Source organism: Streptomyces sp. NPDC093510 (assembly GCF_040683555.1).
Taxonomy (GTDB): domain Bacteria; phylum Actinomycetota; class Actinomycetes; order Streptomycetales; family Streptomycetaceae; genus Streptomyces.
In genome coordinates, this window is sequence record NZ_JBFBEE010000018.1 from 115344 (window position 1) to 173014 (window position 57671).

At 69.9% G+C, this 57671-nt stretch carries 50 protein-coding genes (2 of these 50 cut by a window edge); 19 read left to right on the top strand and 31 right to left on the bottom strand.

Translation table 11 applies throughout. From position 1 onward, the window contains the following. Positions 1–79 precede the first annotated feature (79 nt). Complete coding sequence (locus tag AB0N81_RS27775; protein WP_365362918.1) at positions 80–1639, top strand: MFS transporter; 1560 nt, start codon at positions 80–82, stop codon at positions 1637–1639. Between the two features lie 375 nt (positions 1640–2014). Here AB0N81_RS27775 and AB0N81_RS27780 read toward each other — a convergent pair whose 3' ends face one another. The 3 genes from AB0N81_RS27780 to AB0N81_RS27790 are packed head-to-tail and all read right to left on the bottom strand — an operon-like array spanning position 2015 to position 5240. Beyond that, positions 2015–2923 carry an ADP-ribosylglycohydrolase family protein gene (locus AB0N81_RS27780; RefSeq protein ID WP_365362920.1) on the bottom strand — a complete coding sequence of 303 codons (909 nt, stop codon included), beginning with the start codon at positions 2921–2923 and terminating at the stop codon, positions 2015–2017. A gap of 12 nt (positions 2924–2935) precedes the next feature. Beyond that, the gene (locus AB0N81_RS27785) at positions 2936–3595 is read right to left on the bottom strand and encodes a histidine phosphatase family protein (RefSeq protein WP_365362922.1); all 660 of its coding nucleotides are present in this window, start codon (positions 3593–3595) and stop codon (positions 2936–2938) included. Between the two features lie 34 nt (positions 3596–3629). Beyond that, positions 3630–5240 (bottom strand): ABC-F family ATP-binding cassette domain-containing protein, encoded by a 1611-nt coding sequence (locus tag AB0N81_RS27790; protein ID WP_365362924.1) that lies wholly within the window; start codon positions 5238–5240, stop codon positions 3630–3632. A gap of 137 nt (positions 5241–5377) precedes the next feature. Here AB0N81_RS27790 and AB0N81_RS27795 point away from each other — a divergent pair, with 137 nt between their 5' ends. Beyond that, positions 5378–6079 carry a TetR/AcrR family transcriptional regulator C-terminal ligand-binding domain-containing protein gene (locus AB0N81_RS27795; RefSeq protein WP_365362926.1) on the top strand — a complete coding sequence of 234 codons (702 nt, stop codon included), beginning with the start codon at positions 5378–5380 and terminating at the stop codon, positions 6077–6079. A 31-nt stretch (positions 6080–6110) separates the two neighbouring features. Here the strand turns inward: AB0N81_RS27795 and AB0N81_RS27800 are convergent, their stop codons facing one another. Both AB0N81_RS27800 and AB0N81_RS27805 read right to left on the bottom strand, forming a co-directional pair. Continuing rightward, a complete protein-coding gene (locus AB0N81_RS27800; protein WP_365362928.1) occupies positions 6111–6716 on the bottom strand; it encodes a YdbC family protein in 606 nt (201 codons plus the stop codon). A gap of 33 nt (positions 6717–6749) precedes the next feature. Next, entirely contained in the window at positions 6750–7571 is an 822-nt protein-coding gene (locus AB0N81_RS27805; RefSeq protein ID WP_365362930.1) for an arylamine N-acetyltransferase, read from the bottom strand. 117 nt (positions 7572–7688) lie between these two features. Between AB0N81_RS27805 and AB0N81_RS27810 the strand changes: the two genes are divergently transcribed. Next, the gene (locus tag AB0N81_RS27810) at positions 7689–8270 is read left to right on the top strand and encodes a TerD family protein (RefSeq protein ID WP_365363039.1); all 582 of its coding nucleotides are present in this window, start codon (positions 7689–7691) and stop codon (positions 8268–8270) included. A 158-nt stretch (positions 8271–8428) separates the two neighbouring features. On the opposite strand, the gene AB0N81_RS27815 is transcribed toward AB0N81_RS27810, so the two are convergent. Both AB0N81_RS27815 and nrdR read right to left on the bottom strand, forming a co-directional pair. Then, entirely contained in the window at positions 8429–11323 is a 2895-nt protein-coding gene (locus AB0N81_RS27815) for a vitamin B12-dependent ribonucleotide reductase (RefSeq protein ID WP_365362932.1), read from the bottom strand. Between the two features lie 137 nt (positions 11324–11460). Further along, positions 11461–12006 (bottom strand): transcriptional regulator NrdR, encoded by a 546-nt coding sequence (gene nrdR, locus AB0N81_RS27820; protein WP_365362934.1) that lies wholly within the window; start codon positions 12004–12006, stop codon positions 11461–11463. A 496-nt stretch (positions 12007–12502) separates the two neighbouring features. Here nrdR and lexA point away from each other — a divergent pair, with 496 nt between their 5' ends. Next, positions 12503–13288 carry a transcriptional repressor LexA gene (lexA, locus tag AB0N81_RS27825; RefSeq protein ID WP_030778599.1) on the top strand — a complete coding sequence of 262 codons (786 nt, stop codon included), beginning with the start codon at positions 12503–12505 and terminating at the stop codon, positions 13286–13288. A gap of 80 nt (positions 13289–13368) precedes the next feature. On the opposite strand, the gene AB0N81_RS27830 is transcribed toward lexA, so the two are convergent. The 5 genes from AB0N81_RS27830 to AB0N81_RS27850 all read right to left on the bottom strand — a co-directional run bounded on the left by AB0N81_RS27830 (position 13369) and on the right by AB0N81_RS27850 (position 21847). Beyond that, the gene (locus tag AB0N81_RS27830) at positions 13369–15339 is read right to left on the bottom strand and encodes an ATP-dependent DNA helicase (RefSeq protein ID WP_365362936.1); all 1971 of its coding nucleotides are present in this window, start codon (positions 15337–15339) and stop codon (positions 13369–13371) included. Between the two features lie 40 nt (positions 15340–15379). Next, on the bottom strand, positions 15380–17263 hold the full coding sequence (locus AB0N81_RS27835; protein ID WP_365363041.1) for an IucA/IucC family siderophore biosynthesis protein: 1884 nt from the start codon (positions 17261–17263) through the stop codon (positions 15380–15382). Positions 17264–17349: 86 nt separating this feature from the next. Continuing rightward, on the bottom strand, positions 17350–18084 hold the full coding sequence (locus tag AB0N81_RS27840; RefSeq protein ID WP_365362938.1) for a GNAT family N-acetyltransferase: 735 nt from the start codon (positions 18082–18084) through the stop codon (positions 17350–17352). Positions 18085–18120: 36 nt separating this feature from the next. After that, positions 18121–20025 (bottom strand): IucA/IucC family protein, encoded by a 1905-nt coding sequence (locus AB0N81_RS27845; protein ID WP_365363043.1) that lies wholly within the window; start codon positions 20023–20025, stop codon positions 18121–18123. Positions 20026–20251: 226 nt separating this feature from the next. Continuing rightward, entirely contained in the window at positions 20252–21847 is a 1596-nt protein-coding gene (locus AB0N81_RS27850; protein WP_365363045.1) for a diaminobutyrate--2-oxoglutarate transaminase family protein, read from the bottom strand. Positions 21848–22406: 559 nt separating this feature from the next. Between AB0N81_RS27850 and AB0N81_RS27855 the strand changes: the two genes are divergently transcribed. Continuing rightward, positions 22407–23636: a hypothetical protein gene (locus AB0N81_RS27855; protein ID WP_365362940.1), complete on the top strand. Its 1230-nt coding sequence runs from the start codon at positions 22407–22409 to the stop codon at positions 23634–23636. Between the two features lie 164 nt (positions 23637–23800). Then, entirely contained in the window at positions 23801–25012 is a 1212-nt protein-coding gene (locus tag AB0N81_RS27860) for a hypothetical protein (protein WP_365362942.1), read from the top strand. A 90-nt stretch (positions 25013–25102) separates the two neighbouring features. Here the strand turns inward: AB0N81_RS27860 and hflX are convergent, their stop codons facing one another. The 6 genes from hflX to miaA all read right to left on the bottom strand — a co-directional run bounded on the left by hflX (position 25103) and on the right by miaA (position 33142). Further along, positions 25103–26593, bottom strand: coding sequence for a GTPase HflX (gene hflX, locus AB0N81_RS27865; RefSeq protein ID WP_365362944.1), 1491 nt, complete (start codon positions 26591–26593; stop codon positions 25103–25105). A 196-nt stretch (positions 26594–26789) separates the two neighbouring features. Beyond that, the gene (locus tag AB0N81_RS27870; protein ID WP_365362946.1) at positions 26790–28274 is read right to left on the bottom strand and encodes a M1 family metallopeptidase; all 1485 of its coding nucleotides are present in this window, start codon (positions 28272–28274) and stop codon (positions 26790–26792) included. Between the two features lie 125 nt (positions 28275–28399). Beyond that, a complete protein-coding gene (locus AB0N81_RS27875) occupies positions 28400–30538 on the bottom strand; it encodes an HD domain-containing protein (RefSeq protein WP_365362948.1) in 2139 nt (712 codons plus the stop codon). A gap of 142 nt (positions 30539–30680) precedes the next feature. Next, on the bottom strand, positions 30681–31559 hold the full coding sequence (gene dapF, locus AB0N81_RS27880) for a diaminopimelate epimerase (protein WP_365362950.1): 879 nt from the start codon (positions 31557–31559) through the stop codon (positions 30681–30683). 75 nt (positions 31560–31634) lie between these two features. Then, positions 31635–32096, bottom strand: a complete 462-nt coding sequence (locus AB0N81_RS27885) for a hypothetical protein (protein ID WP_365363047.1) — start codon at positions 32094–32096, stop codon at positions 31635–31637. Positions 32097–32203: 107 nt separating this feature from the next. Continuing rightward, positions 32204–33142, bottom strand: a complete 939-nt coding sequence (gene miaA, locus AB0N81_RS27890; RefSeq protein ID WP_365362952.1) for a tRNA (adenosine(37)-N6)-dimethylallyltransferase MiaA — start codon at positions 33140–33142, stop codon at positions 32204–32206. A gap of 182 nt (positions 33143–33324) precedes the next feature. Here miaA and AB0N81_RS27895 point away from each other — a divergent pair, with 182 nt between their 5' ends. Both AB0N81_RS27895 and AB0N81_RS27900 read left to right on the top strand, forming a co-directional pair. Beyond that, positions 33325–33624 carry a hypothetical protein gene (locus AB0N81_RS27895; protein ID WP_365362954.1) on the top strand — a complete coding sequence of 100 codons (300 nt, stop codon included), beginning with the start codon at positions 33325–33327 and terminating at the stop codon, positions 33622–33624. Between the two features lie 25 nt (positions 33625–33649). After that, entirely contained in the window at positions 33650–33916 is a 267-nt protein-coding gene (locus tag AB0N81_RS27900; protein ID WP_365362956.1) for an antitoxin, read from the top strand. 127 nt (positions 33917–34043) lie between these two features. On the opposite strand, the gene AB0N81_RS27905 is transcribed toward AB0N81_RS27900, so the two are convergent. Continuing rightward, positions 34044–34769 carry a class III extradiol dioxygenase subunit B-like domain-containing protein gene (locus AB0N81_RS27905; protein WP_365362958.1) on the bottom strand — a complete coding sequence of 242 codons (726 nt, stop codon included), beginning with the start codon at positions 34767–34769 and terminating at the stop codon, positions 34044–34046. 98 nt (positions 34770–34867) lie between these two features. Then, positions 34868–36358, bottom strand: coding sequence for a tRNA (N6-isopentenyl adenosine(37)-C2)-methylthiotransferase MiaB (gene miaB / locus AB0N81_RS27910; protein ID WP_365362960.1), 1491 nt, complete (start codon positions 36356–36358; stop codon positions 34868–34870). A 138-nt stretch (positions 36359–36496) separates the two neighbouring features. On the opposite strand from miaB, the gene AB0N81_RS27915 reads away from it, so the two are divergent. Further along, positions 36497–37492, top strand: a complete 996-nt coding sequence (locus tag AB0N81_RS27915) for a TAXI family TRAP transporter solute-binding subunit (protein WP_365362962.1) — start codon at positions 36497–36499, stop codon at positions 37490–37492. Between the two features lie 15 nt (positions 37493–37507). On the opposite strand, the gene AB0N81_RS27920 is transcribed toward AB0N81_RS27915, so the two are convergent. Further along, on the bottom strand, positions 37508–38923 hold the full coding sequence (locus AB0N81_RS27920) for a HAMP domain-containing sensor histidine kinase (RefSeq protein ID WP_365362964.1): 1416 nt from the start codon (positions 38921–38923) through the stop codon (positions 37508–37510). Positions 38924–38939: 16 nt separating this feature from the next. Then, complete coding sequence (locus AB0N81_RS27925) at positions 38940–39629, bottom strand: response regulator transcription factor (protein WP_365362966.1); 690 nt, start codon at positions 39627–39629, stop codon at positions 38940–38942. A 286-nt stretch (positions 39630–39915) separates the two neighbouring features. On the opposite strand from AB0N81_RS27925, the gene AB0N81_RS27930 reads away from it, so the two are divergent. From AB0N81_RS27930 to AB0N81_RS27965, 8 genes are all read left to right on the top strand, one after another. Beyond that, on the top strand, positions 39916–40695 hold the full coding sequence (locus AB0N81_RS27930) for an amino acid ABC transporter ATP-binding protein (protein WP_365362968.1): 780 nt from the start codon (positions 39916–39918) through the stop codon (positions 40693–40695). Positions 40696–40741: 46 nt separating this feature from the next. Then, positions 40742–41662, top strand: a complete 921-nt coding sequence (locus AB0N81_RS27935; protein WP_365362970.1) for a glutamate ABC transporter substrate-binding protein — start codon at positions 40742–40744, stop codon at positions 41660–41662. 123 nt (positions 41663–41785) lie between these two features. Beyond that, positions 41786–42433: an amino acid ABC transporter permease gene (locus AB0N81_RS27940; RefSeq protein ID WP_365362972.1), complete on the top strand. Its 648-nt coding sequence runs from the start codon at positions 41786–41788 to the stop codon at positions 42431–42433. Beyond that, positions 42430–43440, top strand: a complete 1011-nt coding sequence (locus tag AB0N81_RS27945) for an amino acid ABC transporter permease (protein ID WP_365362974.1) — start codon at positions 42430–42432, stop codon at positions 43438–43440. The genes AB0N81_RS27940 and AB0N81_RS27945 overlap by 4 nt, the downstream gene beginning before the upstream one ends. Positions 43441–43856: 416 nt before the next feature. Then, positions 43857–45542, top strand: coding sequence for an FAD-dependent monooxygenase (locus AB0N81_RS27950; protein WP_365362976.1), 1686 nt, complete (start codon positions 43857–43859; stop codon positions 45540–45542). A gap of 12 nt (positions 45543–45554) precedes the next feature. After that, on the top strand, positions 45555–45740 hold the full coding sequence (locus AB0N81_RS27955) for a putative leader peptide (protein ID WP_365362978.1): 186 nt from the start codon (positions 45555–45557) through the stop codon (positions 45738–45740). Positions 45741–45821: 81 nt separating this feature from the next. Beyond that, positions 45822–46379, top strand: coding sequence for a cysteine dioxygenase (locus tag AB0N81_RS27960; RefSeq protein WP_365362980.1), 558 nt, complete (start codon positions 45822–45824; stop codon positions 46377–46379). Beyond that, complete coding sequence (locus AB0N81_RS27965; RefSeq protein WP_365362982.1) at positions 46376–46792, top strand: rhodanese-like domain-containing protein; 417 nt, start codon at positions 46376–46378, stop codon at positions 46790–46792. Before AB0N81_RS27960 ends, AB0N81_RS27965 begins: the two co-directional genes overlap by 4 nt. 92 nt (positions 46793–46884) lie before the next feature. Here the strand turns inward: AB0N81_RS27965 and AB0N81_RS27970 are convergent, their stop codons facing one another. The 6 genes from AB0N81_RS27970 to AB0N81_RS27995 form a co-directional block, all read right to left on the bottom strand. After that, a complete protein-coding gene (locus tag AB0N81_RS27970; RefSeq protein WP_365362984.1) occupies positions 46885–49431 on the bottom strand; it encodes an FtsX-like permease family protein in 2547 nt (848 codons plus the stop codon). Continuing rightward, positions 49428–50144, bottom strand: a complete 717-nt coding sequence (locus AB0N81_RS27975; protein ID WP_365362986.1) for a helix-turn-helix domain-containing protein — start codon at positions 50142–50144, stop codon at positions 49428–49430. The genes AB0N81_RS27970 and AB0N81_RS27975 overlap by 4 nt, the downstream gene beginning before the upstream one ends. Positions 50145–50286: 142 nt before the next feature. Beyond that, on the bottom strand, positions 50287–51018 hold the full coding sequence (recX, locus tag AB0N81_RS27980) for a recombination regulator RecX (protein ID WP_365362988.1): 732 nt from the start codon (positions 51016–51018) through the stop codon (positions 50287–50289). A gap of 3 nt (positions 51019–51021) precedes the next feature. Beyond that, positions 51022–52146: a recombinase RecA gene (gene recA / locus AB0N81_RS27985; protein WP_365362990.1), complete on the bottom strand. Its 1125-nt coding sequence runs from the start codon at positions 52144–52146 to the stop codon at positions 51022–51024. Positions 52147–52424: 278 nt separating this feature from the next. Next, positions 52425–53702 (bottom strand): AI-2E family transporter, encoded by a 1278-nt coding sequence (locus AB0N81_RS27990; RefSeq protein ID WP_365362992.1) that lies wholly within the window; start codon positions 53700–53702, stop codon positions 52425–52427. Positions 53703–53867: 165 nt separating this feature from the next. Next, complete coding sequence (locus tag AB0N81_RS27995) at positions 53868–54062, bottom strand: DUF3046 domain-containing protein (protein ID WP_365362994.1); 195 nt, start codon at positions 54060–54062, stop codon at positions 53868–53870. Between the two features lie 79 nt (positions 54063–54141). Between AB0N81_RS27995 and AB0N81_RS28000 the strand changes: the two genes are divergently transcribed. After that, positions 54142–55125, top strand: a complete 984-nt coding sequence (locus AB0N81_RS28000) for a hypothetical protein (RefSeq protein ID WP_365362996.1) — start codon at positions 54142–54144, stop codon at positions 55123–55125. A 206-nt stretch (positions 55126–55331) separates the two neighbouring features. Beyond that, complete coding sequence (locus AB0N81_RS28005; RefSeq protein WP_365362998.1) at positions 55332–56642, top strand: MFS transporter; 1311 nt, start codon at positions 55332–55334, stop codon at positions 56640–56642. A 9-nt stretch (positions 56643–56651) separates the two neighbouring features. Here AB0N81_RS28005 and AB0N81_RS28010 read toward each other — a convergent pair whose 3' ends face one another. Next, on the bottom strand, positions 56652–56960 hold the full coding sequence (locus AB0N81_RS28010; protein WP_365363000.1) for an AzlD domain-containing protein: 309 nt from the start codon (positions 56958–56960) through the stop codon (positions 56652–56654). Then, positions 56957–57671, bottom strand: the 3' portion of a protein-coding gene (locus AB0N81_RS28015; protein ID WP_365363002.1) for an AzlC family ABC transporter permease. 26 nt of this gene lie beyond the right edge of the window; only the last 715 of its 741 coding nucleotides appear in the window; its start codon lies beyond the right edge, outside the window; it ends in the stop codon at positions 56957–56959. The genes AB0N81_RS28010 and AB0N81_RS28015 overlap by 4 nt, the downstream gene beginning before the upstream one ends. Further along, positions 57667–57671 carry the end of an AraC family ligand binding domain-containing protein gene (locus AB0N81_RS28020; protein ID WP_365363004.1) on the bottom strand. It continues 1090 nt past the right edge of the window, so 5 of the gene's 1095 nt are visible here — the last part of the coding sequence; its start codon lies beyond the right edge, outside the window; the stop codon is at positions 57667–57669. Before AB0N81_RS28020 ends, AB0N81_RS28015 begins: the two co-directional genes overlap by 31 nt.

The window sequence follows — 57671 nt, forward strand, 5'->3', positions numbered from 1 at the left end:
TTGCGTTCACTCTCATGGAGTAACTACCGTCGCCCTAAACAGTGAACGCTCCCGTTCACTATGGAACTTGTGGGGGATCATGACGACCACCTCTCAGCTGACGAAGGATCAAAAACCGGGGGCCGCACGCCGAGAGGGACACCCCGGCATGGCTCTCACCGTCATCGCGGCCTGCCAACTCATGGTGGTCCTGGACGCGACGATTGTGAACATCGCGCTCCCCCACATCCAGGGAGCTCTCAACTTCTCGACGACCGACCTCACTTGGGTCGTCAGCGCGTACACCCTCACCTTCGGCGGGCTGCTGCTCCTCGGCGGCCGCGCGGGCGACATCCTTGGACGCCGTCGCGTCTTCATGGCCGGCATCCTCCTGTTCACCGCGGCCTCGCTCCTCGGCGGATTCGCCCAGGAACCATGGCAGTTGCTGGCCGCGCGCGCACTCCAGGGCGTAGGTGGCGCCATCGCGTCGCCCACCTCTCTGGCCCTCATCACGACGACCTTCCCCGAAGGGCCCGAACGGAACCGCGCCTTCGGCGTCTTCGCCGCGGTCTCCGCAGGTGGCGGCGCCATCGGCCTCCTCGCGGGCGGCATGCTCACCGAGTGGCTCGACTGGCGCTGGGTCCTGTTCGTGAACGTACCCATCGGCGTCCTGATCGCCGTCCTCACGCCGCTCTACATCAATGAGTCCGAGCGCCACCCCGGCCGCTTCGACATCGCGGGCGCCGCGACCTCGACGCTCGGCATGGCCTCCTTGGTCTACGGGTTCATCCGCGCCTCCGAGGAAGGCTGGCGCGACAGCCTCACCGTGGGCTCGTTCGCCGCCGCGGTGGTCCTGCTGCTCGCCTTCGTGTTCGTCGAGAGGCGCGCGAAGGAACCGATCACACCCCTGCGGATGTTCGCCGACCGCAACCGCTCGGGCACGTACGTGATCATGCTCAGCCTCGCCGCCGCGATGTTCGGCATGTTCTTCTTCATCGTCCTCTTCGTGCAGAACATCCTGAACTACACGCCGATCGAAGCGGGCCTCGCCTTCCTGCCCGTCACGGTGGTCATCGCCCTCGGGGCGGGCCTGTCGCAGAAGTTCCTCCCCGTGCTCGGCCCCAAGCCGTTCATGGTGACCGGTTCGATCATCGTCGCCCTCGGGCTCGGCTGGCAGACCCTGATCGGCCCGGACAGTTCGTACGTCGGCGGAGTACTCGGTCCCATGCTGCTGTTCGGCTTCGGCATGGGCCTGAACTTCGTCACGCTGACGCTGACCGCCGTCTCCGGAGTGGCCCCTCACGAAGCGGGCGCGGCATCCGGACTGCTCAACGCCACCCAGCAGGTGGGCGGCTCGCTCGGCCTCTCCATCCTCACCACTGTCTTCGGCACGGCGAGCCGGGACGAGGCCAAGGACCAGATGGCGGACTTCATGGCTCACGCCACACCGGAACAGAAGGCCGAGTTCGCCAGGACCCACGAGCTCCCCGCGCCCTGGGGCCACGAAGTGCTGTCGCAGGGCATCTCGACCGCCTTCATACCGGCCGTCGCCATGGCCGTGCTCGCCCTGATCACCGCCGCGCTGGTGATCCGGGTACGCAAGAGCGACCTGGACGCCCTTGCCGGCACGGCGAGCGCCGCGGGCCCCGTGGCCGGCTGACGGGACGGGCCGCGGGCGCCGGGGCACGGCCGACGTGCCACCGGCGCCCGCCGCCCGTAGCACCACCGCACACCGATACGTATACGTCAACACCATCCGTACGAGGTGCACGCGCCGCCCCTGCCCCCTCTCCCGCCCCCACCCCAGGCAGCCGGGCACACCCGCCCTGCAACCACGACCTGCCCCACAGCATCCCGCGGCGCACGTATGGCGACGTACCGCGATCACGCGTCCCGCGTATACCGCGCGTACCGCTTCCCTCTCTCGTGGCTGGTGGCTGGTTGTCTCTCGTGGCTGGTGGCTGATAGCTGGTGCGCCGGACACCGGCCCCTCCCGGCCGGCACACACGCGCAGCCCCGGCCCTACGACTCCGGGTCAGGCCGCGTCGCCGGAAACCCAGCCGGGCAGCACCTCGGTGCGCTCCGACCACTCCTCGGGCGGCGCTCCACCCTCACCGCACCCGACCACGCCACCCACGATGGCGCAGGTCGTGTCCATGTCGCCGCCCACCTGCGCGGTGTCCCAGATGGCCCGCTCGTACGATCCGAGCCCACGAGCCGCCGCCCACAACGCGAACGGCACCGTGTCGTGCGCCGTCGTCCGTCGCCCACAGCCCAGCACCGCCGCGACCGTCCCGGCGTCGCCGTAGTCCAGCATGTCCCGCGCCCGGCGCAGCCCCGCGCCCACGGCACTGCGTGGCACCAGGTCGATGACCCCGTCGAGCAGCGCCTTCGGCGTCGGCAACCCCGCGGGGTCAGCTGTCAGCGCCGCGGCCGCGGCCACCGCCATCGACCCGACGACCGCCTCACGATGCTGATGCGTGGGGTACGCCGAAATCTCCGCCTGATGCGTCGCCTGCTCCGGGTCGTCGGCGTACCAGGCGCCGAGCGGAGCGATCCGCATGGCGGCGCCGTTCCCCCAGGACCCCTGGCCCTTGAAGAGCGCGGAGGCCAGCTCCCGCCAGTCCCCGCCTTCCCGCACCTGCCTCAGCAGCCGGTTCACGGCGGGTCCGTAGCCACGGTCGAAGTCATGGTGCTCGGCGAACGACTGGGCGAGTGCGTCCTGGTCGATCCGGCGGTGCTTGATGAGGACGGCCAGCACCGAGCAGGCCATCTCCGTGTCGTCGGTCCACTGCCACGGGGCGTCGGGCAACTGTCGGCGCTTGAGCAGTGGGTAATGCGCGGGCACGAAGAACTGTGAGCCCAGCGCGTCCCCCACCGCCAGTCCGCGCAGGCTGGCCAGGGCGCGCTCGAGGCGCTGGTCGGGAGAAGAGTCAGCGGTCATCGCCCTGCCACTCTATCCGGTGACGCCGTACGGCTCGGGTTCGCGCCAGCGTTCGAACGGTCGGTCCAGTGTGTATTTGCCGTCGTCTCCGAGCACCAGCACCCTCATCTCTCCGTTGCCCGGATTGGACAGCGACTCGAACTCCGCCACCGACCAGTGGAACCAGCGCATGCAGAACAGCCGCATGGTCAGTCCGTGCGTCACCAGCAGGACGTTCGGCGGGTGGTCCGGAGCCTCGAAGCTCCGGTAGAGGCTTTCCAGAAAAGCGCCCACCCTGTCGTAGACATCGGCCCCCGACTCTCCCTGTGCGAAGCGGTAGAAGAAGTGTCCGTACGCGTCGCGGTACGCCTTCTGCAGCCGCACGTCGTCGCGGTCCTGCCAGTTGCCCCAGTCCTGCTCCCGCAGCCTCGGCTCCTCCCGCACGCGCACCAGCTCGGGGTCCAGCCGGAACGCCTGCAAGGTCTCGTGGGTGCGGCGGTAGGGCGAGACGTACACGCTCACCCGCTCACGGCCGAGCAGTTCCCGCAGGTGTTTGCCCGTGTCCTCCGCTTGGGACCACCCCGCCTCGGTGAGTGCGAGAGCGTGATCGGGCTCGCGCTCGTACACGGTGTCGTCGGCGTTGCCTGCCGACTCGCCGTGCCGGACCAGGATGATGCGCCGCGGGCGTGCCATACGGAAACCCTAGATCGGGTCCTCGGCGGCCTGCTCAGTCGGGTAGCCGTCCGGCCTCCATCCGGCGTATTCGGCCCCTGAAGCGCCGGCGGAGCAATCGGTCGTGCGAGACGACGACCAGTGCTCCCGTCCACTGGTCGAGTGCCGCTTCCAATTCCTCGACCAGACCGAGGGCCAGGTGGTTGGCGGGCTCGTCGAGCAGCAGGAGGTCGGCGGGTCTGGCGAGCAACCGCGCCAGGGCCAGCCTCCGACGCTGCCCCGCGGACAGGGACCCCACGGGAACGTGCAGGTCACGGGGCCGGAACAGGCCGTACGAGAGGATCAGCTCCCTCTGCTCCTCCTCGGTCAGCCCCAGGCCCTTGCCGAACACTTCGAGGACGGGCTCGGCGGGGCGGCGCACCGGTATTTCCTGCGCGAGGTAGCCGATCCGGCCTCTGCGGTCGACAGTGCCTTCGTCGGGTTCGAGCACGCCCGCCATGGTGCGAAGCAGAGTGGACTTTCCCGCGCCGTTTCCTCCGTGGATCAGCAGTCGCTCGCCGGCCGAGACAGTCAGCGACTGCACGGCGAGCCGCTCGCCCACGCGCACATCCCGCAGGGTCACCAGGGCTCCTTCGGCCGCGCCCGCCACAGGGCGCGCCGTGAAGCTCAGCGGCTCGGGAGGCTTGGGCACAGGCTGCTCCCGCAGTCGACGGAGGCGCTCCTGGGCGTTCCGCACGCGTCCGGCGACCGATGCCTGGACCCGGCCTCCGGCCCGGTCGTACGCCATTTTGTTGTTGTCCTTCATGCCACGGCCACCGGCTACCGCGTGGGCGGTGGTCGCCATGAACTCCTGCAGTCGGCTCGTCTCCTCGCACCACTGCGCGTACTGCTGCTCCCAGCGCAGCCGGGCGGCCGCCCGTTCCGCCACGAGCCCCTGATACCCGCCGCCGTGCCGCACCACCGACCTTCGATCGGCGTCCACTTCAAGGATCGCGGTGGCCACTCGCTCCAGGAACGTGCGGTCGTGAGAGACCGCGACCACGGTTCCGCGATGCGCCGACAGGGCACTCTCCAGCCAGTCCAGGGCGTCTTCGTCGAGATGATTGGTCGGTTCGTCCAGGAGCATGACTTCGGGCGCTGCCGCGATGAGGCAGGCGAGGCCGAGCCGAGCCTGTTCACCGCCGGACAGACTGCCCAGAACTCTGTCCCGGCCGATGCGTCCGAGCCCCAGCCCGTGCATCGCCTTGTCCACGCGTACGTCCGCCTCATAACCGCCGCGCAGTTCGAAGGCCGTCAGCAGGTCGCCGTACTCACTCAGCCCCTTCTCCGTCGCTGACCCGAGCCCTGCTTCCAGGTCGCGCAACCGGGCCTCCATCGACCGCAGTTCGGCCAGTGCCGCGTCGATGGCGTCACCGACGCTACGGTCGGCCGGGAGCCGGGGAGTCTGCGCGAGAAGTCCGGCGCCTCGCTCGGCGACGGCCACGATCTCTCCGTCATCCGGCTGTTCGTCGCCGGACATCAGGTGCAGAAGAGTGGACTTTCCCGCGCCGTTCTCCCCCACGACCCCTATGCGCTCGCCCGGCCGGACCGCGAGCGACACCCCGTCGAAGAGCAGCCGATCTCCACGAGCCTTGGTCACGCCGTGCAGAGAAATCTGAGTAGGCAAGAGCACCCCCGGTTTCGCATCCCGCTCAAGCAAACGCAACGTCCGTCGCATTACGATGAGTGTGGCACACTGACCCACCTAACGCAACGCGAGTTGTGATTAGTTTTCGGGCGAGGCAACGCGGAAGGAACGAATCGATGGCGGACACCCCTGTCGTGGCTGGTCGGAGCGGTGACACACCCAGCGCCGCGCAGCGAGGACCGGCGCTGTCCGAGGAGGCAGAAACGGCGCCCGCGACGCCCGCTCCCGGCACCCGTCGCCCCGGCGGCCGCACCGCACGCACCCGCGCAGCCGTCCGGGACGCCGTACTGAGCGGTCTGGCAGACCATGGATACCCCGGCCTCACCGTGGAATACGTGGCCGACCACTCGGGGGTGCACAAGACCACGCTGTACCGGCGCTGGGGCGGCCTCGAAGGCATGGTCGCCGACGCCCTGGACCTGGCGGGCGAAGACGACTGGACTCCGCCGGACACCGGCAGCCTGGAAGGCGACCTGCGCGAGCTCGCCCGCGAGGTGGTCGGGTCCTTCTCCGACGAAGCGGCAGCCGCGGCGCCCACCGCCTTCGTCGCGGCGGCCTTCCAGTCGGCACGCGCCGCCGAGGCCCTGCACACCTTCTACGCCGAGCGGTTCGGCCGCTGCGAGGCGGTCGTCGCGCGCGCCGTGGCACGCGGCGACGCACCCCCGGACACCGATGCGGCAGCGCTCGTACGCGCCGTCTCCGCCCCGCTGCTGCTCCGCGTCTTCATCACGCGCGAGCCCATCGACACGGCACTGGCGGATCAGTCAGCGGCGGCAGCCGTCGCCGCCACCCGGGGGGGTGCGTTCGCCCGACGATGACCGCATCCGCGGCGGATGTGTCAGGGGCGGGTCACACCGTCCACGACGGTTCCAACTCCACGATGTCCCCTGCGAGCGCGGCGATATCGGCATCCGTCTGCGCCCGCAGAGAGAGACGCTCCACCCGCTCGGCGCGGTACTTGCCGTGCTCGGCCGCCGACAGCCACATGGAGAACACCAGGAACTCGTGCCCCGGTGCCTCACCGAAGAATCCGCGCACCATCCCCGGTGAGCCCGCCATCGCGGGGTTCCAGACCTTCTCCTGCATCAGCGCGAAATGATCCACCCTCGCTTCCCGGACCCGGCAGTGCGCGACGCGCAGCACGTCCACGTCCGTGAAGCGCGGCTCGAACCCGGTCTTCACGTCGAAGCGATAGTCGAAGATCTTGGCCTGGAGGTCCTTGTAGGTGCCCGACTGCGCAGCCGCGAGGCGATCGTGCGAGCGGGCCATGAACGAGTCGTAGAAGGCCCGGCTCTCCCAGAAGGCGAAGACGTGAGCCACACCCTGACGACCCCGGCTCCACCCCCCGCCCTGCCCCCGGAACCCCGGCTCGCCCCAAAGCCCCGCCCACTTTCGCTGCCCTCGTTCGAATCCCCGACGGTCCACCACGGTGCAGCGAATCCACTTGACCAGCACGGCGCCATCGTACGGCGCGGAGTGCGGCCCGGGTCACGCTCCGGCGTAGTGCACCCGGATCAGCTCGGCTGAATCATCAGCATCCAGTTCAATGCCGAACTCGCGATCGAGAACGTCCCTCAATTCGCCCACAGGGACGCTTCGTTCGTCCACCGAGCCGTCCGGGTGCACCACGGTCAGCTGGTCACCCACCAGCCTGCGCCGCACCTCTGGAGCCGCCCTCTGCACCACCGGGCGACGAATGAACGACGACTTGGGGTGAGTCGACGTGTAGTGGTTCATCACTACGTAGTCGACGGGAAGCCGCCGCTCCTGCGTGTACGCGTAGAGGTCGAACCAGCCACCGGAGCTCCACGTGCGCAGCACCAGGACGTCTTCGTCCTCCTGCCGGAGTCCGAAACGCCACTCTCCTTGCTGCGTTTCCACACCACCACGCAGAGGGATCGGTTCGAGGAGCCCGTCGGCGCCGAACCCGACGTCGCAGTGCCAGGCTTCGCCGTCCGCTTCCACCTTCAGGACCATGTGCGTCACCGCGCGCGTGGAGGACGCCCCGACCCTGACCCGGGCCGCGAGACCGGTGACATCGAAGCCGATGTGCTCCAGGGCGGCCGCGAAGAGAAGGTTCTGCTCATAGCAGTATCCGCCCCGCCTTTTGTGAAGCATCTTCTGCTGGAGTGCCGGCAGGTCCAGTGGTACCGGACGGCCCAGCATCATCTCGAGGTTCTCGAAGGGGATCGCCGCCACATGCTCCCTGTGGAGGAGACGCAGAGTGTCGAGATCCGGCTTCGCCCCGCCGGTGTGTCCGAGCCGCGCGAAGTAGGCCTCGATGTCGAGTTCTTCCCCGTTCCATGTCATGCCTCAATGATCTCCGGGGTGGCTCCGCACGCCAACCGGGCTCGCTTGCGCCCCCGTTGCACCCGCCTCTGACCAGCGGCGCTACGAGGTTGTCAGTCGTACGCCGTAGCGTGTGCGCTGGACACGCCTGGTGAATCCACAGCGGCCAGGTCACGAGGAGGGGGAAGTCCAGTGAGCAGCGTCAGCAAGGGAATCAAGAAGGTCGAAGTCGGACTCAAGTGGGACCCGAGCCCGGCAGGGACGCCGTCCAACGACCTCGACATAATCGCCGCGACGTACGCGGCGGACGCTCCGTACGGCACTCCTGTGTACCTCGTGCACTTCGACAGCCGCTCCCCCGACGGCACGATCACCCTGAACCGTGACAGCAGGACGGGCCAGGGTTTCGGTTTCGACGAGGTCATGACCTTGGAACTGGACCGGCTCGCCTCCACGTTCACCAGGGTCGTCGTGGGCGTGGCCATACAGCAGGAAGCGGGACAGAAGGTGTTCGGCGACATCACGAACACCGCGATCCGGATCCGCGAGGGCTACACGGACCTGGCACAGAGCGACCTGTCGAGCGTCGCCGGGTGCACGGCCGCGACCATCGCCGAGTTCACCCGGGACGACACCGGGGCGTGGTCCTTCCGCGAGGCCGTCCGAGGCTTCGACGTGGATCCGACGGTGTTCGCCTCGCTGATGGGCGCTGAGCACTGAGAGCCTGCGAGACCGAGAGCCGACGGGCACCGGGATCTTGAGGGCTCCCGCCTCCATGGAGCACGCCAAGGGCGGTGGTACCGAGTATTCGGTGCCACCGCCCTTGGCGGTCAGCTCAGCTCACTCCCGGAACAGGCCCGGGATCACTGCTGCTGGTGTCAGCTGCAACCGCTGGTCGAGCCGCAGCCCTCGCAGATGTAGCAGGAACCGGCGCGCTGCATCTTCGTACCGCAGGAGAAGCACAGCGGTGCGTCGGCCTGAATGCCCAGCTGCATCTCGACGAGCTCGGCGCTGGTGTGCGCCTGCTGCGGCGCGGCCTTGGCGCTCTCGGCCTCCGCCTTCGGCGTGGCGACAGCCTTCAGGGACTCGGTCTGCACCGGGGCGGACTGGGCCAGGCCCTCGACGTCCACCTCGTCCTCGGTCGGCTCGTACGACCCGGTCTCCAGGTGCCGCTGACGCTCCTCGGCGGAGTGGATGCCGAGCGCGGACCGCGTCTCGAAGGGCAGGAAGTCCAGCGCCAGGCGGCGGAAGATGTAGTCGACGATCGACTGCGCCATCCGCACGTCCGGGTCGTCCGTCATACCGGCCGGCTCGAAGCGCATGTTCGTGAACTTGGAAACGTACGTCTCCAGGGGCACGCCGTACTGCAGGCCGACCGAGACCGCGATGGAGAAGGCGTCCATCATGCCCGCGAGGGTCGAGCCCTGCTTGGACATCTTCAGGAAGACTTCGCCGAGACCGTCGTCCGGGTAGGAGTTGGCGGTCATGTAGCCCTCGGCGCCACCCACGGTGAAGGAAGTGGTGATGCCGGGACGGCCCTTCGGAAGACGCTTGCGGACCGGGCGGTACTCGACCACCTTCTCGACCGCGGCACGGATCGTGTCCTCGGCCTTCTCGGTGATCTCGGCCTTCTCCTCCTCCTTCTTCTTGGCGGAGAGCGGCTGACCGACCTTGCAGTTGTCGCGGTAGATGGCGAGCGCCTTGACGCCCAGCTTCCAGGCCTCGAAGTAGACCTCTTCGACGTCCTCGACGGTGGCGGTCTCCGGGAGGTTGACCGTCTTGGAGAGGGCGCCCGAGATCCACGGCTGGATCGCGGCCATCATGCGGACGTGGCCCATCGCGGAGATGGAGCGCTCGCCCATGGCGCAGTCGAAGACCTCGTAGTGCTCGGTCTTCAGACCCGGGGCGTCGATCACATTGCCGTTCTCGGCGATGTGGGCGACGATCGCCTCGATCTGCTCCTCCTGGTAGCCCAGGCGACGCAGGGCCTGCGGCACGGTGCCGTTGACGATCTGCATCGAGCCGCCGCCGACGAGCTTCTTGAACTTCACCAGGGCGAGGTCGGGCTCCAGGCCCGTGGTGTCGCAGGACATCGCGAGACCGATGGTGCCGGTCGGGGCGATGACGGACGCCTGCGAGTTACGGAAACCGTTCTTCTCGCCGAGGCGGATCACGTCCTGCCAGGCCTCCGTGGCCGCGGCCCAGATCGGCGCGTCCAGGTCGTCGATGCGGACGGCCGCGCCGTTGGCGTCGGCGTGCTGCTTCATGACGCGCTTGTGCGGCGTGGCGTTCTTGGCGTAGCCGTCGTAGGGGCCGACGACCGCGGCGAGCTCGGCGGAACGCTTGTACGAGGTACCCGTCATCAGCGAGGTGATCGCACCGGCGAGGGCGCGGCCGCCGTCGGAGTCGTACGCGTGACCGGTCGCCATCAGGAGGGCGCCGAGGTTGGCGTAGCCGATGCCGAGCTGGCGGAAGGCGCGGGTGTTCTCACCGATCTTCTGCGTCGGGAAGTCCGCGAAGCAGATGGAGATGTCCATCGCGGTGATGACCAGCTCGACGACCTTGGAGAAGCGCTCGGCGTCGAAGGACTGGTTGCCCTTGCCGTCGTCCTTCAGGAACTTCATGAGGTTCAGCGAGGCGAGGTTGCAGGACGTGTTGTCCAGGTGCATGTACTCGCTGCACGGGTTCGAGCCGTTGATACGGCCGGACTCCGGGCAGGTGTGCCAGGCGTTGATCGTGTCGTCGTACTGGATGCCCGGGTCGGCACAGGCCCAGGCGGCCTCGGCCATCTTGCGGAAGAGCGACTTGGCGTCGACCTCCTCGATGACCTCGCCCGTCATGCGGGACGTCAGACCGAACTTGCCGCCCTCCTCGACCGCCTTCATGAACGTGTCGTTCACACGGACCGAGTTGTTGGCGTTCTGGTACTGGACGGACGTGATGTCGTCGCCGCCCAGGTCCATGTCGAAGCCCGCGTCACGCAGGGCGCGGATCTTCTCCTCTTCCTTCACCTTGGTCTCGATGAAGCCCTCGATGTCGGGGTGGTCGACGTCGAGGATGACCATCTTGGCCGCGCGACGCGTGGCGCCACCGGACTTGATGGTTCCGGCGGAGGCGTCGGCACCGCGCATGAAGGAGACCGGGCCCGAGGCGTTGCCTCCGGAGGACAGCAGTTCCTTGGAGGAACGGATGCGGGAGAGGTTCAGGCCGGCACCGGAGCCGCCCTTGAAGATCATGCCCTCTTCCTTGTACCAGTCGAGAATCGACTCCATGGAGTCGTCGACGGCCAGGATGAAGCAGGCGGACACCTGCTGCGGCTGGGGCGTTCCTACGTTGAACCAGACCGGAGAATTGAAGCTGAAGATCTGGTGCAGGAGGGCGTACGCCAGCTCGTGCTCGAAGATCTCCGCGTCGGCGGGCGAGGCGAAGTAGCTGTAGTCCTCGCCGGCCTTGCGGTACGTCTTCACGATGCGGTCGATCAGCTGCTTGAGGCCGGTCTCGCGCTGCGGGGTACCGACGGCCCCGCGGAAGTACTTGCTGGTGACGATGTTGACCGCGTTCACCGACCAGAAGTCGGGGAACTCGACGCCACGCTGCTCGAAGTTGATCGAGCCGTCGCGCCAATTGGTCATGACGACGTCACGGCGCTCCCAGGCCACCTCGTCGTACGGATGCACGCCGGGCGTCGTGTGGATGCGCTCGATACGCAGACCCTTGGCCTTGGAACCCTTCGCGCGGGAACCTCGTGCCGGGCCGCTCGTCGTCTCGGTCATGCCGCCTCCCTGTATCAGGCTAAAACGCCCTGAAGTGCCACGTTCTTCCCGTGGCACGGATGTGTGTCTGATGTCGAGGGCATCGCAGAGGACGCCCTCAACAGGTCTGGTTCGCCGCCGGCCGGTCGGTCAGCCGGTCAGTCGGCGGCAGTGGCGGGCACCGGGACTTCGACAGTCCCTCCGGGCCCGCAGTCATTCACGACGCGCTCTCCGCCCGCGTCGCACGGCTCGGCTTCGAGCCGCTGTTCCCTCAGCTCCCCGATGGCCGCCTCGAAGTCCTCGAGTGAGTCGAAGGCCCTGTACACGGACGCGAAGCGCAGGTAGGCGACGAGGTCGAGCTCCTGCAACGGGCCGAGTATGGCAAGGCCCACGTCGTGAGTGGTCAGCTCGGCGCTGCCGGTGGCCCGCACCGCCTCTTCGACCCGCTGGCCGAGCAGGGCGAGGGCATCCTCGGTCACCGGCCGCCCCTGGCACGCCTTGCGGACGCCATTGATGACCTTCGTGCGACTGAAGGGCTCGGTCACGCCGCTGCGCTTGACCACCATCAGTGAGCACGTCTCCACGGTCGTGAAACGACGGGAGCAGTCGGGGCACTGACGGCGCCTGCGGATCGACGTGCCGTCGTCGGTTGTGCGGCTGTCGACTACGCGGCTGTCGGGGTGCCTGCAGAAGGGGCAGTGCATGGAACTCCCAACCCTCCTTCACGGCACGACTCATAAGCCTCAATGGGCCCTCGGGGCCCTCGAAGCAGCCCCAAGCATAGGCGATCCCAGGAGTCCCGAAAGACCATGGACCACAACTTCTGGGCTGCTGCCGCAATCCAACCACTAGATCTGGGGTTTGGCCGCTTTTTCGGCATCACGCGTGTCGTACCGCCACGGAAGGCGCCAACCGCACACGGCCGTCACTCGCGCCGCTCGGGACGGGGGGCCGGTGCCAGCTTGACGAGGTGCCGAGTGGCAGTATGGGTGCCCCGCCGAGGGGCTCTCGGCCCCGGCGGTGAAGCGTACCGTAATGAACCGAAATGCCGTTCGGCCCGAGCGTCAGCCATACACCCAAACACATGATCACGGCGGGTAATCAGCGTTTTTTCACTCGAACGTGTGTTTGGCGCAACCTTTCGAAAGCAACTACCGTTGGCTAGCTAGGGAGAGAACATCTCGAGAGGGGCCGACCGACGTGACCACCACCGCAGACAGCGCCACCATCACTGCCCAGGACCGCTCCCAGAGCCGACTCGAGCCGGTGCATGCCATGAATGACGCAGCCACGAACCAGGAGGGGCCCAAGCCCACTCGCTCCCTGCCGGGCCGACCTCCAGGCATCCGAGCCGACAGCTCGGGGCTTACCGACCGGCAACGCCGAGTGATCGAGGTCATCAGGGACTCCGTGCAGCGGCGCGGCTACCCACCGTCGATGCGGGAGATCGGGCAGGCTGTCGGCCTCTCCAGCACCTCCTCCGTCGCCCATCAGCTGATGGCTCTGGAGCGCAAGGGCTTCCTCCGCCGAGACCCGCACCGCCCTCGGGCGTACGAGGTGCGTGGCTCGGACCAACCGAGCAGCCAGCCCACCGACACCACCGGCAAGCCGGCGGCGTCGTACGTCCCGCTCGTCGGCCGTATCGCGGCCGGTGGGCCGATCCTCGCCGAGGAGTCGGTGGAGGACGTCTTCCCCCTCCCCCGGCAGCTCGTGGGGGACGGCGAGCTCTTCGTACTGAAGGTCGTCGGTGACTCGATGATCGAAGCCGCGATCTGTGACGGCGACTGGGTCACTGTGCGGCGTCAGCCCGTCGCGGAGAACGGCGACATCGTGGCCGCCATGCTCGACGGCGAAGCGACGGTCAAGCGCTTCAAGCGCGAGGACGGACACGTCTGGCTGCTGCCGCACAACTCCGCGTATCAGCCGATCCCCGGCGACGAGGCAACCATCCTCGGCAAGGTCGTGGCGGTGCTGCGGCGGGTGTGACATCCGCCCCTGACCGGGCCCCGGAACCAACTGCGCCGGTTCCGGGGCCCTGCTGTGTCCGGGATCGGATCGAGCCCGCCCTAAGCCTCGTCCGCCTTCGCTGCGGCGTCGATCGCCGCCAGAGAACGGCGTGCCTGGTTGCGGTCCGTCGTGTACCAGAAGTCGGGCAGCGAAGCCCGCAGGTAGCTGCCGTAGCGCGCGGTGGCCAAGCGGGGGTCCAGGACGGCGACCACTCCGCGGTCCCCGGACGCTCGTACGAGGCGCCCTGCACCCTGCGCCATCAGCAGAGCCGCATGCGTTGCCGCGACTGCCATGAAGCCGTTGCCACCGGCTTCGTCGACCGCCTTCTGGCGGGCGCTCATCAGCGGATCGTCGGGACGCGGGAAGGGGATCTTGTCCATGATCACCAGCTGGCAGCTGGGGCCTGGTACGTCGACGCCCTGCCAGAGCGACAGCGTCCCGAAGAGGCAGGTCTTCGCGTCCGCCGCGAAGCCCTTGATCAGCTCGCCCAGGGTCTCCTCGCCCTGCAGGAGGATCGGCATGTCCAGGCGTCCCCGCAGCTCCTCCGCCGCGCCCTGAGCGGCGCGCATGGAGGAGAACAGGCCCAGCGTGCGCCCGCCTGCCGCTTCGATCAGCTCGGCAAGCTCATCGAGCATGTCGCTCCGGGTGCCCTCGCGTCCCGGCCGGGCCAGATGCTTGGCGACGTACAGGATGCCCTGCTTGCCGTAGTCGAAGGGCGAGCCGACGTCGAGGCCCTTCCAGACGGGGGCGTCTTCGGATTCGGTGCCCTCCGGTGCCAGGCCGAGCGAGGCCCCCACACCGTTGAAATCACCGCCGAGTTTGAGCGTGGCGGAGGTGAGGACCACGGAGCGGTCGGCGAAGAGCTTCTCCCGGAGGAGTCCCGACACGGACATGGGGGCCACCCGCAGGGAGGCGCCGAAGCGTTCATGGCGCTCGTACCAGACGACGTCGTACTCGGAGCCGTTCGTGATGCGCTCCGCCACGTCGTGGATCGACTCCACGGAGGCCAGCGCCTGCTTACGGACCGCGTCCTCGTCCTGGACGGACTTGTCCCGGGTCGAGCCCAGCGCGGTGATGACCGTGCGGGCCGCGTCGCGCAAGGCCATCAGCGCATACCCGAGGTCCTCGGGGATCTCTTCCAGGCGACCTGGCAGAGCGAGCTCCATCAGCCGCTCGAAGCCTTCCGACGCGGTCTGGAGCTGGTCCGCCGCCTTTTCGTTGACGAGCTTCGCCGCGCGGCGCACGGCGCGGTTGACCTGCCCCGGGGTGAGCTCGCCCGTGGCCACGCCGGTGACGCGGGAGACCAGCTCATGGGCCTCGTCCACGATCAGCACCTCGTGCTGGGGCAGGACGGGTGCGCCCTCGATGGCGTCGATGGCGAGCAGCGCGTGGTTCGTGACGACGACGTCCGAGAGCTTGGCGCGCTCGCGGGCCGCCTCGGCGAAGCACTCCGCCCCATAGGCGCACTTCGAAGCCCCCAGGCACTCCCTGGAGGAGACGGAGACCTGGGACCACGCACGGTCGGACACCCCGGGGGTCAGATCGTCCCTGTCACCGGTCTCGGTCTCATCCGCCCAGTCCCGCATGCGCAGGAGATCCTGGCCCAGCTTGCTGGTGGGGGCGGCCGCCTCGAACTGATCGAAAAGGCCCTCCTCCTCGTCCTGTGGCACGCCTTCGTGGAGGCGGTGCAGACAGAGATAGTTCGAGCGCCCCTTGAGCATCGCGAACTGGGGGCGGCGGCGGAGCAGCGGGTGCAGCGCGTCCACCGTGCGCGGCAGATCCCGTTCCACGAGCTGACGCTGCAGGGCGAGGGTGGCCGTCGCGATCACCACACGCTCGCCGTGGGCCAGGGCCGGCACCAGGTAGCCGAGGGACTTGCCCGTGCCGGTACCGGCCTGGACCAGCAGGTGGGAGCCGTCGTCGATCGCCTCGGCGACGGTCTCGGCCATGGACACCTGGCCAGGGCGTTCCGTGCCGCCGACAGCGGTGACGGCGGCGTGCAGGAGCTCGGGGAGGGAGGGCTTCGTCATAGCGCGACCACCCTACGGTGCCCCACTGACAATCCGGCGATCAAGGCTGGTGGAGGGGGTTGGCGACGGTTCCGTGCACGGCGGCGTGCGGACGCTCGGAGCGGTCGCGGTAACCGTCGAGGTGCAGGCGGTTCCGGTTCAGGCAGAGCCGCTCGATACGGGGTGTGAGCAGGTCGAACATTTCGTACCTTTCCTTCAGCTCCGGAGCGCGCGCCTGATGCCGGAGGATCTCGGCACGTACGAAGGACCAGAAGTCGTCCTCCCGGATACCGAGTTGTTCCTCGCAGAGGGGCGCGAGATACCGGAAGACGCCTACGAAGAGACCCGAGTGGATGAACTGGGTCAGGAAGCTCGGGGGCTCGGTGAGGAGTACGTCCCGGACGTCGTCCGGCATCGAGTCCTGTTCGGGCAGCGGCACGGCACTCACGTTGACGTCGTCCACGAAGTCCTTCACCGCGAGCCGGACGGGCACGTCCTGGTCGTCGAAGACAACGATGGTGTTCTCCCCGTGAGGGGAGAACACCGTGCCGTAGCGGTACAGGAAGTGCAGCAGTGGAGGCAGCAGGGCGGCGAAGAGCCGCCGCAGCCACACCGCGGGGGCCAGCCCCGAACGTTCCACGAGCTCCGCGACGAACGCCCGGCCGTCGGGGTCGGTGTGGGTGAGTGAGGCAAGGGTGCGGGCGCGTTCGCCGGGTGCGAGGTACCGGTTGACCGGCTCGCGCCAGATGGCGCCGAGCAACTCTCTGTACTGGTACGGGACTTCGGGCAGCCCGTCGTACAGAGGGTGCTCGACGGCCACCGATGCCACTTCACCCAGAAGGATCACTCCGCATTCGTCGCGCAGGAAGGGATCCGCGTCACGCAATGCGTGCATCCATGCGGTGACCGCGGGTGCGGCGATCGTGCGCCCCGTCGGAAGGCCTCTCCATACGAGGGTGTTGAGCACCGACAGCGGAAGCTTCACGGTGTGCCGGTCGGGGCGGGAGGCGTTGAGGAACGTACGGATGGACTGCTGGGGAAGGCGCAGGTCGCCGTCGCTGCAGAGCGGAACGATGGCATTCGCAGCGACGGAGGGAGCGAACAGCGGCAGCACGACCTCGTCCCACTGCCAGGGGTGCACGGGCAGGTAGAGGTACTCCTGCGGATCGAGTCCGCGTGCGCCCAGTAAGTCGGCGAAGGTTTTCCGGGTGTCGGCGGAGAGTTCGTGGGCGTACAGGCGCTGTGCGCTGTCCAGCCCCGCGACCCCCCTGTACACCGCGAGGCCGGTGTGGACGGCGATCCATGGGAGTGTCGTGGAGCGGCGGGCTTCGGGCGCCCACCGGTCGGTGTCGCCCGCGGAGAAGCCGATGCGTCCCTTGTTGAGGACGAGCCAAGGGTGTCCCGTCTGGTGTCCTTCGAGTTCCGCGTAGCCGAGGTCGGCGAGTCGGGCGGCGTTGAGCGCCGTGTGGTCGAGCCGGGCGTCAGCGCTGAGGGTGACGGTGAGCTCGCGGATGAGGTGCCCGAGTGTGGCGCCGTCCAGGCCGAGGCTCCTGCGGGCCAGCACGAGGAACCGCAGAGGGTCGCTGAAAGCACGGGCCGGCCCGTCGCCCTCGGTGAGGGTCAGGCCGGCCGGGTCCACATACCAACTGCCGTACGAGCCGCGGCGTGCGCTGAAGGTGAGGCACGCGCCCTTCCGCACAGTCGACGCGCCGGCTCCGGTCCGCTCTTCCGCCTGCCTGTCTGCCACGCCCTGCTCTATCTCAGACGTGTCGGCCCCGTCCTGTTCGGCTGGTTCGAGGCGGAGCAGGTAGGTGCCCGGCTCCCCTTCATCGACCGGTACGGGCCGGATGATCTCCTCGTACGCGAACTCCCCGATCATCTTGGCCAGCAGACGACGGCCGGCCTCACGCCATCTGTCCGGGGTCAGCTCGGGCGGGTCGTACAGCTCGGTGGAGGGGCCGGGAATCGGGCTGGCGGACGGATTCGGCACGGGGACTCCTCAGTGAGGGAACCGGATCGGGTCGAGCATCGTTACTGAGAGTGATCGGGTCGGAGTACGTTGCGCAGGGCCCGGTCACGGACCACGAGGGCCGCGCGCTTGTCGGGCAGATCCACCTCGGCGAAATAGCGGAAGCCGGCGCTCAGGAATGCGGAGACGGAGGGGGTGTTGCGGAGGTCGGGTTCGGCTACGACACGCGCACAGGAGGGCCTGTGGTCGAGCACCAGGTCGGCGACGGTTCTCAGCAATGAAGTACCGAGGCCACGGCCACGGTTGGCGACGCTGCCGATGAGGAGGTGAATTCCTGTGTCATGCGGGCGCGATGGGTAGTGGCGGGCCAGGGGGTCGAGGTCGGCCCGGTAGATCTCCCAGTAGCTCATCGGCGTGCCTTCCAGCACGCCGAGGCAGGGGACGCTGCGGCCGTCTCCGTCGAGCTGGCGGCGCAGGTGGGCCGCCGTGACGTCTTCGGGACCTGCGAGTTCCCAGAAGGCGGCCACGGCGGGGTCGTTCATCCAGCGGCTGATCAGCGGGAGATCGCGTTCGAGGCGTACGGGCACGAGGTGGAAGACACCGGCGGCGGTGGTGGCAGGCCCCCATCCTCCGACGCCGTCCAGGAGATCGTCCTCCACCGCTGCGGCTCGCCTGTCACCTTCGGCCAGCAGCGCGACGAGCTCGTCGGGCAGGCGCAGATCGAGGGTGTCCGCGCAGTCGGCGCCGGCAGCGGCGGGTTCGGTCCCTGCATCGGTGCTCGCGTCGGGGGGAGGCACGTCGTCGCTCCTGTCAGCAGAGGGAGGGCATGTTCCTCAGGAATGGAGGGGGTTGGGAATGGTGACGTAGACGGACTGGGTGTCGACCGGGCCGACCAGCTCGTCGAGGCCGTGCAGCCGCGTCAGCAGGTTGGCCTTGCACCGCAGCACGGGTGAGTCGAGCAGGGTCGCGGGCAGCGAGGTGCGCAGCCTGTCGGGTCCCGACGCGACATCACCGAGGAAGCGGCGGAAGGCGGCGAGCAGCAGACGTTCGTCCGCGAGCCGTTCGGCACCGAGAGCCCCGATGAGGCCGAGGACGTTGTTGATGCCGAGGTAGTAGGCGAACCGCTCGTCCGTCACCTCGTCGGAGACGAAAGTGTCGCTGTCCTCACCGATGCCGGGAAGGCGTCGGTCGAGTTCGGCACGCCGGGACTCCCGGAAGTAATAGCCCTGATTGTCCCGGTAGCGGCCGCCCGCGGGCCAGCCGTCGGGATCGAGCATGAGGAGGGTGTTCTGCTGGTGCGCCTCCAGGGCGACTCCTGCCTCGCTGTCCAGCCACAGCACGGGGCGTACGACGGTTTCGAGATAGCGCAGGAACCACTCGGCGGCAACGGCGCCTCTGGGGCGGCCCGTTCGTCCGGCCAGCCGTGTGACGGTTTCGGCGAGCCGGGAACGCATCGCACAGCTGTCCTGTGAGGCCGGCAGTGTCGATGGCCTCGGCGAGACGAGTCCGGCGATGCAGGTGGCGTCGTCGCCGGGGCGGAAGGGGTTGTGCCGGACCATGACGTCGAGCCCGGGGACGGGTGCGCCGTCGGGGTCGGTGACGGCGAGCCATGCCGGGTCGCGCACCACGTCGAAGCCGGGGTGGACCGCCTGCCACTCTTCGCCGAGGCCGCTGCGCAACAGGCGGTGGACCTCTACGCCGCGGTGGAGTTCCTTGCGGAGGTTCTCGCGCCGGGAGTTGGTGATGCGCAGGCCGAGCGAGAGCTTCAGCATGGCGGCGGCGCCGGAGCGGTAGAGGGTGCGGACGGAGGAGGTGGGGTGCCAGGAGTCGCCATGAGGGCCGAGATCCTGGAGGAGTCCGGCGTCGAGAAGCTCTGCGGTCGCGGGCCGGTGCCGGAGCTCGCGGATCTGCCAGGGGTGCACGGGCAGGGCTGCGCGGCCGTCCGGGAGCGGAAGACCCGGGCCCGCGAGGCGGGCGGTGAGCTGGTCGGCGGGGACAGCGCGTCCGCGCTCGGTCCAGGCCGAGTCGGTCGCGAGTACGGAGCGGTCGACGGCCAGCCAGTGCAGCGCGAAGGAGCCGCGCAACTCCGGTGAGTACAGGCGGGATTCGGTGTCGGACAGGCCCTCGCGGCTCTTGGGGGTCGGATGCAGGGGGTGCCCGAGTAGCAGGGACTGTTCGGCGGCGAGGAAAAGGTCGGACTCGTCGTCGGGACTGTTGCGGCGGTCGGCGATGAACGTGGTCGTGCGCCGGACCGAGTCGGCGACCCGGCCCACCAGGTCGGCTCCGTCGCCCGGCCCGGCCGGTTCAGCTGCTCCGGCGGGGGCGCCCGAGGTGAACTCTCCGCCCTGCCCGCCTTGCCTGCCCTGCTCGCCCTGCCTGCCCTGCTCGCCCTGTCCGTCCGGTCCTCCCTGGGCGGTTCCTGTCGGCTCCGTGGCGCGGCGGGCCGTCTCGCGGCCGAGGAGGGCGGCGATGGTGACGGCGTCCACGGGCGGGGCGCCGGCTGGGCCGTCCGCCAGGTACGGGAGGCTGAAGCGGTGCCAGCCGGTGGCCGACCAGTAGTGCACGGGGACGAGCAAGGCCGTTCCGCTGGCCTCCAGGGGGATGCGCAGTACGCCTCGGTCCGGGGCGGGAATGTTGTTCTCCCTGACCCAGCAGCGCAGGAGGTTCTCGACGGCGGCCGCCTGTGCGGCGATATGCGGGTCGGGGTGCTCCAGCAGATCGGTGGACGTGCCGCACAGGTGCTCGGCCTCCTGGCCGCCACCCTTCTGCCGTGGGACCGTACCGGACTCCGCCACGGTGTGCGCTCCGCACGTGCCTGGGGCGTGGGGTTGGGGGCGGCCTTTGGATGCGGGGGTGGCGTTCAAGAGGGCTTCCTTGTGAGGTTGTTCGGGGCTCCGTGTGGCGACAGGTCCGGTGCGCGCCCGGCGGCTCGCGCCCGCCGGGAACGGCCCGGGTCCGTCTTGGCTATTCGTGGTGGGCACGCGCTGCGGTGGCGATCGCGTCGGCGAGACGGTCGAGAACCGCGACCGCCTGTTCGTCGGTGAGAGTGAGGGGAGGCAGGAGTCGTACGACACTGGAGTGGCGGCCGCCGAGTTCGACGATAAGCCCACGGCGGAGGCACTCGCGCTGTACGGCCGCGGCCAGTTCGGGAGCCGGCGGGCGAGGACGTGCGGTGGTGAAGAGGTCGTCCACGGGTGGGCTGTGCCGGTCGGTGGCCGTCGGGGTGGGCGCGGCCCCGGCTCGGGTGGTCGTCGGCGAAGTGTCGGAGTGCGCGCGCTGGTTGGAGGTGGTCGAGGACGGGACCGTCCCTGACCCTGGCCCCACCTGCGGCTCCTCCCCCGTGGCCGGGTCAGCCGTCTCCGGTACCGGTTCCCCGTGTGCTGCCGGCCTCGTGTTCGACCTCGGGCCCGGGGCCGAAGCGGGGTCCACCAGTTCCACGCCGATCATCAGTCCCCGGCCGCGTACCTCACCGACGCAGGGGTGGTCGGCGGCCAGGGTCCGCAGTTGGGCGAGCATGCGGGCGCCGAGGGTGGCGGCGCGTTCGGCGAGACCGTTCTCGCGGACGTACGCGAGGGTCGCCGCGCCTGCGGCCATGGCGAGCTGGTTGCCGCGGAAGGTGCCCGCGTGAGCGCCGGGCGGCCAGAGGTCGAGGTCGTCCCGGTAGACCACGACCGCCAGGGGGAGGCTGCCGCCGATGGCCTTGGAGAGCACCATCACGTCCGGGACGACGCCGCTGTGCTCGACGGCCCAGAAGGCTCCGGTGCGGCCGACGCCCGTCTGCACCTCGTCGGCGATGAGCGGGATACCGCGCGCGGCGGTGATCTCGCGCATTCGGCGAAGCCAGGCGTCGGGTGCCGGAAGGACCCCGCCCTCGCCCTGTACCGGTTCCAGGATCATGCCTGCGGGCGTCGTGACGCCCGACTTGGTGTCGTCGAGGAGGCTCTCGGTCCACCGGGCGGACAGTTCGGCGCCGCGCACGCCGCCGACGCCGAACGGGCAGCGGTAGTCCTGCGGATAGGGCAGGCGCGCGACCCGTACGCTCGATGCGCTGCCGGATGCTTCGAGCGCCCCGGCTGTCATCCCGTGGTAGGCGCCGGTGAACGCGAGGAGGTTGTCGCGGCCGGTGGCGGCGCGGACCAGTTTCAGCGCCGCCTCCACCGCGTCCGTCCCCGCCGGGCCGCAGAACTGGATCCGCGCGCGCTCCGCCAGGCCGCGCGGCAGCGTGTGGAAGAGCTCGGTGGTGAAGGCGTCCTTGACGGGCGTGGCCAGATCCAGGACATGCAGCGGCGCCCCGGAGTCGAGGACCTTCCTGATCGCTTCGAGCACCACGGGGTGGTTGTGGCCGAGCGCCAGGGTCCCGGCGCCCGAGAGGCAGTCGAGGTAACGCCGTCCGTCAGCGCCCTCGATCGTCAGGCCGCGGGCCCGGACAGGCACGATCGGCAGGGCTCGCGCATAGGTGCGTGCAGCCGATTCGCGCGCCGACTGGCGGCGCAGGATCCCCTCCTCGGCCGCGGAGTGCACGGAGAGATCCGCCGTGGTGTGCGCCGCCGGGTGAGTCACCGTCTGCGGCGCGCTGTGTGGCACCGACTGCGGTGTGGGCTGCTGGGGCGCTGGCTGCTGCGCGGTCTGCGCTGCGCTCGGCGTCACATGCTGCGTCACGGGCTGCGTTGCGGGCTGTGTCACAGGCTGCGTTACGGAATTCCCTGCGGACACTGCCGCGGGCGCCGGCTCGGTCACGGCCACGACTGTTGGTCCTCCCGCTGCGGACGAGCGCGTCCGTCCGACGCGGCTCGGGGGAGCTCATGTGGGCGTACGCGCGGGCGAGTTGGCAGGGGGATGAACGCAGGCCGCGGCTCCCCCGTACGTACCAACGACGAAAGCCTCGGGGGATCACGGGTAACGGGAAGATCCTTGCCGTGACGGAACCGTTGCCCTTCCGTCGGCCGTCCCCAACCGCACCGGCATAGTGTGGGGGCCGTTCATCAGCGACAGGTGCACCGCTCCCCCGAGCAAACCCGAGCAAATCCAGCGGAGGGGTGCCGCACCGGTGGCAACGGGTGCCCAACACCCGGATGTCCAGCACTTTGGAACAATTTCGAGGCCCAGGGGGATTCTCACGATGCGACCCATACGTCCGCTCTTCACCGTTCGCAACAGGAGGAGCGCGCGCACCAGAACCTCCCCCGTGGCAGCGGTGGCGCTCGGCGCGGCGCTCGTACTGACCGCCACGGCCTGCGGTCCCAGCGAGGACAACGCCGGCGGCGACTCGTCCTCGGCGCAGCCCGGCGACAGCAACGGCGACGACAAGATCCAGATCCCTGACGCCTGGAAGGACAAGCTCAAGGAAAAGGGGATCGATCTGGACGAATGGAAGAACGGCGCCTGGAAGAACTGGAACCAGGACGACTGGCTGCGCGAGGCGGGCGAGTTCGTCAATCCGATCATCGAGGACCTGTGGGACCCGGACCGGATGAGGGACGCCGACAAGAACCCCGACCGGGGCGTGGACGACAGCGACATCTCCGGTGACCAGGGCGTCACCGACCCGACCCCGAAGCCCGTGGAGGCGGCCGCCGTGAAGGCGCCGTACCACGACCAGGTCGCCGAGTCGGGCAAGCTCTTCTTCGACGGCCCCAAGGGTTCGATGGTCTGTTCCGCGACCGTCGTCAAGGACCCGGCCCACCCGGGCAAGTCCAACATGGTGTGGACGGCGGGCCACTGCGTGCACGCCGGCGCCAAGGGCGGTTGGTACCGCAACATGATCTTCGTCCCCTCGTACAACGACAGCGGGAAGTCGGCCGAGGAGCTGCAGAACGCCCCCAAGGAAGAGGTCGCTCCCTACGGTGTCTGGTGGGGTGACTGGGCGCAGACGTCCGACCAGTGGATCGAGCAGGGCGGCCCGACGGGCGGCAAGGGCGCGCCGTACGACTTCGCGGTCATTCACGTGAAGCCGGAGAAGGGCAGCGAGGGCAAGTCGCTCGAGGAGACGGTCGGTTCCGCGCTTCCGGTGGACTTCAACGCTCCGGCGGTGCCCCAGATCGACACCATGACGGCGACCGGATACCCGGCGGCGCCGCCGTTCGACGGCCAGAAGCTGTTCCAGTGCGCCGACAAGCCGGGGCGGCTGTCGCTGAGCAAGCCCGACCCGACGATGTACCGCGTCGGCTGCACCATGACCGGCGGCTCGTCCGGTGGCGGCTGGGTCGCGAAGGGTCAGGACGGCAAGCCGGCTCTGGTGTCGAACACCTCCATCGGCCCGGTGACGTCGGGCTGGCTGGCCGGTCCGCGCCTCGGCAAGGAGGCCAAGGGCATCTACAGCGCGGTCAGCAAGAAGTTCGCCGACCAGTAGGAATGCGGGCGGCGGGGCACCGGAAACCTTCACCACCCCGCCGCCGTTCGTACCCAACCTCACAGGCATAGTGGGGTGTTGTGTCACATCGGACTTCACGGAGCTCCGCGCCGACACATGACACGTTCATGGCAATTACACGTTCCATCGGGGGTACCAGCACCATGCGTTCCACTCGTGCGCCGTTCGCGCGCAGCCGCGGACGGCGGGTCGCGCTCGCCGCCACCGGGCTCGCGGCGACCTTGGCGCTCACCGCCACGGCCTGTGGCCCGAGCGACGACAAGGCGAGCGACAAGCCCGACACCAGTACGTCTCAGGGAGCCGACGGCTCCGACTCCGGTTCCGACACAGAGCTGCCCGACGGCCTCGCCGACAAGCTCAAGGACAACGGGATCGACCTGGACGACTGGAAGAACGGCGCCTGGAAGAACTGGGACAAGAGCGACTGGGTGCGCGAGGCCAGAGACTTCGCCAACCCGGTCATCGAAGGGCTCTGGAAGCCCGAGCGGATGCAGAAGGCCAAGGACCCGAACAAGACGATCGCCGCGAAGGACGCGACCGCCGACCAGGGCGCGACCGACCCCGAGCCGACCCCGGTCCAGGCCAAGCGCGAGAAGACGCCGTACCACGACAACGCGGCCCCGGTCGGGAAGATCTTCTTCGACTCCCCCAAGGGTTCGATGGTCTGCTCGGGCACGGTCGTGAAGGACCCGCGCAACCCCGGCAAGTCCAACCTCGTGTGGACCGCGGGCCACTGCGTGCACGCCGGTCAGAACGGCGGCTGGTACCGCAACATAGCCTTCGTTCCCTCCTACAACGACCTGGGCAAGCCCGAGGCCGCACTGCGCAACGCGGCCCCACAGGAGATCGCCCCCTACGGCCAGTACTGGGCCGACTGGGTCTCGACCTCCAACGAGTGGATCAACGGCGGCGGCCCGACGGGCGGCGCGGGTGCCACGTACGACTACGCCGTGATGCACGTGAAGCCGGAGCAGGGCGGCAAGTCCCTTGAGGAGACCGTCGGCAACGCGCTCGACGTCGACTTCTCGACCCCGGCCGCACAGAGCGTGAGCTCGATGGGCGCCTGGGGCTACCCCGCCGCCCCGCCGTACAACGGCCTGATCATGCACAAGTGCGTCGACAAGCCGGGCCGGCTCTCGCTGTCGCCGTCCCTGCCGACGATGTACCGCATCGGCTGCACCATGACCGGCGGTTCGTCCGGCGGCGGCTGGTTCCGGATGGTGGGCGACAAGACGAAGCTCGTGTCGAACACCTCGATCGGCCCGGCCGAGACCACCTGGCTGGCCGGCCCCCAGCTCGGCAGGGGCGCCGAGCAGGTTTACGACATGATGAGCAAGAAGTACGGCGCTCAGTAGCCGCACCGCACACCTGACATGGCGAAGGCCCGCCCCCTACAGAAGGGGGCGGGCCTTCGCCATGCGAACTACCTGGTGAGGCACTCGAACTCAGTGCGCCGCCAGCACATACGGAGCCAGCTCCGCGGCGAGCTCCTCGTGCACCTGGGCCTTGAGCAAGGTGCCCTCGCCGGTGTGCTCCTCGGAGAGCACCTCGCCCTCGGCGTGGGCGCGCGAGACGAGCTGACCGTGCGTGTACGGAACGAGAGCCTCGATGTCGACCTCGGGCCTCGGCAGCTCGCTGTCGATGAGCCCGAGCAGCTCGTCGATGCCGGCACCGGAGCGCGCGGAAACCGCGATCGCGTGCTTCTCGTTGCGCAGCAGGCGCTGGAGGACCAGCGGGTCCGCCGCGTCCGCCTTGTTGATCACCACGATCTCGGGCACGTCGGTGGCGCCCACATCGCGGATCACCTCGCGCACGGCGGCAAGCTGCTCCTCCGGCACCGGATGCGAACCGTCCACCACGTGCAGGATCAGGTCGGAGTCGCCGACCTCCTCCATCGTGGAGCGGAAGGCCTCCACGAGGTGGTGCGGCAGGTGCCGGACAAACCCGACGGTGTCCGCCAGGGTGTAGATCCGGCCGCTCGGCGTCTCGGCCCGGCGCACTGTGGGGTCGAGGGTGGCGAACAGCGCGTTCTCCACCAGGACGCCCGCGCCCGTGAGGCGGTTGAGCAGGGAGGACTTGCCCGCGTTCGTGTACCCGGCGATCGCGACCGACGGCACCTTGTTCCGCCGGCGCTCCTGCCGCTTGATGTCGCGGCCCGTCTTCATCTCCGCGATCTCCCGGCGCATCTTCGCCATCTTCTCGCGGATCCGTCGCCGGTCCGTCTCGATCTTGGTCTCACCGGGGCCACGGGTGGCCATGCCGCCACCGCCGCCGCCACCCATCTGACGGGAGAGCGACTGACCCCAGCCACGGAGCCTCGGCAGCATGTACTGCATCTGCGCGAGGGCGACCTGTGCCTTGCCCTCTCGGGACTTGGCGTGCTGGGCGAAGATGTCGAGGATCAGGGCGGTCCTGTCCACCACCTTGACCTTGACGACGTCTTCCAGGTGGATCAGCTGGCCGGGGCTCAGCTCACCGTCGCAGACGACGGTGTCGGCACCGGTCTCGAGCACGATGTCGCGCAGCTCCAGGGCCTTGCCGGAGCCGATGTACGTCGCCGGGTCGGGCTTGTCGCGGCGCTGGACGACACCGTCGAGCACGAGTGCGCCCGCGGTCTCGGCGAGCGCTGCCAGCTCGGCGAGGGAGTTCTCCGCATCCTGGACCGTTCCCGAAGTCCACACTCCGACGAGCACCACTCGCTCCAGGCGGAGCTGTCGGTACTCGACTTCGGTGACGTCCTCGAGCTCGGTGGAGAGGCCCGCGACGCGGCGCAGAGCCGCGCGCTCGGAGCGGTCGAGCTGCTCGCCGTCCCGCTCTCCGTCGATCTCGTGGCTCCAGGCGACGTCCTCTTCCATCAGGGCATCGGCCCGAAGACCTTCGGGGTAGTTCTGCGCGAAGCTCTGTGCGTCCTGGGAAGGGGAAGAAGAGGAGGTCATTTGGTCCTTACGTCGATTCGTCGATGGGAAAGCGCGACGGATGCGGGATCCGTCACAGTCGACAACGCCCGGGGTGGCCCGGAGATTCCCGGAACCGGCCGGTCGTGCCCTGAGATGTCCCCGAGGGGATGTCCCTGATGGACCGCGCCGTCGACCCGATGATGGTTGCACGGCACGGCCCGTCTCGTCATCTGGGTTATTTCCCGGAATTCCAGTCGGGATGCCCCGGCATCGGCGGCGTCTTCTCCCCGTACAGCCAGGCGTCGAAGAAGCCGCTCAGATCACGCCCGGCGACCAGGGACGCGAGCCGCACGAAATCGGCGGTCTCGGCGTTGCCGTCGCGGTGGGCGCGGACCCACTTCCGCTCCAGGCGTTCGAAGGCGTCGCGCCCGATCTCCTGGCGGAGGGCGTAGAGCACCAGGGCACTGCCGTCGTAGACGACGGGACGGAAGAGGCTGATCTTCTGTCCGGGCGCGGGCGCCTTCGGTTTGGCCGGGGGCCCGCCGGCCGCACGCCAGCGGTCCGAGTGGCTGTAGGCGGCCCGCATCCTGTCGACGAGGGGCCGGTCCGCCTTCTCCTCGGCGAAGAGGGCCTCGTACCAGGTGGCGTGGCCCTCGTTGAGCCAGAGGTCCGACCAGGACTTCGGGCTGACACTGTCGCCGAACCACTGGTGTGCGAGTTCGTGCACCATGATCGCGTCGACGTACCACTCCGGGTACTCGGGGCGGGTGAAGATCTCTCTCTCGAAGAGAGAGAGCGTCTGCGTCTCCAGTTCGAAGCCGGTCTTCGCCTCGGCGATCAGGATGCCGTAGACCTCGAAGGGGTAACGCCCGACCTTCTGCTCCATCCAGCCGATCTGGCCGGGTGTCTTCTTCAGCCAGCGCTCCAGGATCTCGCGGTCCTTGGTGGGCACCACATCGCGTACCGGAAGGCCGTGCGGTCCCTCCCGGCGCACCACGGTCGAGCGGCCGATCGACACCTGGGCCAGTTCGGTCGCCATGGGGTGGTGGGAGTGGTACGCCCAGGTGGTGGCGGCGCCGTGCCGGGTCGTGGCGACCGGGAGGCCGTTGGCGACGGCGGTGAGCCCCTTGGGCGCGGTGATCCGGAACGTGAACTCTGCCTTGTCCGCCGGGTGGTCGTTGCACGGGAAGACCCGGTGGGCGGCGTCGGCCTGATTGGCCATGGCGAGTCCGTCGCCGGTACGCAGCCAGCCGCCCTCGGTGCCCTTCGCGGGCATGGGGTCGCTGGTGTGCCGGACGGTGACCAGCATGCGTTCACCGGGCCCGACCGGCGCGGACGGTGTGACGACCAGGTCCTCGCCGCTGCTTTCGAAGCGTGCGCGCTCGCCGTTCACCTCGACAGAACGCACACTGCCGTGCGCGAAGTCGAGGTTCACGCGGTCCAGGTGCTGGGTCGTGCGAGCGTCGATCTTGGTGACGGCGTCCAGCGGCTTGCGGTTGTCACCGCGGTAGGTGAAGGCGATGTCGTACGACTGCACGTCGTACCCGGGGTTGCCCAGGTGCGGGAAGAGCCGGTCGCCGATGCCGAGCGGTGTGGCCGGTGACGGTGCGCCGGCCGCGAGGAGCGCTGTGGACGCGGCCGCCGCGATCAGGGCTGCGGCCGTGCGGTGGGTGCGGAGGGCCTTCGGCCGGGGGGCCGTGGTCCGAGGGGTGAGCAGCATGAACCACCGCTATCAGCGCGCGCGTTGTCAGCACGTGACGGCGCGCTCCGCGCCACTCGAACGAGTCGCCGTCGGGGGCCGGGCAACGCCCCTTGGGCCAACGCTTCCGTGCCGACGGCTCGCTCTCAGTGGGCGGCGGCTGCGGGGTGCTGGGCGCGGTTCACGTCGTACACCCCGGGGACCGCGCGCATCGCCCGCATCAGGCCCGGGAGGTGCGCGGCGTCGGGCAGTTGCAGCGTGTACGTATGGCGCACGCGCTGTTGGGTCGGTGGTTCCACGGTCGCCGAGATGATCGCCACTCCTTCGAGGGCGATCGCTTCGGTGAGGTCGGCGAGCAGATGCGCCCGGCCGAACGATTCGGCGATCAGGGTGACACGGCACTCGGCGGTGTCCCCCCAGTGCACGCCGACCTCCGCGCGCCCCACTTCCTTCATGCGCTCCCCTCCGGGGCAGCCGACCCGGTGGACGGTCACGACACCCCCGCGGACGGCGAAGGCGGTGATCTCATCGGGCGGCACCGGCGTGCAACAGCCGGCGAGGCGCACGCTCGCGCCCTCGCGGTCCACGACGGCGTTGGCGGCGGCCGGCCGCGACGCTTCGGAGGTGTCCGGCTTGGGCATGGGGGCCGGGACCTGCTGGGGCGGCCGCTGCACGGACGGTGTCGGCGCGGGCGTCGGGTGAGTGGTGAGCCAGCGCCGGATGGCGATCCGCGCGGCGGGCGTACGCGCGTGGTCCAGCCACTCGCGTGAGGGTCCGGAGGTGAGGTCCTGGCCCATGAGGAGCTGGACCGTGTCGCCGTCCCTCAGGACCGTGCTGAGCGTCGCCAGGCGGCCGTTCACGCGCGCGCCGATGCAGGCGTGCGCGTCCTCGCCGTACTGGGCGTACGCGGCGTCCACGCAGCTGGCGCCCGCGGGCAGGCCGAGCGTGCCGCCGTCGGGCCGGAAGACGGCGATCTCGCGGTCCTGGGCGAGGTCCTCCCGAAGCGTCGACCAGAACGTGTCGGGGTCGGGGGCGGCCTGCTGCCAGTCGAGGAGCCGGGAGAGCCAGCCGGGCCGGGTGGGGTCCACGCGCTCGTCGTCGGCACCTTCGGACGGCTCCTCCGAAGGAGGAGCGTAGGGATTGCGCAGGGCGACGACACCGGCTTCGGCGACCTGGTGCATCTGATGCGTACGGATGAGGACTTCGGCGACCTCGCCGTCGGAGCGGGTCACGGCCGTGTGCAGCGATTGGTAGAGGTTGAACTTCGGTACGGCGATGAAGTCCTTGAACTCGGACACGACCGGCGTGAAGCAGGTGTGCAGCTCCCCGAGGACTCCGTAGCAGTCGGCGTCCTCGTTCACGAGGACGAGGAGGCGGCCGAAGTCGGAGGCACGCAGATCGCCGCGTTTGCGGTGCACTCGGTGAACGGACACGGAGTGACGAGGCCGGATGAGCACTTCGGCCGTGATGCCCGCGTCGCGCAGTACACCGCGCACCTCGCCCGCGATGTCCCCGAGGGGGTCGTCCGCACTCTCTTCGTTGGCGGCGATCATGGCCTTGACCTGGGCGCACTCCTCCGGGTGGAGGATCGCGAAGACGAGGTCCTCCAGCTCGGTCTTGAGCGCCTGCACACCGAGACGCTCGGCGAGCGGGATGAGTACGTCCCGGGTGACCTTGGCGATGCGGGCCTGTTTCTCGGGGCGCATGACACCCAGGGTGCGCATGTTGTGCAGCCGGTCGGCGAGCTTGATCGACATCACGCGTACGTCGTTGCCGGTGGCGACGAGCATCTTGCGGAACGTCTCGGGCTCCGCCGCCGCTCCGTAGTCGACCTTCTCCAGCTTCGTGACGCCGTCCACGAGATAGCAGACGTCTTCGCCGAACTCCTCCCGCACCTGGTCGAGCGTCACGTCCGTGTCCTCGACGGTGTCGTGGAGCAGGGAGGCGGTCAAGGTCGTGATCTCCGCGCCGAGTTGGGCGAGGATGAGGGTCACCGCGAGCGGGTGCGTGATGTACGGCTCGCCGCTCTTGCGCGTCTGGCCGCGGTGCGAGGACTCGGCGAGGACGTACGCACGGCGCAGGGGCTCCAGGTCCGCGTCCGGATAGTGGCTCCTGTGAGCCTCCGCCACATGGCCGATCGCGTCGGGCAGGCGGTCCCTGGTGCCGGAGCCGAGCAGGGCGGCGCGACCGAGCCTGCGCAGGTCGAGACGGGCGCGGCCGCGCCTGCGCTGGGCCCCGGACGTCACGGGGCCGGGCGTGGCCGGGTTCGTGGCCTCCGCACTCATGAGCACCTCCGGCTGCTTCGACCGGCGGTGAGCGGACGGCGGCGTACTCCGTCCGGGCCGGTGCTTGATGCTACCGAGCCCATCACGGGGTGCTGACCGGCTCTCGCCGAGCGTGAAACGGATCACCCATTCGAGCGACAGTTCATGCGGTTGCCGTTTCGATCCATTCGGGCACGATCTCCCCTTCGGCGACGATCACCGCGCCGCCCGTCATCTCGATCTCGCCGTCGGGCCGCTCGGTGATCACGAGGCGCCCGCCGGGCAGATCGACGGTGTACGTGACCGGGGCTCCGGTCACGGCCGGATCCACGCCGTCCTTGCGGGCCGCCGCCACGGCCACGGCGCACGCGCCGGTGCCGCAGGAGCGGGTCTCGCCCGCGCCCCGCTCGTGCACGCGCATGGCGACGTGGTGCGGGCCGCGGGGGACGACGAACTCGACGTTCACCCCGTCCGGGTAGGCGGAGGCGGGGCTGAAGGGCGGCGCGTCGTAGAGATTGCCCGCTTCGGAGAGGTCGTCGACGAAGGCGACCGCGTGCGGATTGCCCATGTTCACGTTGAGCGCGGGCCAGCGGTGGTCGCCGACCGAGACGGTGACGTCCCCTTCGGGGAGCAGCGCTTTGCCCATCCCGACGGTGATGTCGCCCCCGGACTCTGCCTTGGCGATGTGCACGGTCTTCACGCCACCCCGGGTGGCCACTGCCAGGTCGCCCTCACCGGCGTGCCCCGCGCGCTGCAGGTACCGGGCGAAGACGCGCACTCCATTGCCGCACATCTCGGCGACCGACCCGTCGCCGTTGCGGTAGTCCATGAACCATTCGGCGCGGTCCGCGAGGTGGCGCGCCTCGGGGTGGGCGGCGGAGCGCACGACGTGCAGGAGGCCGTCCCCGCCGATGCCCGCGCGGCGGTCGCAGAGGGCGGCGACAGCGGCCGGGGGCAGCTCGACGGTGTTGTCGGGGTCAGGGATGATCACGAAGTCGTTCTCGGTCCCGTGCCCCTTGAGGAAGGCGATCCGCGTGCTCATTCCTCGATCGTACGGGGTGGGTACGACAAACGGGGCACGCGGTCCGGCCGGGGTCGGGGGCCGGGCGGGGTGGCCTCAGCGGAGTCTGGCCACGCGCCACACGGCGAGGACCACGGCGCCCAGGAACAGCAGCGCGTACGCGGAGACGACCCGCCAGTCCGGACGGCGCCCGGAGCCGCGCTCGGGCAGACCCGGCCAGGTGTGGCCCACTCGGCGGGCGGCCATCATTCCCCAGCCCGCGGCGCAGCAGCTGAGCAGCAGGCCGAGCATGGCGACGACGGCGCCGCCGTCGCCGAACTCGAAGGCAAGCGGGAACGCGAACATCAGGGATCCGACCGCGGCCAGGATCACGATGGGCGCGAGCTGCCAGACGCGCAGGCGCGGCTGCGGACGCAGCTCGACCTCGACCTCGGCCTCCGCCGACATCTCGTCCGCGTCGGGACCGTCGTCCGTCACGCCGCCCGCGGTCTCGTCGGGACCGTCGGGGCTGAGCTGCTCTCCGCCGTCATGCGCGGTGTTACGAGGGCCGGCCTCCATCGCCACGCGCCCTCCCACTTCGGACTTCACCGGTCGATCGATGGTCGATGATGGCACGGCGTCAGGTGCCGGGATGACCGCCGGAGCGTCCCGATGCCATCACGTGATCAGGCTGTGACCGGTCGTTCGACCAACGCCAGTGCGCGTGCCGGGAGTTCCTCGCGGTCGGCCACGGCCCCGCTGAGCCAGTGCACCCGCGGGTCGCGGCGGAACCACGAGTCCTGGCGGCGCGCGAAGCGTTTGGTGGCGCGCACCGTTTCGGCGCGTGCCTCGTCCTCCGTGCACTCTCCCGCGAGCGCCGTGAGCATCTGCTGATAGCCGAGCGCGCGGGATGCCGTGCGCCCCTCACGCAGCCCCTGCGCCTCCAGCTCGCGGACCTCGTCGACCAGGCCGCGCTCCCACATGCGGTCCACGCGCGTGGCAATGCGTTCGTCGAGTTCGGGGCGTGCCACGTCGACGCCGATCTGAACGGTGTCGTAGACGGAGTCGTGGCCAGGAAGGTTGGCGGTGAAGGGCTTGCCGGTGATCTCGATGACCTCCAGGGCGCGGACGATCCGGCGGCCGTTGCTCGGCAGGATCGCCCGGGCCGCCTCGGGGTCGGCGGCGGCGAGGCGGGCGTGCAGCGCTCCGGGGCCGCGCAGCGTGAGCTCTTCCTCCAGGCGGGCCCGTACGTCGGGGTCGGTGCCGGGGAACTCCAGGTGGTCCACCGCTCCCCGGACGTAGAGTCCGGAGCCGCCGACGAGGATCGGCCAGCGCCCTTCGGCGAGGAGGCGGTCGATCTCGGCGCGGGCCAGCTTCTGGTACTCGGCGACGCTGGCCGCCTCCGTGACGTCCCAGATGTCGAGGAGGTGGTGGGGCACACCGCCGCGCTCGTCGAGCGTCAGCTTGGCGGTGCCGATATCCATCCCTCGGTAGAGCTGCATCGAGTCGGCGTTGACGATTTCGCCGCCGAGACACTGGGCGAGGAAAACGCCCAGATCGGACTTTCCGGCCGCGGTCGGACCGACGACGGCGATGACCCGCGGGGCGGGGGTTGCACTACTCACCGCCCCAGTCTCGCAAACTGCGCGCCCCGTCCCCGAACGAGCTACGTGACGGCACGGCTCCGAGGTCGTTGCCTGTTGCGAGGTTCCGGCCGCCGGTTTCGAGGACCGATCACCCGGGCGACGCAATGAGACGCACCGGGCGGGGCGGGATTTCGCCCACACGAGTACCGTATGGAGTAGATATGGGCGTTTTTGCACGGTTCCGCCGGAAGGCCAAGGACGGCGAAGAGGCGTCGACGACCGAGGCAGCTGCGGACACACTGACGGCCGAGCCGGAAGCGGCCGAGGGGTCCCCCGAGGCCGACACCGATTCGAAGCCCGCTGCCGAGGCGGCCGCCGACAACGCGGTCGCCGAGGGCGCTGCCGAGGACAAGTCCGCGGAGGCCGCCGAAGCGGCGGACGCGGACGGCGTGGACATCCCGAAGCAGCAGTCCGCCGAGGCGGCCGCCGACAACGAGGCCGGTGAGGGCGCCCGCAAGTAGCTCCCCAGCGAGGGAAGGTGGACCCATGGGCTTCCTGGACCAACTGAAAGCCAAGCTCGCCCCTGCCAAGGACAAGGTCTCGCACCTCGCGCAGCAGCACGGGGACAAGATCGACCAGGGCCTGGACAAGGCCGCGAAGATGGTCGACGAAAAGACCAAGGGCAAGTACAGCGACAAGATCCAGACGGGTACGGGGAAGGCCAAGGGCGCCGTCGACCGCCTCGCCGGGCCGGACCAGGGCAAGGACGCGGGCGGTGGCACCGCCCCTCCCACGCCCCCTCCGGCCGCCTGAACCGCAGCGGCGGACGGCCGCGAAGCACACTGCTTCGCGGCCGCCTCCGCATGTCCGCTCCGCCGCCTGCGCATGCCCGGCTCGGGGCTGCCGCACGATGCGGCCCCGGCGACCCGGCAGCGCCCGGCTACGACCAGGCGGCCACCACGTACCCCACGCCGTACGGCGCGTCCTCGTAGAGCAGCTCCCCGGCCAGCGCCGCGCCGTCCGCCGCCCCCGCGAGCACCTGCCACGGTGCACGGCCCGCCGCCTTCAGTTCGGCCGCGAGACCCGCGTCCAGGGCCTTCAGCGCCGCGATGTCGGCCGCACCGAGCGCCCGCCCGACCTCCGCGTCGAAGCCGGCCGCCCGCTCGTCCAGGTACCCCGGCGCCTTGAGCGTGCGACACGCGCTGGCGTCGCCCATCACCAGCAGTGCCAGCCGGTCCGCGCGGGCCCCGATGTCCTCTCCGGCCTGGATGCACCGCTCCACGGCAAGCGGTTCCTCCACACCGAGGCCTTCCACCGGGGCGGTCGACCACCGCGTACGTTCGAGCAGCCAGCCGGCCACGGCGAGCGACGGCGGAAGTTCACGCTGCGCGGCTTCGTCCGGCTCGGACCGCGGCGTCGGCCCGAGCCGTACGTCAAGGTCCACCCCGAAGCCGCGGAAGGAGCCGCGCGCGCCCTGTGGATGCGTTCCGCGGCCATTCCGGTCGGCAGGACCGACCACGACCAGACGCTCGGGTCGTGCGGCGGCGAGCACTGCGATGGCGTCCGAGCACGCCGCGCGCGCGGCGTCCAGTTCAGGGGCGGCGCCCGCGGCGACCTCGGGGACGAGCAGCGGCGGAGAGGGGCAGACGGCTGCGGCGACAAGCATGATCCGCAGCGTAACGCGCCCTAGGAGGAGACTCCTCCGGAGTCCCGCTCCAGCTGTTGTCGAAGACCACCGACCGGTGTCGGAAGGATCCCCCCCGGTCAGTCGCAGCCGCAGCCGCTGCCCGTCGCCACCGGGAGCGGCTCCGGAGCACCGATCTTCGGCAGCCCCAGCATCACGCCCGCGGGCTTCGCGGCCGCCTCGGCGTTCCGCTTCTCCCAGGCGTCTCCCGCGCGCGTGGGGCGCACGTTGAGCACGGGGCCCTCGGCCAGCAGGTGGTGCGGTGCGGCGTAGGTGATCTCGACGGTCACGACGTCGCCGGGGCGCACCTCGGTGTCCGGCTTGGTGAAGTGGACCAGGCGGTTGTCGGGGGCGCGGCCGGACAGGCGGTGGGTGGCGCCGTCCTTGCGGCCCTCGCCCTCGGCGACCATCAGCTCCAGGGTGCGGCCGACCTGCTTCTTGTTCTCCTCCCAAGAGATCTCCTCCTGGAGGGCCACCAGGCGCTCGTAGCGCGACTGAACGACCTCCTTGGGGATCTGCCCCTCCATGGTCGCCGCCGGGGTACCGGGGCGCTTGGAGTACTGGAAGGTGAAGGCGCTCCCGAAGCGGGCCTCGCGGACCACGTGCATCGTCTGCTCGAAGTCCTCCTCGGTCTCGCCGGGGAAGCCCACGATGATGTCGGTGGAGATCGCCGCGTCCGGCATGGCGGCGCGGACCTTCTCGATGATGCCCAGGAAACGATCCTGCCGGTACGAGCGGCGCATCGCTTTGAGGATCTGGTCCGAGCCGGACTGGAGCGGCATGTGGAGCTGCGGCATCACGTTCGGCGTCTCGGCCATGGCGGCGATCACGTCGTCGGTGAAGTCGCGCGGGTGCGGGGAGGTGAAGCGCACGCGCTCCAGGCCCTCGATCTTGCCGCAGGCGCGCAGGAGCTTGCTGAAGGCCTCGCGGTCGCCGATGTCCGAGCCGTACGCGTTCACGTTCTGCCCGAGGAGGGTGATCTCGGAGACGCCCTCGCCGACGAGCGCCTCGATCTCCGCGAGGATGTCGCCGGTCCTGCGGTCCTTCTCCTTGCCGCGCAGGGCGGGCACGATGCAGAAGGTGCAGGTGTTGTTGCAGCCGACGGAGATCGAGACCCACGCGGCGTACGCGCTCTCGCGTCGGGTCGGCAGCGTCGACGGGAAGGCTTCGAGCGACTCGGCGATCTCGACCTGCGCCTCTTCCTGGACGCGGGCGCGCTCCAGAAGCACCGGCAGCTTGCCGATGTTGTGCGTGCCGAACACGACGTCGACCCAGGGCGCCCTCTTGACGATGGTGTCGCGGTCCTTCTGGGCCAGGCAGCCGCCGACGGCGATCTGCATCCCCGGACGCTTGGTCTTCATCGGCGCCAGGCGCCCGAGATTGCCGTACAGACGGTTGTCGGCGTTCTCGCGCACGGCGCACGTGTTGAAGACGACGACGTCGGCATCACCGTCCGCCCCTTCGGGCGCACGCTCGTAACCGGCGTCCTCCAGCAGGCCGGAGAGCCGCTCGGAGTCATGGACGTTCATCTGGCACCCGTAGGTGCGCACCTCGTAAGTCTTCGCGCTCATCTCGCCCCCCAGGGTACGGGGTCGCCACGCGCGCGTGCCCGCGGATTCGGACCGCGGCATCAGGGGGTGGTCTCCGGAGTGGTGCCGTGTGACCTCGCCCCTGGTCATCACGGTGAGCGGACTGGCAGGATCGCGCGCATGTTCCAGGCACTCCCGCACATCAGCAGGCGCCGCGCCCTGCAAGGTTCAGCCGCGGCCCTCGTGGCGTTCGGGCTGCTGCTCTGGTGGTTGGTGCCCATGGACGAGGACTCCCCCAGCGGGCGGGTGAGGTTCAGCACGGGCGTGCAGAAGGGCGTGTACGAGCGGTACGGAGAGCTCCTGCGGACGGCGATCTCCCAGGACATGCCGAACGTCGACGTCGAGCTTTTGAACAGCGAGGGGTCGCAGCAGAACGTCGCACGGGTGGCCACCGGGAAGGCCGACTTCACCATCGCCGCCGCCGACGCCGTCGAGACGTACCGCCTGGACGGCGCACCGGGCTGGCACCGGCTGCGGGGCTGCACGCGGCTGTACGACGACTACGTCCAGCTCGTGGTGCCCCGCTCCTCGAAGATCGACACCGTTGAGGACCTGCGGAACAAGCGGGTGGCGGTCGGACAGGAGCACTCCGGAGTGCGGCTGATAGCCGACAGGGTGCTCGACGCGGCGGGCCTTGACCCGGTCACGGACATCAAGGCGGTCTCCGCCGGCATCGACACCATGCCGGCCCTCCTGGAGAAGGGCTCCATCGACGCCTTCTTCTGGTCGGGCGGACTTCCGACCGCTTCCGTGCGCACCTTGTCGAACAAGATGGACATCGAGCTCGTGAAGCTCGGCTACCTCGTCGACTCGCTGCACAAGCAGGGCGGCGGCTCGCGCTACTACCGGGCCGCGACGATGCCGGCCGACGCCTACCCCGAGGCCCAGCAGGGTTCCGCCGTGCCGACGCTGGCCGTGGCGAACCTCCTCGTGACCACGGACCGGGCCGATCCCGAGCTGACCGAGAGACTGACCCGCACCGTCATCGACAGCCGTGACCACATCGGCGATCAGGTACACGCGGCCCAGCTGGTGGATCTGCGCACCGCCCTGTTCACGGACCCGCTCCCGCTGCACGAGGGCGCGCGCCGCTACTACCGCTCGGTCAAGCCCTGAGCCGCCGCCCGGCGGCTACGGCCGCCCGAGGGGCTCGCTGCGCGGAACGCTGACCGTCACCTTCAGCCCGTGCGGTTCGTGGCGTGCGTACGCGATGGAGCCGCCGCCCGCCGCGAGCAGCGCCCGCGAGATGGACAGGCCGAGCCCTGAGCCCTTCACGTTCTGGTGGCGGTTGCTGCGCCAGAAGCGGTCGCCGACCCGGGCGAGCTCGTCGTCGGTGAGGCCGGGGCCGCCGTCGGTGACCACGACGGTCGTCGTCCCGTTGCTGGAGGAGACCGTCACGTGGACCGGCCCTCCCTCGGGTGTGAACTTCAGGGCGTTGTCGATCACCGCGTCCAGTGCGCTGGAGAGGGCCACCGGGTCGGCCCAGCCGGTGGTGGCTGGGCATGTGCCCGTCAGCCGCACGCCCCGCTCGTCGGCGAGCGGCCGCCAGGAGGCGACGCGCTCGGCGGCCAGCTCCCCGATGTCGGTGAGGCTCAGGTCGGCTGCGACGTGCTCGGCGAGCGCCAGGTCGAGCAGGTCGTCGAGGACCTGGGCCAGGCGCTTGCCCTCGGTGCGGACCGAGGCGATCTCCTCGTTGCCCTCGGGCAGTTCGAGGGCGAGGAGCTCGATGCGGAGCAGCAGGGCCGAGAGCGGGTTGCGCAGCTGGTGGGAGGCGTCGGCGACGAAGGCGCGCTGCTGCTCCAGCACGTCCTGGACGTTGTCGGCCATCTCGTTGAACGACCGGGCCAGGCGTCTGAGTTCCGGCGGGCCGCCCGCGGGCGCGACCCGGGATCTGAGGCGTCCGGTCGCTATGTCGTGCGTGGTCGCGTCCAGGATGCGCACCGGGCGCAGCACCCATCCGGTGAGCCGCAGCGCCGCGCCGACCGCAAGGAGCATGGCCGCCGACTCGCCCGCGCCGATGAGCAGCCAGCCGTGCAGAGTCTGTGAACGCATGCGTCCGGTCGGTGAGTCCGTGACGACGACGGCGATGACGTCGCCGTCCTTGATCACCGGTGAGGCGACGGCCAGCCGCCCCCGCTGCCACGGCCAGACCTGCTCGGGGTTGTGGCTGCCACGGGAGCGGAGCGCCTCTTGGAAGGCGTCACGCAGGGCTCCGTGGGTGGGCAGGAACCAGTCGTTCGGGGACTGGGCCATGGCGCCGTCGTCGCGGTAGAAGACGCCCGCGCGGATGCCGTAGACGTCGTAGTAGTCGTCGAGTTCCATCTGCAACGTCTCGCGGCGTTCGTCGGTGCTCCCTATCCCGAGAGGCCCCGTGGGGCGTTTGGTGACGAACTGGGCGAGCGAGGCGAAACGGGCCGTGTCGTCGATCCGGTCGACGACCACCTTCTGCTGCTGGGCCGCGGCGACGCTGACGGCGAGCGGGAAACCGAGCGCCAGCAGTACGCCCGCCATGAGGATGATCAGCAGCGGGAGGAGGCGAGAGCGCACCTGTCCTCGCTCTTGGCTACGCGGCCGGAGCGACGAGGCGGTAGCCGACGCCGCGCACGGTCTCGATCAGGGCCGGCATGTGCAGCTTGGAGCGCAGGGACGCGACGTGCACCTCCAGGGTGCGGCCCGTCCCTTCCCAACTGGTGCGCCACACCTCGCTGATGATCTGCTCCCGGCGGAACACCACTCCTGGCCGCTGGGCGAGGAGGGCCAGCAAGTCGAACTCCTTGCGGGTCAGTTGGACAACCGAACCCTCCACGCTGACCTGTCGGGTGGGCAGTTCGATACGCACGGGGCCGAGGCGCAGATCGCTGTCGCCGGGGGCCGAGGCGCCGCCGGGGGCGGGCCTCCGGATGACCGCGTGGATACGGGCGATGAGCTCCCCGGTGTCGTACGGCTTCACTACGTAGTCATCGGCCCCGAGGTTGAGGCCGTGGATCCGGGAGCGTACGTCCGAGCGGGCCGTCACCATGATCACTGGCGTCGAGCCGCGCTTGCGGATCTTGCCGCACACCTCGTAGCCGTCCTGATCGGGCAACCCCAGGTCGAGAAGCACCACTCCGAAGGGGGGCGTTTCCGCGGGCAGCAGGGCCTGTAGCGCCTCTTCGCCACTGCGGGCGTGCACGACGTCGAAACCGTGCCGGGCCAGGACCGCGGACAGGGCGGCGGCCACATGATCGTCATCCTCGACGAGAAGCAGTCTCACAGGGGCCCCCTCCAGTTCATCCGTCGTTCCGTCGTGGCCGGTAGGCATGGCCAGTGCTCGCGCGAGCGCACCAAGGCATCCACGCCGATGGATAAGGACCGCGTCAAGGGGGTTCAGGTCGTCAGCACGTTCCGTTACCCACCCGGTACGCACTCCGTGGACCCTCTTCACACGGTGTGTCCGGTTGCGGCCGGATCGTTATGCTCAATTTCCCCTCAGATGTAATGACGCTGGTCGCACTGGGTTATTACTGTCCTCCCAACCGAGGAGGATGGAGCAACAAGCCGTGACCGAAGTATCGGTGACCAAGGACGCCATACCGCCCGGGGCGGACGACCTTGTCGTGCTGAAGAACGTCAACAAGCACTTCGGCGCTCTGCACGTCCTCCAGGACATCGACCTGACCATTGCCCGTGGTGAGGTCGTCGTGGTGATCGGCCCCTCCGGGTCCGGCAAGTCGACCCTGTGCCGCGCCATCAACCGCCTGGAGACGATCGATTCGGGAGACATCTCGATCGACGGCAAGCCGCTGCCCCAGGAGGGCAAGGAGCTCGCCCGGCTCCGCGCGGACGTGGGCATGGTCTTCCAGTCGTTCAACCTGTTCGCGCACAAGACCGTGCTCGAGAACGTGACACTGGGCCAGACCAAGGTGCGCAAGATCGGCAAGGCGGAGGCGGAGACGAAGGCGCGCGGCCTGCTGGACCGCGTGGGCGTCGCCTCCCAGGCCGACAAGTACCCCGCGCAGCTCTCCGGTGGACAGCAGCAACGCGTGGCCATCGCGCGCGCGTTGGCGATGGACCCCAAGGTGATGCTCTTCGACGAGCCGACATCGGCGCTCGACCCGGAGATGATCAACGAGGTCCTCGAGGTGATGCAGCAGCTCGCCCGGGAGGGGATGACGATGGTCGTCGTCACCCACGAGATGGGCTTCGCCCGCTCGGCGGCCAACCGCGTCGTCTTCATGGCCGACGGCCGGATCGTCGAAGAGGCCGTGCCGGACCAGTTCTTCAACAACCCGCGCAGCGACCGGGCCAAGGACTTCCTGTCGAAGATCCTTAAACACTGAGGCTCCCACGCCGTCTCAACTCCAGTCGAAACAAAGGATGTTCTCCATGAAGCTCCGTAAGTCCGCTGCCGCAGCCGCCGTCGTCGCCGCTCTCGCACTGACCGCCACCGCGTGCGGCGGCGAGGAGGGGACGGCCGGCGACAAGCCGAAGGACCCGACGGGCGGGAAGAACGCGCCCAAGCTGCCCACGTACGACGTGAAGTCGGACGTGAAGATCGACTCGGACGTCCTGAAGAAGGCCCAGAAGGCCGGCAAGATCGTCATCGGCGCCAAGGACGACCAGCCGTACCTTGGCTTCAAGGACAGCGGCGGCAAGCGCTCCGGCTTCGACATCGAGATTGCCAAGATGGTCGCGGCCGACCTCGGCTTCAAGCCCGACCAGATCGAGTTCAAGACGATCGACTCCGGCGTGCGTGAGACCACCATCTCCAAGGGTGACGTCGACCTGTACGTAGGCACGTACACGATCAACGACGAGCGCAAGAAGCAGGTCGGCTTCGCCGGTCCGTACTTCATGGCTGGCGCGGACCTGCTCGTCCGCGAGGATGACAAGAGCGTCACCGGTCCGGACTCGGTCAAGGGCAAGAAGGTCTGCTCCATCGTCGGCTCGACTCCGCTTCAGGAGATCAAGAAGTCGAAGTACGGCGCCAAGACCGTCGAGCTGGCCAAGTACTCGGAGTGCGTGCAGCAGCTCATCAACAAGGAGGTTGACGCCGTCACCACTGACGACGCCATCCTCAAGGGTTACGCAGCCCAGCAGCCGAAGGCTCTGAGGGTGGTCGGCAAGCCGTTCACCAAGGAGCCGTACGGCATCGGCATGAGCAAGGGCGACAAGGCTCTGCGTGACGCGGTCGCCGACGCGGTCGAGGCGCACCAGAAGAACGGCGACTACAAGAAGGCGTACGACGCGACGCTCGGCCTCTCGGGTTCCGAGTTCAACGAGCCGCCGGCTCTCGAGCGCTACTGACGCGCGCCGACCGCCCGCCCCACCCCCCGGCAGTGAGTTGACCGGTTCCCCGTACGCACCGCCTCGGTGCGTACGGGAGTCGGCTTCCCCTGCCCGACCACTGCCGCCCACGAGGACATCCCCGTGAATGTACTGCTCGACCATTTGGCGGAATTCCGCGAGGGATTCATAGGCACTGTCTGGCTGACCGTGGCCAGCGGCGTGCTCGCGCTGTTCCTCGGCGTCGCGCTCGCCGGGTTCCGGGTGTCGCCGGTACCGCCGCTGCGGTTCTTCGGCGCCGCTTGGGTCACCCTGTTCCGGAACACACCGCTGACGCTGCTCTTCCTCACTATCTGGTTCGCGGTGCCGCAGGTCTTCGACTTCGGCTTCGACCCGTGGACCAAGGCGCTGATCGTGCTCAGCGTCTACACCTCGTCGTTCGTCTGCGAGGCCGTCAGGTCCGGTATCAACACCGTTCCCCTCGGCCAGGCGGAAGCCGCCCGTTCGCTCGGCATGACGTTCTTCCAGACCCTCGGCACGATCGTCCTGCCGCAGGCGGTGCGCAGCGTGCTGCCGCCGCTGAGCAGCATCTTCATCGCGTTGACTAAGAACTCCGCCATCGCGGGCGCGTTCAGCGTCACGGAGCTGTTCGGCTGGCAGAAGTTCCTCAGCGACCAGGGCTTCGCCATCGCCTGGCTCTTCCTCTGGGTGGCGCTCGGCTACCTCCTGATCACTTTCACCATCAGCGGTCTGTTCCGGCTGCTCGAGCGGAGCCTGGAGGTCGCACGATGAGCTCCAGCGTCCTGTACGACGCCCCGGGCCCCAGGGCCCGGATGCGCAACCGCATCTACTCCGTCGTCGGCACGGCCGCCATCATCGGCCTCATCGCCTTCGTGATCATGCGTCTCGCCGACCGGGGACACTTCGACTCCGAAGTGTGGAACACCTTCAACTACTCCAACGTGCGGACCACCATCCGCGACGGCATCGTCACCACACTGCAGGTCTTCGCGCTCGCCGGTGTGCTGTCCCTGGTGCTCGGTGCGGTGCTCGCGGTCGCCCGCGCGTCGGACCACCGCCCGGTCCGCTGGCTGGCCACCGGGTTCATCGAGTTGTTCCGTGCCATCCCGCTGCTGATCACCATCTACGCCCTGTGGGTGCTCTTCCTCACCTACAAGAGCGACCTCGGTGCCGTCGGGACGAACAACGGCTTCTGGGCCTTGGTCATCGGCCTGGCCATCTACAACAGTGCGGTGCAGGCAGAAGTGTTGCGGGCCGGCTTCAACGCCGTGCCACGCGGCCAGGTGGAGGCGGCCTACGCGCTGGGGCTACGCAAGTCCCAGGTGATGACGATGCTGCTGCTGCCGCAGGCCGTCAGGTCCATGCTGCCCACGATCATCAGCCAGCTGGTGGTGACGCTGAAGGACACCTCGCTCGGCTACATCATCACGTACGCGGAACTGCTCTACGCCGCCCGGCAGCTGGCCAACACCACGCTCGTCAACGGGCAGTACATCTACGTACCGGTGATCATGGTTGTCGGCACGATCTATGTGGCGATGTGTATGGCGCTCTCCGCCCTCGCCACGTGGGTCGAGAAGCGTGGGCGTCGCGCCAAGACGGGCATCGCCGTGGCGGCGGCCGCCGAACCGGCCGAGGCCCCGGGGGTTCTCGACCCGTCCGAACCGCTCGGCCCCACGGGTAACGCCCCTCAGCCGGCCGACACTGCCCCGGCGGGCCCCAAGGGCGCATCGGCGGAACCCGACGGTCCCGAGGACACGCCCGGGAAAGGGAACTGAGGGCACGTCAAGCACCGGTTAAGAAGAAACGGAGGGAGGAGGGGTGGCCTGTAGGCCGCCCCTCCTCCCTTTAATTCGTTTGATCATGAGCCGAACTTCAGCGTCGCCTGGGACTGCTGCTCGCCGTGGCTCAAATGGGTGTCGACAATTGGAGTGACCAAAGGCCGGCTTCCCCATCACCGTCAAGACCTGACGGTGCGCAAGCCGAAGGTGCCGCCCCGCCCGATGTGACATGGGAAGGGGCAGTGGCGGTAGTGGTCGCGCCGCTGCCGCCGTCGCTTGACGCAGGCACAAGCAGTGGGTTGCATACGTTCTGTGATCGTGCACCGGGCTCCAACTGCCAGTTTCTGTACGTACGTCCAGCGCTTCCGGGCAGTCCGGACCCTCGGAGCCCGCCGGGCCGGAGGGTGTGCGCCGTGGACCCGGTGATCGTCGTCGGCGCGGGCCCCGTCGGACTGGCGCTCGCCCTCGCGCTCGCGCGCCACTCGGTGCCCACCGTCGTCCTCGACGAGGGCCCCGGCAAGGACGAACAGCGGCTCGCGCGGACCGTCGTGCTCCGGGAGGACACGGCGGCGTTCGTGGAACGGCTCGCGGGTCGCCCGTTCGGTGAAGCGGAGTCCGGCGCACGATGGACCGGATGGCGCTCCGTACGGCGCAAGCAGCTGATGCGGGAACTCGACTTCGACGAAGAGACCCCCGCCCCACTGCACCTTCCCCAACACGCTCTGACCGGCGCCTTTCGCGAGGCCATCGCCGAAGAGCGGCTCGTCAAAGTAGTGGTGGACAACAAGCTCGACTCCCTGGAGCAGGACGCCGGTGGGCTGACCGCGCACACGCGCGGGCCCAAAGGCACGTGGTGGCGGGGCAGTTATCTGGTGGGCTGCGACGGCTCCCGCTCCACCGTGCGCAAACTCCTCGACGTCCGCTTCCCGGGCCGCACTGCCGTGGAGCGACACGCCGTGGCCGCGCTGCGCACGGAACTTCCGTGGCCGGGTCAGGCGTTGTTGCACCGGATGCCCCCGTGGCGCCACGGGGGCGCCGAGGTGACCGGCCGTCCCCTCGCCGAAGGGGTGTGGCGGCTCGACTGGCTGCTTCCGCCACGCGGCGAGCTGGTGACGCCCGACGCCCTCGTGGTGCGCATCCGGGAGACCCTCGCGGGCTGGTGCGGAGGCTCCACCCCGCCGTACGAACTGCTCGACACGGGTGTGCACACCGTCCACCACAGGCTCGCACGCCGGTGGCGGGTCGGCCGCGCCTTCCTCGCCGGGGACGCCGCGCACCTGCTCGGCGCGCTCGGCACCCAGGGGCTCGACGAAGGGCTGCGGGACGCCGACAATCTCGCCTGGAAGCTGGCGCTCTCCTGGCACCACGGCGCGAGCGAATCCCTGCTCGACAGTTATCAGGTCGAGCGGCGGGCCGGCGTGGCCGCGCGGCTGCGCGCCGCCGATCAGTCGCTGCCCGCTCTGCGCGGCGGCAAGGGCCTGCGCTCGTACGTGCCCGGATCCGCGCGCGGGCACGACACGCTCCTCACGGACGGCCATGTGGGGCGCGGGCCGCTCGGCGCTCCCTCGTCGTACGCCGATTCGCCGCTGGCGGCCGCTCCGTCCGAGTCCGTCACGGTGGTCGGCACGGAGCCCGGAGCGCCGGTCGCCGATGTGCGGGTGACGGCACCGGACGGTTCGTTCGTGCGGCTGCGGGACCGGCTCGGTCTCGGGCACCTGATCGTCGTCCTCGTCGCGCCGGGTACGGTCGTGTGGGAGCGGCGGCACTGGGTGAAGGCCGGGATCATGCCACGGCTCGCCGCGGCCGTCACGGCACTGCCGCACCCCGCCGAGCTGCTCGTCGCGGAGAGCTACCCCGGCGCCGCCGCCCACTCGGTCCTCCTCGTACGACCCGACGGCCACCTGGTGACCGCACTCTCCGGAGTGCGCCCCGCCGAGCTGTACGCGGCGGCCGAAGCCGCACTGGGCATTCCGTCACCGACGGAACACGGGGACGGAGCGAAGTCGCCGGGTCGGACGGGTGAGATGGGCCGGCCGGGAGACGCGGGCCGGGCGGGCAAGGCGGAGAGCGCGGCGGGGGCCACGCGGCCCCCGGGGTGAGCGGGGACGACCATGGGGCCGGGCCCCGCGGCTGACCGACCGCTGGGACCGGCCCGCTCGCATGCTGAGCCGGGGTTGACCGGTTTACACCCCCGTGGTCTACTCCGGATCGTGACAGACACCGATGTTCGCCTGTGGCGGAGGGTCCACATGGACCTCGTCCGCTACGCAGGCTGCGTGTGTCACCCGTCCTGCTGAAGTCGCATTTTCCCTCGCGCGCTGAGCCCCGGGTCCCCGGGCTGTCTCGCGCGCCTTCCGCGAATCTCCAGGACGGTATCCGTGTCTGTTGCCCCTTCCTCCACCGCGCCCTCTTCGACCTCCGCGCCCTCTTCGGCGCGTTCCGCGGCGCCCACCGCCGCCGAACTCCTCGCCTTCGTCCGCCGCACCGCGGCCGACGCCGAGCTCATCGCCTCCCTGCCGCTCGACCCCGAGGGCCGCACCTGGGTCCGTCTGCAGGGACCGGGCGGCAGCGAGGCCTGGCTGATCGGCTGGCCGCCCGGCACCGGGACCGGGTGGCACGACCACGCGGAGTCGGTCGGCGCCTTTCTCACCGCGGCGGGCACCCTGAGGGAGAACTCGCTCGCCGCGCGCCTGCCCACCGACGGGTGGAAGACCCTGGAGCTCTCTGAAGACGTCGACCGCGAGCGGGAGTTGACGGCCGGCGAGGGCCGCGCATTCGGCCGTAATCACGTGCACGAGGTGCTGAACGAGTCCACGACCGAGCACGCTGTCTCCGTGCACGCCTACTACCCGCCGCTGCCACGGATCCGTCGCTACAGCCGTACCGGTGACGTGCTCCGCCTGGAGTCCGTGGAGCGCCCGGAGGACTGGCAGTGAGTGATCGAGAGAACACGGATGACCAGCCGGTCGGAATCGACGAGTTGCTGGAACGCCTGCGGCTCGACCTGCACCGGCTTTCTCCGGAGGAGGCACACAAGACCGCTGCGAGCGGAGGGCTGCTGGTCGACATCCGGTACGCGGCGCTGCGGGAGCGAGACGGGCTGATCCCCGGAGCGCTCGTCGTCGAACGCAACGAGCTGGAGTGGCGCCTCGACCCCCAGGGCAGTCATCGCGCTCCTGAGGCCACCGGTCACGACCTGCACGTCGTCGTGGTCTGCAACGAGGGGTACGCGTCCAGCCTCGCGGCCGTCTCCTTGCGGCAGTTGGGCCTGCGTCACGCCACCGATCTCGTCGGCGGCTTCCAGGCGTGGCGGGCGGCGGGCCTGCCGGTGGTGGCTGCCGAAAGGTGAGTACGCGTGTGTGGGCGCCCCCGTAGGTAAGGGGCGCCCACCATTGCGTACCGCTCCTTACGCGCTACTCCTTACGCGCTCCTCCTCGACCACTACTCCTTGGCGGTCGCCACCGTGACCGGCAGCGGCCGTAGGGCGGCGCGGCCCGGCAGGGCGGTCGCGGCCAGGGCGAGCAGTCCGGCGACGGCGACCACGGAGACGTACATCAGAGGGACGACCGTCGGTGCCGCTCTGCCGGTCATCCCCACACTGAACGCCGTCAGGACGGCGAACGCCACGCCGCTTCCCAGCGCGGCGCCGATGAACAGGACCGACAGTGCCTCGGCGCGCAGCATCCGCAGGACCTGGCGGCGTGTGGCACCCGCGAGACGCAGCATCGCGAACTCCCGCATGCGCTCGGATACGGACATCGCGAGGGTGTTGACGACGGCTATGGCGGTGAAGGCCAGGACGAGACCCATCGCCAGGAGGTTCACCTCCGCGTTGGCCTGCCGGCTCTCGGCCTGGAGACTGTCCACGGCGGCGGGGGTGAGAACGCGTACCCCCGGGAACTTCTCGACGCCTGCCGCGAGTTGTTCCTGCGTACGGTCGCTCTTGACGAGGACTGTGGCGGCGAGCGGGTTGTCCACGTGGCGGGTGACCAGGTCGTGCGCCATGGTCAGATCGCCGAACCCGAGACCGCGTGCGTACACGGCGCGGACGGTGAGCTCCTTCTTCGTGCCGTCTCCCAGGGTGAGCTTGAGCGTGCTGCCCGGTCGCAGGCCGAGTTGGTCCGCGGCGAGTTCGCTGACGGCCACGGTGCCCTTGCCGAAGTCCTTGAGCGAGCCGGCGGTGACGTCCGGGTCCCAGGTCCGGGTGAGGCCTTCGGGGGTGACGCCCTGCGCGGGGTACTTGTCGAGCCCGACGCGCACCGTCGTGCGGACGACCTCGGTTGCGGCTTCGACGCCTTCGGTCGTACGCAGCTTCCGTGCGGCCTCCGCCGGGACGCCCGGCCCTTGTGCGGCCAGTACCCAGTCCGCGCGGATGCCTTCGCGGGCCTGGACACGCGCGGCGTCGTCGAGGGTGGGCTGGACGAAGAGGACGGTGCAGGTCATGCCGGTGAGGAGGGCGAGCGGAGTGACGACGGCGGCCATCCGGGCCGCGTTGCCTCGCAGATTGGCGTGGGCGAGCCTGCCGCCGGGGCCGCTCAGCCGCAGCGGGCCCCGCATAAGGGCAGCGGCCGCCCGGACGACGAGCGGTCCCAGGAGCGCGATGGCGCAGGCGAAGACCACCACTGTCAGGAACGTCACGGGGGTCGACGCCGCCTCGGTGCGCAGCATGCTCAACACGGCGACCAGGACAACGCCTCCGGCGAGAAGCACGAGGCCTGCGGCGATGCGGCTCCAGGCGGGTCCGCGGCGCTCGACCCGCGCTTCGGCGAGGGCCTGGGCCGGGCGGATTCCGGCGATTCTGCGCCCCGCGATGCGGGCGGCGGCCCAGGCGCCCAGCAGGGTGGCGCCCACGGCGACCAGGGGCGGGAAGACGCTGACGGCCCGTTCGAGGGTGGCGGGCACGGCTCCGGTTGCCACGAACCGTCCGTGCAGCCAGCCGCCGAGCGGAAGGCCGGCGAGCGCTCCGGCGACCCCGGCGGCGGCTCCGACGATCAGCGCCTCGCGGCCGAGGAGCCTGCGGATCTGCTTCGGTGTCGCGGCGACCGCCCGCAGCAGGGCGAGTTCGCGGTGGCGTTGCTGGACCGAGAGGGCGAAGGTGCCGACGACCACGAGGACGGCGACGAGAAGGGAGGTGCCGCCCATGGCTCCGCCCATGCTGACGAGTTTGACGCGCGCTCCCGCCGCGTCGAGGAACTCCACGGCTCCTCGGTCGTTGCCCACGCCGACCTGCGCCGTCGTCCCGTCGACGGCGCGTTCGACCGCCTTCTCCAGTTCGGCGACGGTGGTGCCCTCGGCCGGTACGACACCGAAGGCGGTGACCTTCCCGGGGTGTGCGGCGAGCCGCTCGGCCTCTTCGGAGGAGAAGAAGAGCGAGGTCTGGTGGGCCAGATCGCCGTTCTCGGGCGCGGCGACGCCGGTGATGCGGTAGTCACGCGGACTCTGCGTCGACTGGACGGTGAGACGGTCGCCGGGCTTCAGGCCCGCGCGTTCGGCGAGGCCGCGGTCGATGACGAGATCGTGGGCGGTGCGCGGGGCCGTGCCGTCGACGAGGTGGAACGGAGTGAGAGCGGCGGACTCCCAGGCGTGCCCGTACGAGGGTGTACCGGACCCACTCGCTCCGTCAGGCAACAAGGGCGCCGCGAGGAACGTGAGTTCGGGCACGATGCCACCGACGCCCGGGGCCTTCTCGAGTCTGTCCCCGATGTCGTCGGCCTGCAGCCAGGCTCTTTCGGCGATCGGTTTCGCCTTGTGCTTGACCTTGGTCTTGCCCTTCTTGTGCTTGACCGTGGTCCGGTGGACGTTCTGGTCCGCGGAGACGATCACGGGGGCCGCGGCGTAGCGCTCGGTCTTGATCGTGCCGCGCAGGCCCGTCTCCAGGAGGGTGCCGCAGGCCGTGATGAGGGCTGCGGCACACATCAGCGCGAGGAAGGCGCCCAGGAATCCGCCTTTGCGGTCCCTGACCGTCTGCAGTGCGTAACGCAGCATCATGACGACTCGGTCTCTTTTCGGTGGTCGGAGGAGGCCGTCGGCGCGGGGAAGGCCAGGAAGCGCGTGAGGACGGTGTGGGCGTCGGCCGGAGTGTCCGTGTCGGGTCGCTTGTAGCGATTGAGCAGCGCGATGTACTCCTCGAAGAACTCGTGGAGTTCGGGGAGGGTCAGCCGGATCGTGCCTCGCGAGTAGGGCAGGGCGTCGGCCCACTCGTCGGGTTCGGCGCCGTGCGACCGCTGTTGTTCCTGGCTCCGCTCCCGTTGCAGTTGCGCGAAGAGTTCCAGGTCGGCGGCGTACGAGAGGTGGTTGAGCTCGTCCATGACGCGTCGCGTCTCGGGGCTCTGCCGGCTGCGCGGCGGAAAGCGCCGGTCGCCCGGGACAGCCCGCCACCAGCGCTCACGGCCGTGTCCCGAGCCGGGCGTCTCCTCGACGAAGCCGTAGCGGGCGAGCTCGCGCAGGTGGTAGCTGGTCGCCCCGGTGTTGAGGCCCAGGGCTCGGGCGAGCGTCGCGGAGGTCGCCGGGCCGTGCACAGTGAGGTGCTGCAGCATCTGCTGCCGCCTCGGCTGTGCGAGCGCCTTGAGGACGCGCAGGTCGCTCAGTTCCTGCGGGGCCGGGGACCCGGTCTGGGGTCGGGGGTCAGCCAGGGGCTGGACGTCGGCCCGGGGTGGATCGTCGGGCCGCGCCGCGTCGGTCGTGCCGGGTTCCTGTGCCATGCGTACACAGTCGTCTGTGCACAGGTCGCTGTGCACTGCGGTGTCCCGGCGTCTCCGCAGGGGGGTAAGCCCCACCCTGCGGAGCGCGGGTCGGGGTGCGTATCGCTCCGGCTGCCGCCCCACCCCCGTGGGAGCGGCCCGATCAGAACGCCTCGTACCCCAAGTCCTCGGTGTCCTCGCCCTCTTCCTCCAGGGCCTGCCGCACCACTCTGAGCGCCATGCCCTCCCCGTATCCCTTGCGGGCGAGCATGCCCGCGAGGCGGCGCAGGCGCTTGTCCCGGTCGAGGCCTCGCGTGGAGCGCAGCTTGCGGGCGACCAGCTCGCGCGCGGTCGCCTCCTCCTGCTCCGAGTCGAGCTGCCCCACGGCCTCGTCGATCAGCGTGGACTCCACGCCCTTGGTGCGCAGCTCCCGCGCGAGCGCACGGCGGGCCAGTCCCCGGCCGTGGTGCCTGGACTCCACCCAGGCGTCCGCGAAGGCGCTGTCGTTGATCAGACCGACCTCTTCGAAGCGGGAGAGCACTTCTTCCGCCACGTCGTCGGGGATGTCCCGCTTGCGCAACGCGTCGGCGAGCTGCTTGCGCGTGCGTGGCGTACCGGTGAGCAGGCGCAGACAGATCGCCCGCGCCCGCTCAGCCGGATCCCCCGTCGGCGGCTCCCCCTTCTCGGCCCTCGACGAGGAAGGGGAACCGCTGTCCTGGTGGCCGTCGAAGCCGCCGCGCCGCCGACGGCGCCCACGGCTCTGGCCCTCGCCGTCCTGTCGGCCGCCGTCCCGGCCTGTGCCGTCCTGATCCACACCGTCCCCGTGGCCCCGCCCGGCAGGGCCGGTGCGGCTTTCGGGGGCGGTGTGGTCCGCCCAGTCGGTTCGTCGTGTCACGGACTAGCTCTTGGCCGCCGCGGCCTTGGACTTGGTGACCTTGACCGCCGGCGCGGGCACCGTCTTGGCGGCGTCGTCGGCCGGGGCCGCGCCTGCCACGTCAGCGGCCTTCTCGTCGGCCGGGGCCTCGGGCTTCACACCGACGCCCAGCTTCTCCTTGATCTTCCTCTCGATCTCGTTGGCGAGGTCGGGGTTGTCCTTGAGGAAGTTGCGGGCGTTCTCCTTGCCCTGGCCGAGCTGGTCGCCCTCGTACGTGTACCAGGCGCCCGCCTTGCGGACGAAGCCGTGCTCGACGCCCATGTCGATCAGGCCGCCCTCGCGGCTGATGCCCTGGCCGTAGAGGATGTCGAACTCGGCCTGCTTGAAGGGCGGCGCGACCTTGTTCTTGACGACCTTGACGCGGGTGCGGTTGCCCACCGCGTCCGTGCCGTCCTTCAGGGTCTCGATGCGGCGGATGTCCATGCGCACCGAGGCGTAGAACTTCAGCGCCCGGCCACCGGTCGTGGTCTCCGGAGAGCCGAACATCACGCCGATCTTCTCGCGGAGCTGGTTGATGAAGATCGCGGTGGTCTTCGACTGGTTGAGCGCGCTGGTGATCTTCCGGAGCGCCTGGCTCATCAGGCGGGCCTGAAGACCCACGTGCGAGTCTCCCATCTCGCCCTCGATCTCCGCGCGCGGCACCAGGGCAGCGACGGAGTCGATGACGATGAGGTCGAGAGCGCCGGAGCGGACCAGCATGTCGACGATCTCGAGAGCCTGCTCGCCGTTGTCCGGCTGGGACAGGATGAGGTTGTCGATGTCGACGCCGAGCTTCTTCGCGTACTCGGGGTCGAGGGCGTGCTCGGCGTCCACGAAGGCCACCGCGCCGCCCGCCCGCTGGGCGTTGGCCACGGCGTGCAGGGTGAGGGTCGTCTTACCGGAGGACTCCGGGCCGTACACCTCCACCACTCGGCCGCGCGGGATGCCGCCGACGCCGAGCGCAACGTCGAGCGCGGTCGACCCGGTGGGGATGACCTCGATGGGCTCGTTCGGCCGCTCGCCCATGCGCATCACTGCGCCCTTGCCGAATTGCCGTTCAATCTGTGCGAGCGCGGCGTCGAGCGCCTTCTCGCGGTCGGTTCCTGCCATGGGTTCCACCCGATTTGCTTGAGTCGATCGCTTCACGTCAAAGACGCTAACGCCTGCCACTGACAATCCGCCCCGACGCCCGTCCAGCCTGTGGATAACTCAAGGCGATCCCTCGTCGAAATCCACCGGAGCGCCCTGCGGATCCCCTGCTCACCTCGGAGAATCACCGCCGTACGCCCATGAGAATGGATGCTCGAATTTAGTGTCAAGCGCGGCACGCCGCCGACGAAACCCGTCCGGCTACCCCGCTTCCGCCCGGCTATCCCGCTCCCGTCCCGCTACCGACGTCCGCCCCGCTTGGGCTCGGCGCCGGACGACTCCGGCGGCGCTCCCGGCCTGTTCGGTCCCCGCAAGGCGCGCCGCACGCGCGCGAGGAGGGGGGCGCCGACCTGGCGCCGGTGCCCGTGCACCCGGGGGTCGTCCGTGACGTCGTACCTCTTCACGTACGCCCCGAGGAAGGCCTGCAGCGTCGCGACGGCGGGGATGGCGATGAGCGCCCCGACCGCGCCGAGGAGCGCCGTGCCCGCGATGACCGAGCCGAACGCCACCGCGGGGTGGATGTCGACGCTCTTGGCGGTGAGCTTGGGCTGCAGTACGTAGTTCTCGAACTGCTGGTAGACGACTACGAAGATCAGCACCCAGAGCGCGTACCAGGGGTCGACCGTGAAGGCGATCAGCATCGGCAGGGCACCCGCCAGATACGTGCCGATGGTGGGGATGAACTGGGACACGAGGCCCACCCACACCGCGAGCACGGGCGCATAGGGGACGTCCAGCACCTGGAGCAGGATGTAGTGCGCGATACCGGAGATCAGCGCCATCAGGCCGCGCGAGTAGAGATAGCCGCCGGTCTTGTCGACCGCGATCTCCCAGGCCCGCAGCACCTCGGCCTGCTTGGCGGGCGGCAGCACCGAGCACAGCGCGCGCCGCAGCCTCGGCCCGTCCGCCGCGAAGTAGAACGAGAACAGCAGGATCGTCAGGAGCTGGAAGAGACCGCCGAGGACCTGCGCGGAGACGTCCAGGACGCCGCTGGCGCTGTTCTGCACGTACTTCTGGAGCCAGTCGGAGTGCACCAGGCTGTCCTGGACCTCGACGCGGGAGAGGTCCGTGTGGAAGGTCTGGTTGATCCAGCTGATGACCTTGTCGAGGTAGTCGGGGAAGTCCTCGACCATGTCGACGATCTGGCCCGCGAGCATGGACCCCATCAACGTGACGAAGCCCGCGCTCGCGATCACGACGCTCAGGAAGACGAGGAAGGTGGCGAAGCCCCTGCGCAGTCCGCGCGCCGCCATCCAGCTGACCGCCGGCTCGACCGCGAGCGCCAGGAAGAACGCGATCAGAACGTTGATCAACAAGCCGGTCAGCTGGTGGAACGCCCAACTGCCCAGCTGGAAGCAGGCAATGAGCGCGAGGGCGAGAACCATGGCGCGCGGCAGCCAGCGCGGCATGCGGGCGCCATGCCCTGCCTCGGCCCCGGCGGGGGGCTGTGCGGGCGGCGTCGTGCCGGGAGGAACGGTGTCCTGGGTGACCTGCGCGGTCTCGTCTGTCGGTGCCACGGAGCAAGTCTCGCCCACGCCGCGGGCAATCGGTCGCCACCCACACATCTTGGAGGGGGCTTGGAGCGGGCTCGGGCTTAGAACGGGCCCGGGCTTAGAACGGGCTCGGGCTTGGGACGGCCCACGCGCGCGTGAAGCTCTCCGGCGGCAGCGAGCCTTCCGTAGTCAGCGCTTGTCGGCCGGTACGTCCATCGCCGCGCACACCGCGCGCCAGACGTCCTTGGCCTCCCAGCCCGCTTCCAACGCCTCGTGGACCGTGCGGCCGCCCAGTTCCGCCATCACGTGATCGCGCGCGAAGGAGTCGGCGTACCCCGCACCGAAGTGAGCCGCCATCCGCTGCCAGAAGACCGTCAACCGCATGCCTCCAGTATCGCGCCCCTGAGAGTGCAGCCCGGCGCAGGGGGCTTGCCGAGAACGCTTTCCACCCTACGGTCGGTGCATGGCCGAAACCGGAGCAACCAACGACGCAGTGCTTTCCCCCGACGCGGTGTCTCACCCGGACCCGGCGCTGCCCCCGCTCGCCCGCGCCGAGCACTTCGTCTGGCTCACCGCGCGCGTCCTCGAGCAGCGACGGTTCGCGTACCACTTCCTCGACGGGGCGGGCGGCGACCCGGCCGCGGACGCCGTCGAGACCGCCCTGACCTCGTACGCCACCGCGGACGGCGGGTATGGGTACGCGCTGGAACCCGATCTGCGCGGCCCCGTCAGCCAGCCGCTGCACACCGGGCACGCGCTGCGTGTGCTGGACTCGATCCGCCGCTGCGGCGGCCGGCGGGCGGAGCGCGTGTGCCGGTATCTGACCTCGGTGTCGACGCCCGAGGGCGCCCTCCCGGCGATCCATCCCAGCCAGCGCGGCTACCCCTCGGCGCCGTTCGTACCGGTCGTGGAGAACCCTCCCGGTGAGCTGCTCGCCACCGGCCCTGTAGTGGGCCTGCTGCACCGCAACGAGGTGTGGGACGCCTGGCTCTTCCGGGCCACGGACTTCTGCTGGGCGGCCGTCGAATCGCTCGAGACGTCACATCCGTACGAGATCCAGGCAGCCGTCGCCTTCCTGGACGGCGTACCCGACCGCCCACGCGCGCGGGCCGCCGCCGACCGCCTCGGACGTCTCGTGCGTGAGCAGCGGCTCGCGGCGCTGGACCCGGAGGACCTGGGCGCGTATCCGGTGTCGCCCGGTTACGCGCCGGGGGAGCACCACTTCGCACACGACTTCGCCAAGGCCCCCGAGTCGCTCGCGCGCTCTTGGTTCACCGACGCGGAGATGGAACGCTCACTGGACTTCCTGGCCCGGGAACAGCAGGCGGACGGCGGCTGGCCCGTGCGCTGGCGTCAGTGGGCGCCGGGCACAGCCCTCGAGTCGCGTCCCATCGTCACCGTCGAGGCACTGCGCACGCTCCGGGCATACGGTCGGCCCATCGACTGACAGGGAGCGCCTGCCTCTCCCTTCCCCGGTCCCGGGGGCTTCTCTTCGCGCGAACGCTGGTCGGTCTCGCTCCCGAGCCCGAAACTCGTGGCTGTGCAGCACTCCCAGCGCACACGAGGAGCCACGGAGATGACTGAGCACGCGGAGATGACCGAGCACAAGGCACCGGACTGTCTCAAGGGCCCTTGCGGGAACGGTCGCCGCGGATGAGCGGGGCCTGGCGCACCACGTGGTTGCTGCTGGCCTTCATGGTGGTCAATTTCGCCGACAAGGCGGTCCTCGGCCTCGCGGGGCCGGCGATCCGAGCGGACTTCGGTCTCACCCGGCAGGAGTTCGGCACCGCCCAGTCGGCGTTCTTCGCGCTGTTCTCCGTAGCGGCCCTCGGAGTCTCCCTGCTGACCCGGAGAGTGCGGACGACGCCGCTGCTCCTGGTGCTCGTGCTGCTGTGGTCGGCCGCCCAGCTGCCGATGGTGTGGGGCGCGGCCGGGTTCGGCACGCTGGTGGCCACCCGGGTACTGCTGGGCGCGGCCGAAGGCCCTTCGGCACCGGTGGCCGTGCACCACGTGCACGGCTGGTTCCCCCAGCAGGACCGGGCCCTGCCCACCGCGGTCCTGCTGTTCGGCGCGGCGGCCGGGGTGGCCGTCGCAGCCCCTGTACTGAGCTGGGTGATCACCCACTGGGGCTGGCGCTGGGCGTTCGGAGTGGTGGGGCTCGTCGGTCTCGTCTGGGCGGCGGCCTGGCAGATCTGGGGCGCCGAAGGGCCGCTTGCCTCACAGGTCGGGAAGGCCGGCGAGAGCGACAAGGGCGACACGGTCGCCGGGGAGGCACCCGCCCCGGACGGCGTGCCCCTGCGCGCCGTTCTGCTGTCCGGCTCCTTCATGACGGCAGCTTTCGGCGCCTTCGCGGCGTACTGGCTGATGAGCACCCTGTTGACGTGGACACCGGACTACTTGGAGAGCGTCGTCGGCTGGGATCTCGACCGAGCGGGCACGCTCGTGGGCCTAGGTGCCCTCGCCAACGGGGTAGTGCTTCTCGTCCACGGTCTGATCGCACAGCGCTCCGCCCGGCGGGACCGCATCGGACGGCGGCTGCCGGCGGGGGCGGGCGCGGGGCTGCTCATGGTGGTTTCGGGCGGTGCCGTCGCCGCGTTCGGAACGGTCGACTCCATGTGGTGCAAGGTGCCTTTGATGCTGGGCCCCATGACCCTGGCCATGATCACGCTCACGGTCGCCATGACGGCGTGCGCCCGCATCGCCCCGCCCGCCCAACGGGGCGTCGTCCTGGGCGTACTGACCTTCGTGTACGCGCTCGGCGGCATCCTGTCCCCCTTGGTCCTCGGCGGCATGGTGGACCGGGCGGCCACGGTGTCCGCGGGCTACGAGCGGGGCTGGCTGCTGACTTCGGGGCTGCTGTTGGCGGCGGGCGTCCTGGCGGCGTTGTTCTGCCGCCCGGACGCGACCGCGAAACGGCTCGGGATCCCCGAGTCCCCGTCACCGCAGGTGCTGCTCGCTCCCTGAACCGGCATATCACCCCGTCAGCACGCGCAGTCCCGCCGTGACCACGACGGCCGCCGCGATGACGACGAGGAACGGTGCGCGCAACAGCAGCGCCACGGCCGCTGCTGCGAGCCCTGCCGCCTTGGCGTCCAGGACGAGCACCCTCCCGTCGGCGAACGCCTGCTGGGCCGTGAGCGCCGCGAGCAGGGCCACGGGGAGCAGGGCGGCCATGCGCCGGACGAGCGGCCGCTCCAGCACTCCCGCGGGCACCAGCAACCCCCCGAGCTTGACGAGGTAACAGCTGACGAAGGTCGCTCCGATGGCGATCCAGACGTTCACCGGTCCTCCCTCCGCACATCGTCACGAGCCTGTCGACCTTCTACGTAGAGGACCATCGGCACCGCCAGAGCAGCCACCAGGACGGGGACGCCCGCGGGCAGCACCGGCAGGAGGCCGAGCCCGAGGAGCACGGCGACGCCCGCGGCGGCGCGCTCCGTAGAGGTGCGCAGCATGGGCGCGAGCAGCGCAAGAAAGACGGCGGGACCGGCAGCGTCGAGCCCCCACGCGTCGGTGTCGCCGATCGCCTCTGCGCCCAGCGCGCCGAGCAGGGTGGTCAGGTTCCACAGCGCGTAGAGGCTGACCCCGGTGACGGTGAAACCGATGCGGGCGGCGCGCCGCGTGGGCTGGGCGAGGGAGACGGCCGCGGTCTCGTCGATGACCCAGTGCGCGGCGAAGGGCCGCACCGCGCGCGGGAGAGCGAGCAACTGCGAGAGGCGCAGTCCGTAGAAGGCGTTGCGCACCCCGAGGAAGAAGGCGCCCGCGGCGGCCGTGAACGGGTTCCCACCGCCCGCGAGCGCCCCGACCAGTGCGAACTGCGACGCCCCGGTGAACACGAACAGGCTCAGCGCGCAGGTCTGGAGCAGGGTGAGGCCGCTGCCCGCCGAGGTCACTCCGAAGGCGAAGCCCGAGAGTCCGACGGCGACCCCGACGCCGAGCGCGTCACGGACGACAGCGGCATCGGGCTTCTCCAAGGGAAGGTCTTGTTCTATG

Coding starts and splice junctions, on each gene's coding strand:
- AB0N81_RS27895 (WP_365362954.1), top strand. CDS start 33,325: ATGGGCGTTTTTGCACGGTTCCGCCGGAAGGCCAAGGACGGCGAAGAG.
- AB0N81_RS27975 (WP_365362986.1), bottom strand. CDS start 50,144: ATGGCACAGGAACCCGGCACGACCGACGCGGCGCGGCCCGACGATCCA.
- AB0N81_RS27860 (WP_365362942.1), top strand. CDS start 23,801: ATGCGTTCCACTCGTGCGCCGTTCGCGCGCAGCCGCGGACGGCGGGTC.
- AB0N81_RS27785 (WP_365362922.1), bottom strand. CDS start 3,595: ATGGCACGCCCGCGGCGCATCATCCTGGTCCGGCACGGCGAGTCGGCA.
- AB0N81_RS27855 (WP_365362940.1), top strand. CDS start 22,407: ATGCGACCCATACGTCCGCTCTTCACCGTTCGCAACAGGAGGAGCGCG.
- AB0N81_RS27915 (WP_365362962.1), top strand. CDS start 36,497: ATGTTCCAGGCACTCCCGCACATCAGCAGGCGCCGCGCCCTGCAAGGT.
- nrdR (WP_365362934.1), bottom strand. CDS start 12,006: ATGCACTGCCCCTTCTGCAGGCACCCCGACAGCCGCGTAGTCGACAGC.
- recA (WP_365362990.1), bottom strand. CDS start 52,146: ATGGCAGGAACCGACCGCGAGAAGGCGCTCGACGCCGCGCTCGCACAG.
- AB0N81_RS27830 (WP_365362936.1), bottom strand. CDS start 15,339: ATGACGAAGCCCTCCCTCCCCGAGCTCCTGCACGCCGCCGTCACCGCT.
- AB0N81_RS27905 (WP_365362958.1), bottom strand. CDS start 34,769: ATGCTTGTCGCCGCAGCCGTCTGCCCCTCTCCGCCGCTGCTCGTCCCC.
- AB0N81_RS27870 (WP_365362946.1), bottom strand. CDS start 28,274: ATGCTGCTCACCCCTCGGACCACGGCCCCCCGGCCGAAGGCCCTCCGC.
- AB0N81_RS27815 (WP_365362932.1), bottom strand. CDS start 11,323: ATGACCGAGACGACGAGCGGCCCGGCACGAGGTTCCCGCGCGAAGGGT.
- AB0N81_RS27805 (WP_365362930.1), bottom strand. CDS start 7,571: ATGACATGGAACGGGGAAGAACTCGACATCGAGGCCTACTTCGCGCGG.
- AB0N81_RS27795 (WP_365362926.1), top strand. CDS start 5,378: ATGGCGGACACCCCTGTCGTGGCTGGTCGGAGCGGTGACACACCCAGC.
- AB0N81_RS28000 (WP_365362996.1), top strand. CDS start 54,142: ATGGCCGAAACCGGAGCAACCAACGACGCAGTGCTTTCCCCCGACGCG.
- AB0N81_RS27780 (WP_365362920.1), bottom strand. CDS start 2,923: ATGACCGCTGACTCTTCTCCCGACCAGCGCCTCGAGCGCGCCCTGGCC.
- AB0N81_RS27935 (WP_365362970.1), top strand. CDS start 40,742: ATGAAGCTCCGTAAGTCCGCTGCCGCAGCCGCCGTCGTCGCCGCTCTC.
- dapF (WP_365362950.1), bottom strand. CDS start 31,559: ATGAGCACGCGGATCGCCTTCCTCAAGGGGCACGGGACCGAGAACGAC.
- hflX (WP_365362944.1), bottom strand. CDS start 26,593: ATGACCTCCTCTTCTTCCCCTTCCCAGGACGCACAGAGCTTCGCGCAG.
- AB0N81_RS27945 (WP_365362974.1), top strand. CDS start 42,430: ATGAGCTCCAGCGTCCTGTACGACGCCCCGGGCCCCAGGGCCCGGATG.
- AB0N81_RS27900 (WP_365362956.1), top strand. CDS start 33,650: ATGGGCTTCCTGGACCAACTGAAAGCCAAGCTCGCCCCTGCCAAGGAC.
- miaB (WP_365362960.1), bottom strand. CDS start 36,358: ATGAGCGCGAAGACTTACGAGGTGCGCACCTACGGGTGCCAGATGAAC.
- AB0N81_RS28005 (WP_365362998.1), top strand. CDS start 55,332: ATGAGCGGGGCCTGGCGCACCACGTGGTTGCTGCTGGCCTTCATGGTG.
- AB0N81_RS27955 (WP_365362978.1), top strand. CDS start 45,555: ATGGGGCCGGGCCCCGCGGCTGACCGACCGCTGGGACCGGCCCGCTCG.
- AB0N81_RS27970 (WP_365362984.1), bottom strand. CDS start 49,431: ATGATGCTGCGTTACGCACTGCAGACGGTCAGGGACCGCAAAGGCGGA.
- AB0N81_RS27775 (WP_365362918.1), top strand. CDS start 80: ATGACGACCACCTCTCAGCTGACGAAGGATCAAAAACCGGGGGCCGCA.
- AB0N81_RS27875 (WP_365362948.1), bottom strand. CDS start 30,538: ATGAGTGCGGAGGCCACGAACCCGGCCACGCCCGGCCCCGTGACGTCC.
- AB0N81_RS27995 (WP_365362994.1), bottom strand. CDS start 54,062: ATGCGGTTGACGGTCTTCTGGCAGCGGATGGCGGCTCACTTCGGTGCG.
- AB0N81_RS27885 (WP_365363047.1), bottom strand. CDS start 32,096: ATGGAGGCCGGCCCTCGTAACACCGCGCATGACGGCGGAGAGCAGCTC.